Annotated in this window: 43 protein-coding genes and 3 tRNA genes (2 of these 46 cut by a window edge); 29 read left to right on the forward strand and 17 right to left on the reverse strand. The window is 55.7% G+C overall.

Annotated features, from left to right (window positions below; all coding sequences use genetic code 11):
- From E7002_RS06340 to E7002_RS06350, 3 genes are all read right to left on the reverse strand, one after another.
- A protein-coding gene (locus E7002_RS06340) for a DapH/DapD/GlmU-related protein (RefSeq protein WP_303728022.1) crosses the window boundary here: on the reverse strand, positions 1-339 show its 5' portion. Its footprint begins 270 nt before the window's first position; the window shows 339 of its 609 coding nt (coding positions 1-339); the start codon lies at positions 337-339; its stop codon lies off the left edge, out of view.
- 31 nt (positions 340-370) lie between these two features.
- Positions 371-1,705 carry a putative ABC transporter permease gene (locus E7002_RS06345; protein ID WP_303728023.1) on the reverse strand — a complete coding sequence of 445 codons (1,335 nt, stop codon included), beginning with the start codon at positions 1,703-1,705 and terminating at the stop codon, positions 371-373.
- Between the two features lie 104 nt (positions 1,706-1,809).
- A complete protein-coding gene (locus tag E7002_RS06350) occupies positions 1,810-3,393 on the reverse strand; it encodes a dicarboxylate/amino acid:cation symporter (RefSeq protein WP_303728024.1) in 1,584 nt (527 codons plus the stop codon).
- A gap of 653 nt (positions 3,394-4,046) precedes the next feature.
- Here E7002_RS06350 and E7002_RS06355 point away from each other — a divergent pair.
- Together E7002_RS06355 and E7002_RS06360 are read left to right on the forward strand one after the other, a co-directional pair.
- Entirely contained in the window at positions 4,047-7,133 is a 3,087-nt protein-coding gene (locus tag E7002_RS06355; protein WP_303728025.1) for a UvrD-helicase domain-containing protein, read from the forward strand.
- Positions 7,134-7,206: 73 nt separating this feature from the next.
- The gene (locus tag E7002_RS06360; protein ID WP_303728026.1) at positions 7,207-8,520 is read left to right on the forward strand and encodes a hypothetical protein; all 1,314 of its coding nucleotides are present in this window, start codon (positions 7,207-7,209) and stop codon (positions 8,518-8,520) included.
- Here E7002_RS06360 and E7002_RS06365 read toward each other — a convergent pair.
- Both E7002_RS06365 and E7002_RS06370 read right to left on the reverse strand, forming a co-directional pair.
- Complete coding sequence (locus E7002_RS06365) at positions 8,471-9,052, reverse strand: DUF3846 domain-containing protein (protein WP_303728027.1); 582 nt, start codon at positions 9,050-9,052, stop codon at positions 8,471-8,473. The two genes, E7002_RS06360 and E7002_RS06365, sit on opposite strands and share 50 nt — an antisense overlap.
- A 161-nt stretch (positions 9,053-9,213) precedes the next feature.
- Positions 9,214-9,351: a hypothetical protein gene (locus E7002_RS06370; RefSeq protein ID WP_303728028.1), complete on the reverse strand. Its 138-nt coding sequence runs from the start codon at positions 9,349-9,351 to the stop codon at positions 9,214-9,216.
- Between the two features lie 582 nt (positions 9,352-9,933).
- On the opposite strand from E7002_RS06370, the gene E7002_RS06375 reads away from it, so the two are divergent.
- Genes E7002_RS06375 through E7002_RS06390 form a run of 4 tightly spaced genes read left to right on the forward strand, consistent with a single transcriptional unit; the run spans position 9,934 to position 14,590 of the window.
- Positions 9,934-10,419, forward strand: a complete 486-nt coding sequence (locus tag E7002_RS06375) for a hypothetical protein (RefSeq protein ID WP_303728029.1) — start codon at positions 9,934-9,936, stop codon at positions 10,417-10,419.
- Complete coding sequence (locus E7002_RS06380) at positions 10,416-10,694, forward strand: hypothetical protein (RefSeq protein WP_303728030.1); 279 nt, start codon at positions 10,416-10,418, stop codon at positions 10,692-10,694. The genes E7002_RS06375 and E7002_RS06380 overlap by 4 nt, the downstream gene beginning before the upstream one ends.
- A 52-nt stretch (positions 10,695-10,746) precedes the next feature.
- Positions 10,747-12,789 (forward strand): ATP-dependent endonuclease, encoded by a 2,043-nt coding sequence (locus E7002_RS06385; protein WP_303728031.1) that lies wholly within the window; start codon positions 10,747-10,749, stop codon positions 12,787-12,789.
- Complete coding sequence (locus E7002_RS06390) at positions 12,779-14,590, forward strand: UvrD-helicase domain-containing protein (RefSeq protein WP_303728032.1); 1,812 nt, start codon at positions 12,779-12,781, stop codon at positions 14,588-14,590. The genes E7002_RS06385 and E7002_RS06390 overlap by 11 nt, the downstream gene beginning before the upstream one ends.
- A 471-nt stretch (positions 14,591-15,061) precedes the next feature.
- Here the strand turns inward: E7002_RS06390 and E7002_RS06395 are convergent, their stop codons facing one another.
- The 3 genes from E7002_RS06395 to E7002_RS06405 all read right to left on the reverse strand — a co-directional run bounded on the left by E7002_RS06395 (position 15,062) and on the right by E7002_RS06405 (position 17,157).
- Positions 15,062-16,522, reverse strand: coding sequence for an ATP-binding protein (locus E7002_RS06395; protein ID WP_303728033.1), 1,461 nt, complete (start codon positions 16,520-16,522; stop codon positions 15,062-15,064).
- 397 nt (positions 16,523-16,919) lie between these two features.
- A tRNA-Ala gene (locus tag E7002_RS06400) sits at positions 16,920-16,995 on the reverse strand.
- Between the two features lie 85 nt (positions 16,996-17,080).
- A tRNA-Ile gene (locus tag E7002_RS06405) sits at positions 17,081-17,157 on the reverse strand.
- 119 nt (positions 17,158-17,276) lie between these two features.
- Between E7002_RS06405 and E7002_RS06410 the strand changes: the two genes are divergently transcribed.
- Complete coding sequence (locus E7002_RS06410) at positions 17,277-17,780, forward strand: bifunctional nuclease family protein (protein WP_303728034.1); 504 nt, start codon at positions 17,277-17,279, stop codon at positions 17,778-17,780.
- Positions 17,781-17,862: 82 nt separating this feature from the next.
- On the opposite strand, the gene gyrA is transcribed toward E7002_RS06410, so the two are convergent.
- The 7 genes from gyrA to E7002_RS06445 form a co-directional block, all read right to left on the reverse strand.
- Complete coding sequence (gene gyrA, locus E7002_RS06415) at positions 17,863-20,400, reverse strand: DNA gyrase subunit A (protein WP_303728135.1); 2,538 nt, start codon at positions 20,398-20,400, stop codon at positions 17,863-17,865.
- 139 nt (positions 20,401-20,539) lie between these two features.
- The gene (gene gyrB / locus E7002_RS06420) at positions 20,540-22,480 is read right to left on the reverse strand and encodes a DNA topoisomerase (ATP-hydrolyzing) subunit B (RefSeq protein ID WP_303728035.1); all 1,941 of its coding nucleotides are present in this window, start codon (positions 22,478-22,480) and stop codon (positions 20,540-20,542) included.
- A gap of 156 nt (positions 22,481-22,636) precedes the next feature.
- Positions 22,637-23,173 (reverse strand): DciA family protein, encoded by a 537-nt coding sequence (locus E7002_RS06425; protein ID WP_303728036.1) that lies wholly within the window; start codon positions 23,171-23,173, stop codon positions 22,637-22,639.
- Entirely contained in the window at positions 23,163-24,329 is a 1,167-nt protein-coding gene (locus tag E7002_RS06430; protein ID WP_303728037.1) for a DNA replication/repair protein RecF, read from the reverse strand. Before E7002_RS06430 ends, E7002_RS06425 begins: the two co-directional genes overlap by 11 nt.
- A gap of 7 nt (positions 24,330-24,336) precedes the next feature.
- The gene (dnaN, locus tag E7002_RS06435) at positions 24,337-25,434 is read right to left on the reverse strand and encodes a DNA polymerase III subunit beta (RefSeq protein WP_303728038.1); all 1,098 of its coding nucleotides are present in this window, start codon (positions 25,432-25,434) and stop codon (positions 24,337-24,339) included.
- 229 nt (positions 25,435-25,663) lie between these two features.
- Complete coding sequence (dnaA, locus tag E7002_RS06440; RefSeq protein WP_303728039.1) at positions 25,664-27,139, reverse strand: chromosomal replication initiator protein DnaA; 1,476 nt, start codon at positions 27,137-27,139, stop codon at positions 25,664-25,666.
- Positions 27,140-27,327: 188 nt separating this feature from the next.
- A complete protein-coding gene (locus E7002_RS06445; RefSeq protein ID WP_303728040.1) occupies positions 27,328-28,143 on the reverse strand; it encodes an ATP-binding protein in 816 nt (271 codons plus the stop codon).
- Between the two features lie 741 nt (positions 28,144-28,884).
- Here E7002_RS06445 and rpmH point away from each other — a divergent pair.
- From rpmH to E7002_RS06485, 8 genes are all read left to right on the forward strand, one after another.
- Positions 28,885-29,019, forward strand: a complete 135-nt coding sequence (gene rpmH / locus E7002_RS06450; protein WP_066664640.1) for a 50S ribosomal protein L34 — start codon at positions 28,885-28,887, stop codon at positions 29,017-29,019.
- A gap of 8 nt (positions 29,020-29,027) precedes the next feature.
- On the forward strand, positions 29,028-29,360 hold the full coding sequence (gene rnpA, locus E7002_RS06455) for a ribonuclease P protein component (protein WP_240480593.1): 333 nt from the start codon (positions 29,028-29,030) through the stop codon (positions 29,358-29,360).
- Positions 29,361-29,393: 33 nt separating this feature from the next.
- On the forward strand, positions 29,394-29,606 hold the full coding sequence (gene yidD / locus E7002_RS06460) for a membrane protein insertion efficiency factor YidD (RefSeq protein WP_303728136.1): 213 nt from the start codon (positions 29,394-29,396) through the stop codon (positions 29,604-29,606).
- Between the two features lie 44 nt (positions 29,607-29,650).
- Positions 29,651-30,424, forward strand: a complete 774-nt coding sequence (locus E7002_RS06465; RefSeq protein WP_066664637.1) for a YidC/Oxa1 family membrane protein insertase — start codon at positions 29,651-29,653, stop codon at positions 30,422-30,424.
- A gap of 76 nt (positions 30,425-30,500) precedes the next feature.
- On the forward strand, positions 30,501-31,094 hold the full coding sequence (locus E7002_RS06470) for a R3H domain-containing nucleic acid-binding protein (RefSeq protein WP_303728042.1): 594 nt from the start codon (positions 30,501-30,503) through the stop codon (positions 31,092-31,094).
- Positions 31,095-31,268: 174 nt separating this feature from the next.
- Positions 31,269-31,937 (forward strand): 16S rRNA (guanine(527)-N(7))-methyltransferase RsmG, encoded by a 669-nt coding sequence (gene rsmG / locus E7002_RS06475; RefSeq protein ID WP_303728043.1) that lies wholly within the window; start codon positions 31,269-31,271, stop codon positions 31,935-31,937.
- 1,328 nt (positions 31,938-33,265) lie between these two features.
- Positions 33,266-34,246 (forward strand): ParA family protein, encoded by a 981-nt coding sequence (locus E7002_RS06480; protein WP_338030600.1) that lies wholly within the window; start codon positions 33,266-33,268, stop codon positions 34,244-34,246.
- Complete coding sequence (locus E7002_RS06485) at positions 34,239-35,456, forward strand: ParB/RepB/Spo0J family partition protein (protein ID WP_303728044.1); 1,218 nt, start codon at positions 34,239-34,241, stop codon at positions 35,454-35,456. The genes E7002_RS06480 and E7002_RS06485 overlap by 8 nt, the downstream gene beginning before the upstream one ends.
- 74 nt (positions 35,457-35,530) lie before the next feature.
- Here the strand turns inward: E7002_RS06485 and rlmN are convergent, their stop codons facing one another.
- On the reverse strand, positions 35,531-36,577 hold the full coding sequence (rlmN, locus tag E7002_RS06490) for a 23S rRNA (adenine(2503)-C(2))-methyltransferase RlmN (protein ID WP_303728045.1): 1,047 nt from the start codon (positions 36,575-36,577) through the stop codon (positions 35,531-35,533).
- Between the two features lie 117 nt (positions 36,578-36,694).
- Here rlmN and E7002_RS06495 point away from each other — a divergent pair, with 117 nt between their 5' ends.
- Positions 36,695-37,633 (forward strand): D-alanine--D-alanine ligase, encoded by a 939-nt coding sequence (locus E7002_RS06495; RefSeq protein WP_303728046.1) that lies wholly within the window; start codon positions 36,695-36,697, stop codon positions 37,631-37,633.
- Positions 37,634-37,728: 95 nt separating this feature from the next.
- Here the strand turns inward: E7002_RS06495 and E7002_RS06500 are convergent, their stop codons facing one another.
- The gene (locus E7002_RS06500; protein ID WP_303728047.1) at positions 37,729-38,379 is read right to left on the reverse strand and encodes a hypothetical protein; all 651 of its coding nucleotides are present in this window, start codon (positions 38,377-38,379) and stop codon (positions 37,729-37,731) included.
- An 82-nt stretch (positions 38,380-38,461) separates the two neighbouring features.
- On the opposite strand from E7002_RS06500, the gene E7002_RS06505 reads away from it, so the two are divergent.
- The 13 genes from E7002_RS06505 to E7002_RS06565 form a co-directional block, all read left to right on the forward strand.
- Positions 38,462-41,479: a helicase C-terminal domain-containing protein gene (locus tag E7002_RS06505; RefSeq protein WP_369692496.1), complete on the forward strand. Its 3,018-nt coding sequence runs from the start codon at positions 38,462-38,464 to the stop codon at positions 41,477-41,479.
- A 3-nt stretch (positions 41,480-41,482) separates the two neighbouring features.
- Positions 41,483-42,550, forward strand: coding sequence for a hypothetical protein (locus E7002_RS06510; RefSeq protein ID WP_303728050.1), 1,068 nt, complete (start codon positions 41,483-41,485; stop codon positions 42,548-42,550).
- Between the two features lie 69 nt (positions 42,551-42,619).
- Complete coding sequence (locus E7002_RS06515; protein WP_303728051.1) at positions 42,620-45,835, forward strand: hypothetical protein; 3,216 nt, start codon at positions 42,620-42,622, stop codon at positions 45,833-45,835.
- A 145-nt stretch (positions 45,836-45,980) separates the two neighbouring features.
- Positions 45,981-46,130 (forward strand): DUF5679 domain-containing protein, encoded by a 150-nt coding sequence (locus tag E7002_RS06520; RefSeq protein ID WP_169815824.1) that lies wholly within the window; start codon positions 45,981-45,983, stop codon positions 46,128-46,130.
- Between the two features lie 144 nt (positions 46,131-46,274).
- Positions 46,275-46,349 (forward strand) — tRNA-Gly (locus E7002_RS06525).
- 387 nt (positions 46,350-46,736) lie between these two features.
- Positions 46,737-47,234 carry a hypothetical protein gene (locus tag E7002_RS06530; RefSeq protein WP_303728052.1) on the forward strand — a complete coding sequence of 166 codons (498 nt, stop codon included), beginning with the start codon at positions 46,737-46,739 and terminating at the stop codon, positions 47,232-47,234.
- Positions 47,235-47,655: 421 nt separating this feature from the next.
- The gene (locus E7002_RS06535; RefSeq protein WP_303728053.1) at positions 47,656-48,306 is read left to right on the forward strand and encodes an HAD family hydrolase; all 651 of its coding nucleotides are present in this window, start codon (positions 47,656-47,658) and stop codon (positions 48,304-48,306) included.
- Between the two features lie 113 nt (positions 48,307-48,419).
- A complete protein-coding gene (locus E7002_RS06540; RefSeq protein ID WP_303728054.1) occupies positions 48,420-49,679 on the forward strand; it encodes an isochorismate synthase MenF in 1,260 nt (419 codons plus the stop codon).
- Positions 49,679-51,931 (forward strand): 2-succinyl-5-enolpyruvyl-6-hydroxy-3-cyclohexene-1-carboxylic-acid synthase, encoded by a 2,253-nt coding sequence (gene menD, locus E7002_RS06545; RefSeq protein WP_303728055.1) that lies wholly within the window; start codon positions 49,679-49,681, stop codon positions 51,929-51,931. Before E7002_RS06540 ends, menD begins: the two co-directional genes overlap by 1 nt.
- A 12-nt stretch (positions 51,932-51,943) precedes the next feature.
- Positions 51,944-52,693 carry an alpha/beta fold hydrolase gene (locus E7002_RS06550; RefSeq protein WP_303728057.1) on the forward strand — a complete coding sequence of 250 codons (750 nt, stop codon included), beginning with the start codon at positions 51,944-51,946 and terminating at the stop codon, positions 52,691-52,693.
- A gap of 11 nt (positions 52,694-52,704) precedes the next feature.
- Entirely contained in the window at positions 52,705-53,544 is an 840-nt protein-coding gene (gene menB, locus E7002_RS06555) for a 1,4-dihydroxy-2-naphthoyl-CoA synthase (protein WP_303728058.1), read from the forward strand.
- Between the two features lie 42 nt (positions 53,545-53,586).
- The gene (gene menC / locus E7002_RS06560) at positions 53,587-56,244 is read left to right on the forward strand and encodes an o-succinylbenzoate synthase (protein WP_303728059.1); all 2,658 of its coding nucleotides are present in this window, start codon (positions 53,587-53,589) and stop codon (positions 56,242-56,244) included.
- Between the two features lie 113 nt (positions 56,245-56,357).
- On the forward strand, positions 56,358-57,671 hold the 5' portion of the coding sequence (locus tag E7002_RS06565) for a basic amino acid/polyamine antiporter (RefSeq protein WP_303728060.1). It continues 177 nt past the right edge of the window; the window shows 1,314 of its 1,491 coding nt (coding positions 1-1,314); it begins with the start codon at positions 56,358-56,360; its stop codon lies beyond the right edge, outside the window.

Genomic DNA, 57,671 nt, shown 5'->3' on the forward strand with positions numbered 1-57,671 from the left:
GCCACCCTGATCCTGAAAGCGACAGCCTGCATTGATGAATACGCCTTCGCCTACGTGCGTATTAAGCCCACAGTCGGTTGTAAAAGGCGGGAACAACCCCACGCTCTCGGGCAGGTCACATATCCACAGTTCCTCGAGCCGTTCGCGCACGTGGGACAAACTGTCGAATTGCGCATTCATGCGCGATGTAATGCGCATTGCTCGTTCAGACGCAGCCGTCATGAGGCGATGCACTTCGCTTCCCGCCTCTACTTCCTCGCCCGAATTCATGCGCTCCAGAAAATAGGCAATCTGATCGGACGTCAATTCGCCGCCATCTTCATAGAAACTCTCAGCCATGTCACACTCTTTTCCTCGGACCGCTCGCTACCTACGAACGAACGGACTTTTCGGGATCGATAGTCATACTCTGGAAGCGGTTCGCCATGTACTCGTCGCCAAAATTCTCGGCGTAGAACTGCTCGATCCCCGCCTCCGGCACGTGGCCTGCCGCACGGGCGCCCCAATTGTCGAGCGCCTGCAGGGTCATGACGCAATTCACCAGCATGAACGCAGCGCACACGAGCGTCACGCTGTAACGCCATTTCCAGGGGATGAGATTGAACAACCGCAGGAACACCGGCAGCAGCAGCCTGATCCACACCGTGCCGAGCAAGCCGAACATCGACGCGAAGAGCAAGCACGTGCGCCCGCCGAATATGTCGCCAAGGAACTGGTCGGAATAATCCCAAGCCGAAGCGCCAAACCCCACTTCCATGAACCAGCTGACGAAGTACTCGAAACCGCCGCCGATAATAGTGCAGACGACAAAGATGAACACGATGTTGCGGTCCTTGAAGCGGTTGAGCGCGATGGTCATGAGCACGGCCCCGACGCCGTAAATGGGCGAGAAGGGGCCCCACAGCAAGCCGGCGCGATCCTGGTAGACGCCGGGCTCGACGACGACCATGTGGAAGATAATCTCGACGATGAGGCCGACGACGCAGCCGACGATGAACGTCCAGAACAGGTTGAAGAAATCGAGACGTATGTAGCCCTCGCCAGGGTCGGCCAAGCCGAGGGTGCCCTGTTTGGCATGGATTTCCGTGTCGAGCTCCCTCAGGCCCGACTGCAGTTTCGACTCGTTGACGAGCGAGGGGTTGAGATACGTCGAGAGCGCAATTTGGGCTGCCAATTGCACGAAGTTGAACAAAAGCACAAGATCGATGCCGTAGAGCATGAGCTCGCAAACCAGCGAGACCACGGTCAGGGCGATGTTCACGTTGATGAGCGCACTGGCAGCCCCTCGTTTTCCTCGCATCAAGCGCAGTCCCACGAAGAACGAAAGCACCGTGGAGGCAAACGAACACGCCGCCGCTATGGCAACGACCCCTGCGGTAGTGGCGGTCACCTTTTCCAGAGCCTCCACCAATATGTTGCTATCGAATAAAGAGAGCAGGGTCACAACACCCGAGAATATGCCGAGCGCGCCCGTCACCATGAGAAGGATGCTCAAAACACGCAAGGGCACGGGGAGCTTTGAAAAGGCCAGCCCTTTCATACTGTCGCGTACGATGCTCATGATCTCAGCGCGCTCCTTGGTGGTAAGCGGTTGCTCCTCGCTGCGCTCGCGCGCTGCCGCTAGAATTATCTCCACTTCCTGCTCGTCGAGAAACCCGTCGGCTACAGCATCGCGAGCCACATCAAATACGTCTTTTTTCGTCATGCTCATATCCAATCTGATTAGGCCAAACAACCAGGTAAACTGCCTTTGTCTCGCCGATTTGGACACCTGAAAACAGACAAGCAAATTACCAAATCACACTTGCGCTAACGGGCCAATCGGGCTTCCTCCTCCGACACCGTGACTATATCGCTGATCACGTTGATCATGTTTTGCAGACCACCCAAGAAAAACTCCAGGTAAATAGCCATACATACAACATCATAGGACTTGAGGTAGGTAACGATAATAAGCGATCCGATAAGAATGGACCCCGGTTGGTTGGGCGCTCCAAAAGAGAGGAACAAGACCAATGCCGAAATGACCACGATGCTTACCGGAGGAACTTCGGTTCCCGTCGCGAAAATGTAGAACACGGCAACGAACATGAGCAGGAAACAGTTTCCATCAAGGTTAATCTGGGCAAGAAATGGGAGCGTACGGGAAACCCTCTCACGATCCAGCCCGTAATTCCTGACGCAATACCTAATGTTGTACGGAACGGCATTAATGACCGAGCCAATAGCGAAGTTTTCGCGTACGAGCGGAAGAAGCTTCTTGGCAAAGGGAATCACTTTCACACCCCGCACCTTTAGCCTCGCTGCATACGAGGCAAAAAGAAATACGCTGCTTACGACCATAAGCATAATAAGCAACAACGTGCGAAGGAGGGCTTCATGACCACCCTCGAGCATGACATCCAAAGCCGCTAGGCAACATGCAACAGGAAGCAAAAACATGACCGCGCTAAGCATGCGCGAGAACAGACCATAGCAAACATCTATTGCCCGGCCCAGCACCTCATAGTCCTTACCTGCCGACACAAGAGCATAGGTAACAAGCAACGCGACAATAATAAGCGGAATGGGAGAAAGAGCTTCAAAGGGCTCAAATATGCTTGTAGGCACCATTGACGTGACTATATCCGAAAAGCTCCGCTCACCGTAGCTACCCGCAAACTCCGCATCATACCCTTGCCAACCAATAAGCACCGACATGAGGGAATAACTGAGGGCAAGCGCAAGCAGGACGGCAAATGCGGACGTAATGAGAGATATCATCCGCAGCCTGCGAGCATCCGAATTTCGTTTCGAGACGATGAATGCGTTAGAGGCATTTTTCAAAAGGGAAAAGAAGGTTACAGGCGCACCTACCATAAGCATGGCATTGCCGTATATCTGCTCGAAGGGAAAGATGTACTCATTAAGCAAGGCATGTTGCTCATCGACATCAAGAAACATGGCAAGAACGAGATAGACAACTATCCCAATCAAAATGCCTGATCCGCACAGGATGATATTCCCCTTTGGATCTTTCCGCACTGACACCAAAATGGTGTTATAGCCAGCGCTATATCCATATGACACCTTTTCGGCATACGCACGCAAAACAGTGGATCCCGACGATGTGGAGTCGTTTTCCTCGGGAAGGGAAAACCTCTCACCCTCGTAACCAATTTGGAGGCTCACGCCAGCGAGCCCCTTTTTCGTCGAAACGGTTACCGTGGTACTCTGCTCAACGCCACGCTCAAGCATGGTGTTAAACACTGCTTCGAAGACGAGCATCGTCTCGCGAACACCGCTTTGAGACACAGACGAGCTTTCAAGCAGGGTTTCCACATAGGAACGAGCGGCATTGAATCCCTCAATGTCGGCATGAATCTCGAGATCATTTTGCGTGCCCTTCCCCATATGTTCACTATATCGAATTACCCCACCTATATGATGTCTTTGCTACCAATCCGATAGCAAGATGGGGCGTCTCCCAAGCGGAGCGCCCCCCCTTCATGGTTACCGCGCGAACAAGGGGCTAGGTGAGGTGCACTGAGCGGAATAATGAAAAAGAGGCCCATGGCCTCTTTTGAGTGGTTGGTGGAGCATAGGGGGATACGCACGCTGCGCCTGCGGCGCAGCATCCCGGCTCCGCGCTTACGCGCTCCGCCCGAAAGCCTACGTTCGCCCCACAGGGGCGAACGCTTTACGGCTTTCGCCCTCTCGGGGTTCGATCCCCCTATGCACTGGGTAATTCTGCTCAGGGTGCCCCAGATAGCCCCGCCGCAAGGCCGTAGCGTACTAACGGGTTAGCGGCAAGAATGTGTGTCCGATTCCCCCCTTGACAGCGCAGGTCGGACGCGCAAAAGACGCCCGTTAAATTCTGCCGTTCAGCGAGAACGTGAACGGCTTGCCCGGATGGGGGAATTCGGGAAGAACGACGTCCACATCACCCCGAAAAACGCCAGTTTTGGAGCTGATCAGTTCTCGGCAACCATGATCAAGTCGGTAACAGATTTTGTTTGAATACTATAATCGTTTGCGTTGCATACAAAACAAGCTTGGACAACAGGATGACGATAGCAGTAATCATCTCGGCCTTAATCGCGATTGCAGTTTGCTTTCTCGCTGCAAGGTTCATTGGTCAGCGTAAGCAAATCGACGGTTTGATTGCCGATATCGAAGCCGCGCTAACGAGGCAGAGGGTTCTTCTCGATTATGAGAACGGCTTCTTGATGAAAAAGGACTGGGACGCAGAGACGGACAGGAATGCCCAGCTATATAAGAATCTGATAAGAATCCCCGCATCGCGTCGCAAGTCGCATCCGAAATCCGACATCATAGCTGCTTTCATCGAGAACCATGCCGATGAGGAAGTCCGCGTTAGAAGAAACGAGGCGTTTAAGGCGTCGGAGCTTACCGCTTGTGATTCGATGCTTTCAAACATTGATGGTAAGTCCCTTGACGACCAGCAAAGGAACGCCGTTGTGACCGACGAGTACAACAATCTGGTCATTGCCGGGGCGGGTTCCGGAAAGACATTGACCGTCGTAGGGAAGATTAAATACCTGACTGAACATAGGGGCGTCAGACCGGAAGAGATCCTCGTTACCTCGTTTACCCGAAAGTCTGTCAACGAGCTTCAGGAGAGGATAGAAAAGGCGGGCATCAAAGGCGTAACCTGCAAGACATTCCACAAGATGGGCCTCGATCGTCTCGGCAAAGTTGGCGTTGCAAACGAAAACGAGCTCAGAAACTGCGTTCTATCCTATCTGCGAGGGGGTATACAGGAGTATCCAGATCAGATGAGCGCGTATATCGAGTTCTACGGGTGCTATAAGCACGTGCCCAAGGACTATTCCGAATTCGAAAGCGAGGGAGCGAGGTTCGAGGCCCTAAAGGCAACCAGCCTCGAAACAATAAAGGGGCAACTGGATACGCTCAATGGGGAGCGCGTGAAGAGCATCGAAGAGCTCATGATAGCAAACTACCTTTTCTTGCACGGCGTGGATTACGAATACGAGCGCAACTACGATGGTGATTACGAAACCAATGGACGTGCCTACCAACCCGACTTCTACCTTCCCGAATACGACATCTGGCTCGAACACTTTGGAGTTGACGAGCACGGGCGATGCCCTTGGATCGAAACAGATTTCGAGGAGCGCAAATACATCGAGGGAATGGATTGGAAGAGGTCCGTGCACGAAGCAAACGGCACTCGGCTTATCGAAAGCTACTCTTTCTGGAACAAGGACCACGACCTGCTGAACAAGCTCGAGGCGCTTCTGGAAGCCAATGGCGTCGAACTTGTAAGTGACGAAGAGATGCTTTCCGGGGTTTATGCAAAGCTGAGCCAAGACGACAAGTATCTCCGCAGCATCGCCACCCTCACCACAACGTTCTTGTCCCTGGCGAAAGCGAACAATATCGCTATGGCGGAAGTCGCTGAAAAGGGCCGCGACGCATATAAAGGCGACGGGTTCATGTGGCACCGCTTCGAGCTTTTCATGGCCTTCGCCGAGCCAATCATGACCCTTTATAGCAAAAGGCTCGAGGATAAAGGCCAGGTCGATTTCGACGACATGATCAACAAGGCCGCTTCGTTGATTGCAGAAGAGGGCCCAACGGAGCGATTCCGCTATATCATCGTCGACGAATACCAGGACATATCGAAGAGCAGATTCGGTCTCATTAAAGCCATTCGCGATGCGTGTGAGGCTAAGCTCATGTGCGTAGGCGATGACTGGCAATCGATATACCGCTTTGCGGGCAGCGACGTTTCGCTGTTCACCGATTTCGGAGAGTATGTGGGATTCCACGAGACGCTCAAGATCGAGAGGACGTACCGAAACTCGCAAGAGCTCGTCGACATCGCCAGCGCGTTCGTCGAGCGCAATCCGGCGCAAGTGCACAAGACGATGAAATCGTTCAAGCACGAAGACATGCCAGTCGTCATCAGTTACATGCCCGATATGGCGAATGGTCTAGAGGCTTCACTTAGCAGCATCCTGCAGATGCAGGATGGGGGCATGCGGAAGATACTCATCCTGGGCCGGCATAATTTCGATATCGAAACGCTCTATCCCGATTTCAAGGGGCAGGACTCTTTTGAAAACGAGAACATATCTCTGCGGCGCGACAGAAACACCGGCGATGTGCATGTCATATACGGCGGCAACAGGAACATCACTTTCATGAGCGTTCATAGAGCTAAAGGCCTCGAGGCTGATGACGTCGTCGTGTTGAACCTGATAAACGACATGTACGGCTTCCCGAACCGAATCGAAGACGACCCTATTCTGCAGATTCTTCTCGGGGGCGACGAAGAGCTCGAGTTCGCCGAGGAAAGACGCCTGTTCTACGTTGCCATCACCCGAACCAAACGGAGGGTTTTCCTCGTGTCAGGCGCCCTCGACAAGGGGGCGGGGCCGTCGCCGTTCGTTGGAGAGATAAGAGCGTTGGAATCGGAGCATTTGGGAGCGTTTGAAATTGAAGGGAAAGACGTCTGGAACCCAACGCTATGTCCCCGATGCGGAACGGGGCGGCTCGTCGTTCGCCGCAATTCTCAAACTGGCAGGAGCTTCCTGGGCTGCACGAACTTCCCTTTCTGCGAAAGGAGCTATGATCAGACCGAGATCCTCGAAGACAGGCTCAAGTGCCCGGCCTGCGATGGATGGATGGTAAGGCGAAGGCGCGGTTCAGACGGAAAGCCGTTCTTCGGATGCTCCAACTGGCCAGACTGCACGGCGACGATTGACGCCACAGAGGAATACGAACCTGCCTATTCTGCTCCAAAGGCCGTGACGTACGCCAGTGTGCGTTTCAACTCAGACAATAGTTATCGCGATGCAGGCCATGGAAAGCCGGACTCTAAGAAATGCCCGAAATGCGGCGCCCCGCTAAAGCTTATGAAGAACAGCAAGGACGGCTCCCAGTTCTTCGGCTGTACGCGCTATCCGACTTGCAGATATACGCGAAACGTTGACGACGTCGCCTGGAGAGCGAGCGCTCCTGGGCATTCTGGAGGTAATGGTTCGACTGCGATGAGGTGCCCGAAATGTGGAGCGAAGCTCAAAGAGCTGACAAATAAGAAGGACGGGTCGATTTTCTACGGTTGTACGAGATATCCTGCGTGCAAGTACACAAGAAACAAGTAGGGTATTTGCAAAACATGATTAAATGTGAATAGAACAATCGAGCCGTTCTGCGCGATTAGATTGGAGAAGTGGCATGGATTTCGGGATCATCATTATCGGCGTCGCCGCAGTTATAGCGATTGTCTTCCTCATCTCAAAATCACGAAGCAAGAGCTCATCTCCGGGGGAGCAGAAGAAATCCTCGCGCTCGCTCGCGGACATACTCGCAAAGGACCCCCATCAAAGCGTGCGGAACGCCATAGCGGGAAACCCCAATACCCCCGTTTATCTGCTGGAGGAGCTAGCAAAGGACGAAGATTACGTGGTGAGAGGTTTCGTCGCCCGGAATCCTAGCACCCCAAGCGCCTTGTTGGAGAAGCTCTCGCATGATGGCGGTCTTGTGACTAACGGCGTCGCTATGAATACCCACACGCCGGGTCATTTGCTTGCCGAGCTCGCCCAAGGAACGCTTGAAGATAGGGTCCCTGGATGCTATATCGCGGAGAATCCGAGCACCCCCGCCGAAACACTCGAGCTCCTTTCGGACTGTCATATGGCCGAGGTCGCGAAAAACCCGAGCACCCCCCAACACGTTCTCGAACGGCTCGCCGAATACGAGGATACGAGTCAGCCCAAAACAGGTTTTACAACGAGATATTTCGTGAAGAGCCAGGTTGCCCAGAATCCGGGCACTCCTGACTATCTGCTGGAGAAGCTCGCCTTCGACGAAGAGGGGCAGGTTCGATATGGGGTCGAGATCAATCCGAGCACGCCACCTAATGTGTTGACCTCGATATACGAAAGGACGGTTTGCGAGCTCGAAGAAGCGGATGCGCTAGAAAGCCAGGGAGACGAGCGGAGTTGCGAGTCTATAAGACGTGAGGCTTATGAGACAAGGAGATATATAGGCGGCAACCCGTCCACCCCTGTTCAGATAATACGAACTCTCTCTGTCGACCAGAACCCAGGCGTTCGAGAATATGTTGCCGGAAACCCCAACCTGCCCACTGACTTATTCCTGGAACTCGCCCAGGATTGGGAGGAATCCGTCAGAAGAAAGGTTGCAGAGAATCCGAGCGCTCCTACCGAATGCCTCGATATGTTGGTAGACGACTCTGATGTTGAGGTGAGGATTAACCTCGCCGGTAATCCAAATGCTTCACCGAAGGCATTGCGGGTCCTGGCTAAGGATGACAGCATTGCGCAGGATCGGGTTGCAGCAAACAAAGCGACACCAGTCGACGTCCTCGAGGAGCTGTCGAGAGAGCCCGGCGGTTTTGTGCAGGCGGCCGTAGGAGCCAATCCGAGCACGCCGGCCCAAATCCTGATTCGAATGGCAAACGATGATTTCTTCGGAATCAGGGAGGGCGTAGCCAGCAATCCGGCAGTCCAGTCAATATATGTATAGGCTGGACTACCGATGAACCCCTCCGCGCCGGCATTGTGGAATACCTGCGGAGGGGTTCTGGTGGCGGAAGCCGTCTATCCGGCGGCCTGCCTGCGGAACGCGAGATGGAGGTATTCGACGGCGTGGACCCGATCGACTCCACGCCACCGAAGCGCTCCACGACCCGCTCGGACTCCGCATCGGTGATGTCGCGGTTCTCGCCAGTTTCCGGGTCGAAGCCCACCCAGACCATGTCGCCGAAGACGATCGAGTAGAGCTTGCCCTCCGCAACCGCGTGCGAGAAGTCCATCTGCGAGAGGTAGCCCGCCTCGGCCATCTGCCGCGTGGCGTATACGGCGCGGTTCGCCGTCTCGAGCGAGGCGCCCAAAATGCCTTCCACGTTCACGTAAACTGCCGGCTCGTCGCAGAAGATGTAGCCCGCCGCCTCGATCGGCCCGCCGACGCATACCTGCAATGCGCTCAGGAAGCCGCAACCCTGAGATGCAGCCCCTGGAGAAAAAGCATGTGGTCTCAACCGACAACTTAATCGCATTAATAGGCGAGTCTCGAGATAAATGGGGAATCGAAGGGATCTCCCTTATCTGAACTGCCTCCCTTTTCTTGGACATGAGAAAAGGGAGGCTTTTGCATGGCCCGTAGAACTTTGCACGCTGCCATCACGAGATCGAGAGCTGCCGAGCTCTACGACGAAGGCTACGGCGTCCGCTCCATCGCCGAATCGCGGAAGTTGCTCGGTATCCATATGGTCATGGGCACGACATCGCCGTCTACGAGAAACGTCTGCACCTCGGAATCCTTTGCATCGCTCACGATGAGCTCGGAATACTTCATCGCACGTCCTTCCATCACATGCGCAATGCAGTACAAATCTAGTACCAATTCTAATAGAACATCATGTCGTTAGTACGACCAGCCAACTGGCGTCTGCGCCGGTTAGTCGCAGACCGAAGATGGAAGATGATTCGGCTTCCTCCAATGGAAAGCGTCTCGAGCTTGCGCGATAGAGGCATTATCTGTTTGCTCCGCCGGCCATCGCTGCCACCATGCGCTCACGTCGTTGGAACTCGTCCGCAGCCCGGGGGCCCGCGCCCCCACATTCCGCCGGGGCTGTCACGCCGCCTGGGGCGCATGGCGCATGAAAGTCAACTGGGGCGGCCGCCCAAGCCCTCCCTCCCGTGTCTTCACCACGGCTACGCAAGCCCGCTATGCACTACTAAAGCACGGCTATACCAGGGGATGACTACTGCCCCTTACGTTCTCTTGCTCAATGAATGCAACCATCCGCTTACGGAACCGCTCTCGACTCTGGCGCTTCTGTCTGCAGCTATTTAATGGATATCCACTTATCTTGACTTCACTCGTATTGCTGTTAGAATATTATTTGGATATCCAATAATAGAAAGTTGCAGTTATATGGAGGGAGAATTCATGCGAGGCAGACCAAAGCTGAGCGATAGTCGGGACAACCAGTATCGCGTTCGGCTCAACGACGAAGAGAGCAGAAAACTCAACTACGTAAGCGAAACGACTGGCAAACCAAAATCAGAGGTTTTCAGGTATGCGCTGATCGATTATTACAACAAGGTGCGGTTAAATGAGGCAAACAATGCCAACAGCGAAGACGTTTGGGAAATAGGCGGCATCAGCCTGAAGCGGGTCGTAAATTGCCCGCATTGTAATACGCTTTTGCGGGTCGACCTCGAAAACAGGTGCAACATCACGACGAACGACGGGCAGATGGGTCCAGAAACTCTATACGAGTTCGAGCTCGAAGACACGTGCGATTATTGTGGCGGACACTTTCTCATGACCGGATACATATCCGAGTACCCCGCCGGTGCACTTAACCATGAAGATATAGTTGTTCTCCCGACCCAGGAAAGGGGCGAAGGCCTATGAGTTCTTTTTCGGAAGCAATCAAGCGAGAGACGAGGAGCCTAATCCCCGAGATACAGCAGCGATTTCGTAATGAGAGAGATGCAGAAATACAAGAAGCTATCGAAGCCGAGCGCGTCAACAACATTGCAATGACAGCTATCGCCATGCTGGATGCCGGTCTAAGAGACGAGCTCGTCACGCACACGCTCCAGAAATACTGGGATCTTTGGCTGAGCAAAGCGTCCGATATTATCGAATGGGCGCACTTTCAGCTTAACGAAAGCGTGGAACCGTAGTGCAAGGGACAACCTTATTCTATCGCAGACAGTGGAGAACGGAGGGGCGGCAATGCGACTTGCCAAAGTAATAATCGAGGGGTTCAGATCGTTCGGCGAGCGTCAAACCATCGAGTTCAATGGCCTTACCACCTTTATAGGCGAGAACAGCTCCGGAAAGACCGCGGCCCTCGCCGCGCTCGGAAAGATATTCGCCCCGCGACAAGCCGACCGCCAGATTATACGCAGCGATTTTCATCTCCCAAAAGACGCGAAACCAGAGGATGTCGATGAGCTTGAATTGGCCGTTGAGGCCGTCTTCGAATTCGACGAGCTCCTCTCGGCGGAACCGAACGATGTTGTCGCGGTTTTTTACGATTACCTGACGTTGAACGGGCCGGAAGGGACGCCTATTATGCGCATCCGGCTCTCGGCAAAGTGGAGCAGGAGTGCGAACGCCGAGGGATCCATCGACAGCGAGATAGCATTCATTAAGGCCGCGGAAGGCGAACTCGAGACGAAAGAGGACTGCGTCGCGGCTAAGCGACAGCTGCTAGACTCAATACGAATGATCTACGTCCCCGCATCACGGAATCCCAAGGCGGAGTTTAGGGCGAACTCGGGAACGATAATTGGCGGCCTAATAGGATCGGTGAACTGGCGCGATGCCAAGAAGAACGCTATCAGGGCTAAGATAAACGAAATCAGCGACACCGTGCTCGAAGAGCCCGGAGCGAATGCCATCGACAAATCTCTCCACGACGCTTGGGACGGCCTTGATGACGACAGCCGCTACGGGAACGCCAGGCTGACCTTCGGTGGAGGGAGCTTCGAGTCCGTAGTGAATCATCCCGCAGTCGCGTTCTCGCCGACACCGGAGGAGAGGGAATACGAGATCGAAGAGCTCGGAGACGGCTTAAGATCTCTGTTCTACTTCTCCATGGTAAAAGGCCTCGTAGAACTCGAGGGCAAGCTTCGGCAAAATGCAGACGGCATAAAGGAACACTTCAACGTCACCCTGCCCACGCTCACGCTTCTAGCCGTCGAAGAGCCGGAAAACCACATCGCCCCTCACCTGCTCGGCAAGTTGATGCTGGAGCTGAGGAAAATCGGAGAAGAGCCCCACTGCCAAGTGATCGCAACGTCGCACTCCCCCGCGATTGTGGGGCGAGTGGAGCCGACGGAGATCCGACATTTCAGGATGCGCCGTGAATCCAATTCCACGATTTGCCGCCGCTTGTCCTTGCCTGACAACACAGAAGCGGAAGCGTACAAATACGTCCGCGGGTCTCTCCTCGCCTATCCCGAGGTGCTGTTCGCGAAAGCCGTTGTACTCGGCGAAGGCAGCAGCGAGGAAATCGTCCTGCCCAGGGCGATTGAGGCACTATGCGGGCAAGCGGATGCCAACGGGATATCCGTCGCGCCGCTTGGCGGAAGGCACGTCAACCATTTCTGGAGGCTTTTCAACGAGCTCGATATCCCCTACGTGACGCTTTTGGACCTGGACCGCGAACGCTACGGAGGTGGATGGGGTAGAATCAAGTACGCCGCTTGCAAGCTGGAAGAATTCAAGAAGGACGAGACGTTTGACTGGCCGGGTGGCATCTCAACGGACTCGCCGGAATTCAAGTCCCTCAGCAAACGCGACGACGATGACCCCGAATTTGACGAATGGATTGGTTACCTCGAATCGAAGGGCGTGTTCTTCTCGGCACCACTCGATCTGGACTTCGCGATGCTCTGCGCGTTTCCCAGTGCATACAAGGCTGTCGATGGAACAATCAATCTGCAAGACACGGAAAACGAGTCCAATCGCTCCACCGTTGAATTACCTATAGAGGATAGGCAGCACGCCATCGAATACGTTTTGCACTCGGGCAAACACGGCTCTGGCGGCGACGGATCCACTTATACAGAAGACCAGAAGGATCTCATGCCGTGCTACAAGAGCCTTTTCCTCGGAAATAGGGGCAAACCAGGCACGCACATCCTTGCGCTTGCCAATGTAGACGACGAGTCTTTCAGGGAGCATATGCCTGAAACACTGGAGTGCCTTGTGAAAACGGTTTTCGGCCTCGCTTCGGGATCCCCTGCGGAGGCAGACGATGAAGCGTGAGGAATGGCTGCCGGCTGACGGAATCGTTCTCGAGGACAGAGCTGATGAAGCCCTGCGCTTCGAGGGCAACGTGCTCGTTGTGGCAGGGCCGGGCGCGGGCAAAACAGAGTTGCTCGCGCAAAAGGCGTGCTACCTGTTCCAAACCGGCATATGCGACGCGCCTCATCGGATACTCGCCGTAAGCTTCAAGGTCGACGCAGCGGCGAATTTGTCCGACCGCGTGGAGGAGAGGTGCGGAACCGAATACGGACGTAGGTTCACATCGGTGACCTTCGACGCTTTCGCCAAGTCCATCCTCGACCGGTTCAGAAACGCCCTCCCCGAGCAGTATCGACCAACCCATGACTACGTAATCAACGACGAAGAAGTCATGGGAAAGATCCGAGACGAAGTCTGCGGCGGGAACAGGAAGCAGTTCCGGGCAAAAGAGGCCGAAGAATGCAGGCTTATCGCATATGGTGGAAGCGGGAACGCGAGGATCTTCCTCACCATGATCAACAATCCGGACGGCGAAAGAAGCCATCTGAGCTTTTCCATGGTCTTCTCGCTGGCGCTATACATTCTGAGGCACAACCCTCTTGTAGTGGAAGCAATACGACGGACCTTCAAGTACGTATTCATAGACGAATTCCAGGACACGACGTCTTTCCAATACAAGATGATAGAAGCCCTATTCGGAGGAGGCAACGGCACCTTGACAGCCGTTGGGGACAACAAGCAGCGGATTATGCTTTGGGCTGGCGCCATGAGGGATGCATTCGACCGTTTCCATAGCGACTTCAATGCGGAGAAGATCCAACTGCTCAGGAACTACCGCTCAGCGCCTAAGCTCGTCGAACTCCAGGCAAGGATGTACAACTCTCTCGGCGAGCACGCCTCGCCCGCACTACCGTCAGATGCATGGCGTCCCGACGACGGCGAGATAAGGCTTGTCATAAGCGATGACGACCGCAAGGAAGCAGCATACCTAGCGCGGGATATTTCGAACGCCATCGCTGCAGGCGTCGAGCCCGAAGAGATCTGCATCCTAAGTAAGCAGAAGGTCGATGAATATGCCAGGACGATTATGAAGGAGCTTAGCGAAGCAGGAATCGAATCGAGATTGGAGGCGGATTATCAAACAATTCTCTCAGACCCCTTCATCAGCTTGATTATCGATTGCGCGTATGTCGCCCTCGGAAATTGCAGCGCAAGACTCAGGCGAGCGGCAAAGGACGAACTGCTCAATTTGCGTGACGGAAACGAAATTGAAGACCCTGGCAAATTCGCGACGACCGAGCTTGAACTCAATGGACTGCTGGATAGGTTTGGCTCTAGATTACGAAAAGCGAACAGCGAAGCTTCCCTGGAAGCTTCGTTCCAGCTGATAACCGAATGGATCAGCCAAGAAAGCATTATGGCAAGGTATCCGGCTTACAGGCAAAGCGATCAGCTCAGTAGGCAGATGCGCTTTTTGGTGAAGGCGCTTCACGGCGCGTTGGAAACATCGTCCGACATTCTCGCTGCAATCGATAGGCTATTGGGCAAAGGCGTCGTCCCCGTCATGACCATCCACAAGAGCAAAGGCCTGGAGTACCAACGCGTTTACTTCCTCGGTTTAGAGGATGACGCGTTTTGGTCTTTCAAAAATCAGCCAGAAGAAGACCGATGCGCCTTCTTCGTCGCTCTGTCTCGCGCAAAAAGCAGCGTAACGTTCACCTTCAGCAACTATAGGCTGGGCGCAGCGCAACGACATGACGCAATCAATGAGTTCTTCACATTGCTTCAGAGCCCCGGAGCGGCTCAAGTGATAAGAATCTGAGCTCGTTTTCAAGACGCTCACACGCGCAAAACCACGCAGCCGATCTTTGGCGATATCCAACAGGCGATCCCGGTAGGTGCGCACGCAATACGCACTGCAGGTGCGTCCGGCCCTCGAGCCACCGTAATAACCGCATGGACAAGCCGGCTCGCCGTAAACGAGTTGGAAGATTGTTAGTATTTCATAGATGTCTTCAAGGAAGGGGCGCCGCTGTCGACCAGCGCGCGCCTTGGCCTCCTCGGCCCGAAGCCCCGGAAACTCCCGCACCAGGCACGAAGCCGCCAACACGGTGTCGACCGTCCCGCTGTCCCTCAACTCGTCCAGGAACGTGAAGTATTCGCTATCAGGTTTCAGACTGCGCAATCCGTTACTCCGTATTTACTCCGTTTTACTCCGTTATTTGGCGATTCACCTGCGAGTTCAGGAAGACCGCGTCGAAGCGTTTGCCACCAGTAGCCGCCTACTCCGTATTTACTCCGTTTTACTCCGTACTTCCGAGAGCGTGTAGTACTGCGAGGGGTCGTTCTTGCTGCTGCCATGCCATTCGAGCACGCCCTTTTCGGCTAGTCCCTTCAGCGTCTTGGCGCACAGGCTCGAGCTTTTACGCAGTTGCTCGGCGAGCGTCTTGGTCGTGACGCTGCCGCGAGACATGGCGTATCGGACGGCCTCAATCTCGTACTCGTTCAACGAACCCATGATATCCAGCCCGATGTGATCCTCGAGGCTTTCTTGCTGGCGCAAGGCCCTTGTACCGATATTGTTCTCTAACGTGAGAAGCACGGCGGCGTTGTTCGGCTCGGAGAACACCGGCGGGTTCAGGTAGAGTCCTTCCATTTCCTCGTAGATGCGTTTCACGCCCTCATTCAGCTCGCGCACCCAGCCGAACTCGATGAGCGTGCGGGCAATGACGGGGTTCCTCGACCAGCGCGTGTGGCTCATGTTCTCGAGGGTCACCAGGTTGGGGAGCTTGCCGGGGCTGAAGATCTCCATGCGGTCGTCGAAGATGGATATGCGGATGTAGTCCCCGCTGTACCCGTAATTGCGGTGCGTGACCGCATTGACCACGCCCTCGAACCAGCTGAACTCCGGATACTCCGGGATCACCCTGAACAGACCGTCGTCTCCCAGGAACTGGAACTCGCGCAACTGCTCGGAGATCATCGCCTTGGCGCCATCTATCACCTTTGGGAGCGGGCCGTCAAACGTCCTATCCTTCACGATGTTCATTCGTTTGCCCGTTTCGCGCTTCACGCCGTCATAGCGCAGCACCCTCACGCGGGCCCAGGGCATGAACTTCGGCGGGTACTCGGCGAACAGCAGGATGCCCGCGTTTGTCAGGTGGCCGTTCCTCATGAACCCACGGCTGCGGAGGACCTGTTCGATTGGCGCGTCCGTGCCTATGGCTGCCTTGTAGCGGGACATCACTTCCAGGTCGATGTCCTCTATGGAGGAGCGGTCGTCTACCTCGTCTTCGTAGCGTCGCTGGTTCTTATCATATTCGAGCGCTATAACCTGCTCACGGTCAAGGATGACGCTCCTATCCTTCTGCCGTAGAAATACAGCCTTGTCCTTGCGCCTGGTTATGACGCGTTCGGCCGATGCCTCGATGTCGATGACGAGGATTAGGTCGTCTTCGCCCTTGGAGTTGGTTATGGGGATCTCGGCCGTCTCAACTTTGGGAACGGGATCGCAGCACGTGATGGCCGCTTGCTTGAAATCCTCGATGTCGTGCGCCTTGTCGCGCTTGAAGCCGGTGATCTCACCATCGTCCTCTATGCCGATGACGAGCTTGCCACCTGCGAAGTTGGCGAAGGCGATGATGTGTTTAGCAATCTCGTCGGCGTCCTTGCGCGCGCTCTTCCGATCGAAGTACTGATTCTCTTCTACGGTGGCGAACACCTGCGGGTCGTTGGTGTCGATAGGCTGCTGCATCTATCCTCCGTTTCTTTCTTGACTGAGTATTCTAGCAGCGTCACGCCTTAAACCCCGTACGGCAACGTCGGACAGCTGCAAAGCAGGTCGAAGAATCATGAGGAGTGGTTGGTGGAGCATAGGGGGATGCGCATGCTGCGCCTGCGGCGCAGCATCCCGGCTCCGCGCTTACGCGCTCCGCCCGAAAGCCTACGTTCGCCCCACTGGGGCGAACGCTTTACGGCTTTCGCCCTCTCGGGTTCGATCCCCCTTCAGACGAATTCTGCTCAGGGTGCCCCAGATAGCCCCGCCGCGAGGCCGTAGCGTACTAACGCTACGTAAGGCCGAGCACAAGGGGCTAGATGGGGTGCACTGTGCAGAATAATGAAAAAGAGGCCTATGGCCTCTTTTGAATGGTTGGTGGAGCATAGGGGGATCGAACCCCTGACCTCAGGCTTGCAAAGCCCGCGCTCTCCCAGCTGAGCTAATGCCCCAAATATGTAAGTCGTTTTCGCTGCTAGATATTAATAAACGCTCCACCGGCAAACTCGGCTCACGGTGGAGCGTTTATCGACAAAATGGTGGGCCCGAATGGATTTGAACCAGCGACCTCACGCTTATCAGGCGTGCGCTCTAACCAACTGAGCTACGGGCCCGCGAAAACGCGCTTGATTAGAATACCCTCCCCACCCCGTTTGTGCAAGACAAATCTGATAGTATGGAGAAAGTTCACAATTGATTATAACATGCCGGGATTTTGAGGGGGTAAACCGTAATGATTCAGATGTCTGTACAGACTTTAGTGGTTACGAATGCTCCAAATCCTTCAATTTTGGTCCTCTGTCCCACTGAAGATTTCGAGAAGCATCGCGACTGCCGCATCGTCCCTATCTGGCTCGGCGTGGTAGAGGCGTCGCAGCTAGGTATGTCCCTAGAGCATGCGCGCTTCGCGCGACCCATGACGCACGACCTCATGATCAACGCGCTCACAAGCCTTGACGCAACCATCCTGCGGGTCGAAATCGTCGCGCAGAAGGAACAGACCTTCTACGCTCACCTCATCTTGCATCAAGGCGATCGAATCATCGAACTCGATGCACGCCCCAGCGACGCCATATCCCTCGCCGTGCGCCAAAATGCCCCCATCTACATGGACGAGGACGTTCTGCAGAAAACCTCATTCCCCTTCCTCTTCCACAGCCACAAGGACGACCAGGAAGAGCTGAAGGAATTCCACTCGTTCGTAAAGAACCTGCGCCCCGAGGATTTCCTCAAATAGCGAACAAGCCAACAGGTCATAAAGAAGGAGCCGTCACGAAGCCGGCTCCTTAATGTTTCATGTGAAACACCGGGGTTAGAGACTATTCCTCAGTGCCTTCCTCGGCGGAGGACTCAGCGGGTTCCTGCTCGCCTGCAGCCTCCTGGCCTTCGGCAGCGTCATCCTCTTCCCCACCAGCAAGCTGCTGATGACGTTCCTCAGAATCATCCGCGACGCCCACAGCCGTTACCTTGTCCTTGTCGGCAACGTCCATGACGCGCACGCCCTGCGTGTTGCGACCAAGCTGCGAGATGCCCGCAACGGCGGTACGCACGAGGATGCCCTCTTCGGTGATGATGATGAGTTCCTCGTCCTCGTTCACAACCTTGGCAGCGGCAAGCTGGCCCTTCTTGTCGGTCATGGCAATGGTGAACACGCCCTGGCCGCCGCGATGGTGGTTCGGGTACTCGCTCATGGGAGTACGCTTGCCATAGCCGCGCTCGGTGATGACGAACAGGTCGCTCTCGCCGCGCACAATAGACATGCTCAGCAAGCGGGCATCGTCGGCAAGCGTCATGCCGCGCACGCCCATAGTGTCGCGACCCATGGCGCGAACCTCGCCCTCATCCCAGCAGATGGCCTTGCCCGCGCTGGAAACCATTACGACGCTCTGGCCGGGAGCCACGCGCTTCACGTCGATGAGCTCGTCATCTTCCTTCAGGTTAATGGCAATCAGGCCGTCGCGGCGCGTACGGTCGTACAGGCTCATCGAAGTCTTCTTCACCATGCCCTGGGCGGTGGCAAACATTAGGTATTCCTCTTCGGGGAAGTCCTTCGTGGCAATAACGCTTGCCACGGTCTCGCCTGCCTGCCTGTCAAGCTGCAGCAGGTTTACGATGGCGGTACCGCGCGCATGGCGGCCAGCCTCGGGAATCTCATACACCTTCAGGCGATACACCCTACCGCGCGAACTGAAGAACAGCATGTACGCATGGGTGCTGGCCACAAACAGATGCTCAACGAAGTCGTCGTCCTTCAAGTTCACGCCCGACATGCCCTTGCCGCCGCGCTTCTGCTGACGGTACGTGGCAAGCGGGATGCGCTTGATGTAGCCGCCCTTGGTAAGCGTAACGACCATATCCTCGTCGGCGATGAGGTCTTCCACATTGATGTCGGTGGAGGAAGAAGCCGTGATAACCGTCTTGCGCTCGGTGCTGTACTTCTTCTTGATCTCCAGAAGCTCGTCACGAATGATTTCCTTCACCAGGTTGTCATCCTCGAGCACGCGCTTGTAGTAGGCAATCTTCTCTTCCAGTTCGTTCAACTCGTCCTGGAGCTTCTCATATTCCAAGCCGGTCAGACGACGCAGGCGCATCTCCAGGATGGCGTTAGCCTGAATCTCGTCGAGGCCGAACTGCTCGATCAAGCGCTCGCGTGCTTCCTTATCAGTCTTGGAAGAGCGAATGGTCTTGATGACCTCGTCGATGTGGTCGAGGGCAATGAGCAGGCCGCGCACGATATGGGCGCGCTCTTCGGCCTTCTGCAGGTCGTAGCGCGTACGACGGGTGATGACGTCCATCTGGTGTTCGATGTAGTAGTGCAGAACTTCCTTCAGGGAAAGCGTGTGCGGCACATCGTCGACCAGGGCCAGCATGTTCACGCCGAACGTGGTCTGCAGCTGGGTGTGCTTGAACAGCTTGTTCAGCACCACCTGGGGAATAGCATCCTTTTTCAGCTCGATGATGATGTCGATGCCATGGCGGTCGGCGCCGTCGTGCACGTTCGAGATTTCGGGAAGCTTCTTGTCGCGAATGAGCTCGCCAATCTTCTGCAGAAGCTTGGCGCGGTTCACCATGTAGGGGATTTCCTTCACGATGATCATCTGGCGGCCATTCTTCTTTTCGTCGAACTCGCATTTCGCGCGCAGCGTAAGCGAGCCGCGGCCCGTTTCATACGCGTCGCGAATGCCCTTGCGACCCATGATCACGGCACCCGTGGGGAAATCGGGACCAGGCATGACCTTCATGAGGTCCTCGGTGGTGACATCGGGGTTTTCCATCATAAGGTTCGTGGCATCGATGACTTCGCCCAGATTATGCGGCGGAATGTTCGTAGCCATGCCAACGGCAATACCCTGGCTGCCGTTTACCAGCAAGTTGGGGAAGCGCGAAGGCAGAACCTTCGGCTCGCGCAGGCTCTCGTCGTAGTTGGGCTGCCAATCGACCGTTTCCTTGTCGAGGTCGCGCAGCAGCTCCATGGCCGGCTTGGCCAGACGGGCTTCCGTGTAACGCATGGCAGCAGCGCTGTCGCCATCGATGGAGCCGAAGTTGCCGTGGCCATCGACCAGCGGAACGCTCATCGAGAACGGCTGGGCCAAGCGCACCATGGTGTCGTATACGGCAGAGTCGCCGTGGGGATGGTACTTACCAATAACGTCACCAACGGTACGGGCCGACTTGGCATGCGGACGCGTAGGCAGGATGCCGCTTTCGTTCATGGCATACAGAATACGGCGATGAACGGGCTTCAGGCCGTCGCGCACGTCGGGCAGGGCGCGCGCCACGATAACGCTCATCGAATACTCGATAAACGACTGGCGCATCTGCTCGCTCAGGTCGGCGGGAACAACCTGGGCCGCCATGGCAATTTCCTCGGCAGAGCGGTCTTCTTCCGCTACCTCGGTTTCGGTTGCTTCGTTATTCTCTTCCTCATTCGAGGCGGTGTCTTTGGTTTCGTCTGCCACCGTGTAACTCCTTTTTCAGATTAGCTGCGTTCGGGGCTTAGATATCCAGGAAGCGCACGTCCTTGGCGTGACGCTGGATGTATTCCTTGCGGGGCTCTACCTGATCGCCCATGAGCTCGCTGACCGCACGTTCGGCAGCGGCGGCATCTTCGATGCTCACCTGCTTCAGCATGCGCAGGTTCGGCTCCATGGTGGTTTCCCATAGCTGATCGGGGTCCATTTCGCCCAGACCCTTGTAACGCTGAACGGTAGGCTTCTTGTCCGCCGGGTAATCCTTCATGGCCTCGGCGAGCGCATCGTCGTTGTAGCAGTAGCGAATCTTCTTCTTGCCATCCTTGATGCCGTACAGCGGCGGCATGGCGATGTAGATGTAGCCACGGTTGATGAGCTCGGGCATGTAGCGATAGAAGAACGTGAGCAGCAGAATCTGAATGTGCGCACCGTCGACGTCAGCATCGGTCATGATGATGATGCGATGGTAACGAGCCTTTTCAGCGTCGAACTCCTCGCCGATGTTCGTGCCGATGGCGGTGATGAGCGAGGAAATGGTGTCGCTGGAAAGCGCGCGGTGAAGGCCAGCGCGTTCCACGTTCAGGATCTTGCCGCGCAGGGGAAGGATTGCCTGATACTTACGGTCGCGGGCCTGCTTGGCCGAACCACCTGCAGAATCGCCCTCCACGATGAACATTTCGCACTCGGCAGCATCCTTGCTGCTACAGTCGGCCAACTTGCCAGGCAGGGAAAACGATTCCAGGACGCCCTTGCGGCGCGTCATCTCGCGAGCCTTGCGGGCGGCTTCGCGCGCCTTCAGGGCCTGCGAGGCCTTGTTGATGATCTGCTTGCCGGGCCCCGGGTTCTCCTCCAGGTATTCGCCTAGACCCTTGGTGACGGCATTGCTCACCAGAGCACGCATCTCGGAATTGCCGAGCTTCGTCTTCGTCTGACCCTCGAACTGGGGCTCGTGTAGCTTAACGGAAATGACCGCAGCCAGGCCTTCGCGGCAGTCATCGCCGGTAAGGTTGCTGTCCTTTTCCTTCAGCAGACCCTTTGCGCGGGCGTAATCGTTCAACGTACGCGTAACGGCCTGCTTGAAGCCATCGAGATGCGTACCGCCTTCGATGGTGTTGATGTTATTGGCAAACGAGAATACCGAGTTCGCAGAGTAGGAACCCGTCCACTGCATGGCGATTTCCACTTCGCCGGCAGGGCCCTGCGCATCGAAGTAGATGGGTTGCGGGTTCATGATCTCGCTCTTGCCCTCGTTCAGATAGCGCACGAAATCCTTGATGCCATCGGCGTACTGGAACGTTTCCTCCAGCATGTTGCCGTCGGCATCCTTTTCGCGTTCGTCGTGCAGCGTGATCTTCAGGCCCTTGTTCAGGAAGGCCATCTCACGGAAGCGATCGGAAAGCGTGGTGTAGCTGAATACGGTGGTCTCGGTGAAAATCTCGGCGTCGGGCCAGAACTGCACGGTAGTGCCGGTATGATCGGCCGTTCCAATCTCATGGAGCTTCTCGACGGTCTTGCCGCGGCTGAACGAAATCTCGTATTCTTTGCCATCGCGGCAAACCTGCACGATCATCTTCGTGGAAAGGGCGTTTACAACCGAAACGCCTACGCCATGAAGACCACCGGATACCTTGTAGCCGTCACCGCCGAACTTACCGCCTGCATGCAGAATGGTAAGTACAACCTCGACCGTGGGGATTTTTTCTTTCGGATGCTCGTCGACGGGAATGCCACGACCGTTGTCGCGAACCTTCACGCTGCCGTCTTCGCAGATCCAAACTTGAATATCGGTACAATACCCAGCAAGCGCCTCGTCGACGGCGTTGTCGACAACCTCGTATACCAGGTGATGAAGGCCGCGCACGCTCGTAGAGCCAATGTACATGCCAGGGCGCTTGCGAACAGGCTCGAGACCCTCCAGAACCTGAATATCTTTTCCATCGTAATGCGATGGTTTGTTATCTGCCACGCTCTTCTCCTTTGCACAACGATTTTGGATGGAGCAACCTTGCGGTAAACAGTAGAATTCTACCATACATATCTGAGAATAGAGCGATTTGCACTATTTAAGGGCATTCAGAGCGCGTCTCAGCCCTATCTTGACTCTTTTTTGGGAAAAATCCCGTCACTCCGACTTCTTCCACTCCAAATCGGAAATCATCGCCTTTTTGAATTTCTCCCTCAGTACGGGGTCGGGAATCGGGGCGCATGCCTCTTCCACGCGCTGGCGTTCCTCTTCCGTAAGGGGCACCACGGGGGCGGCGGCCTTCGCGGCACGCTGCACCTCGGCATCTTCGGCGTAGGGATGATTCTGCTTGTTGCGCCCACGCGAGATATGGATGTCAAAGAGGTCGATTTCTTCGCCAAACTTCTCGCGGCATTGCCATTTCAGCAATTCGCGACGATTGTTCAGCTCGGCGGCGTAGATGCTCTCGTCCACATACACGTGCATTTCGCGACGACCGTCTTTGGTGAACACGAACACGTTGTTGGTATGCTGCAGAATGATGGGCTCTACGAGGTCCTTCCACATGTCGCGTACCTGCGCGATGCGTTGGGCCTTGCGAATCTCGCCCTCGTCGAATTCGGGGATGTTCGAAAGGAACCCCGACATTCCACCACGATAGGGAGCGGAGCCCCTGCTGCCGGAATTAATCTTCACGGGCACCTCCCATAAACGCTTCGGAACCATCTAATGCAATGATATCGGCTCGTGCGAGCATATCGCTCGTGAAATAGTCGGTATGCGTGGTGGTGATGAACGCCTGCGTGTCTCCCGCGATGAAATTCATGAAATACGAGCGACGGGCGTCGTCGAGCTCGCTCATGACGTCATCGAGCAGCAGCAAGGGAGCATTGCCTGTAGCAGAGGCGATCACCGCCGCTTCCGCGAGCTTCCAGGCGAGCACGATCGAACGCTGCTGGCCCTGGCTGGCGAAATGCGCCGCGTCGTGCCCTTCCACCGTAAACGTGACCGCATCGGCATGAGGACCCACGAGGCAGCGCTTGCGCGCGCGTTCGGCAACGGCGCGAGACGCCATGTACGAGGTAAGCTGTGCAAGGGCGTCGTTGCGCGTAAGGACCCCAGGCTCCAGAGGGGCATCCTTCGCCCAGCAAGGGGCATACAAAACATCGGCTTCCTCTCCCCCACCCGTAATCTCGCGATAGTACGACTGAAAATGGGGACGCAAGCGGTCGAGTACCTGCAGGCGATGCATAAGCACCTGCACACCCACGCGCACGAGCACGTCATTCAAACTTTCGATATACGCATCGGGAAGTTCGTCCTTCAGCGCCTGGTTCTTCTGCTTCACAAGCTTGCGGTAATCCACGCACACGCTGTAGAAGTTCCTGGACAATTGAACGCCCACGCTATCGATGGCATCACGGCGCGCAGAAGCGGCGCCCTTGGCAAGATGCAGGTCGTCGGGCGTGAAGGACACGGCGGGTACCAGACCCCGCACATCGGCGGCCTTGCGCGGCTTGCCGTTCATGCGATACGAACGGCGACCAGCGGAAATGGTAAGGCCCATGTCCACCTTGCGCGTCTCGCTTTGAAATTGCGCTTCCAGCTGAGCGGTTTCGCATCCCCACTTGATCATCTGCGCTGCTTGCGTCGTGCGAAACGACGAGCATGCCGTGAGCAGGCTTATTCCCTCCACCGCACTCGTCTTTCCCACCGCATTGGGCCCAACCAAAATGGTAAGGGCCCCAATGTTGGAAAGATCGAAGGAACGGTAGTTCCTAAAATCGCGCAGCGAAAGACGAGACAGCCTCATGCCGGGCGTTTGCGATGCGGAATATTCGGCTTGCGCCATGCGTTACCTACAGGCGAACGGGCATGATGAGGTACAGGAAACGCTCGGTTTCCTCCGACTTGAAGATGCCCGGCCTCTGGGAACCCTGCAGTTCCAGGTATACCTTGTCGGTTTCCACGCTCGACAGGCCGTCGATGACATAGCCAAAGTTGAAGGCGATAACGGCGTCGCCGCCTTCCATGGAGGAAACAATGGTCTCGCTTGCCGCGCCAATGTCCTTGCTTGCCGTGGAAATTTGCGTGGTCTGGGAAGCGCCATTGAGGTCGAACTTTACCGGCGCCGTCTTGTTGCTGAGTACCGACGTGCGCTTAACCGCTTCCATGAGCTGCTTGGTGTCGTACACCGCACGCGTCTCGTGCGTGTCGGGGATAAGCTGGTTGTAACGAGGGAAGTTGCCCTCGATGCGACGATTCACGAACGTCGTGTTGCCATACGTGGCAATGATCTGGTTCTCAGCGAGCGCCAGGTCGATGGTTTCGTTGCCTTCGGGCAGCGATGCAAGCTCGGAAAGGAATGAACCCGCGATAACGGCATTGAAATCGACGATGCCCTCGAAATCGGTATCGGTTACGGCAAGACGATACGAGTCGGTTGCCACCATGCGCAGAATGTTATTGCCCGCTTCAATGAGCACGCCCGTAAGAATGGCGCGCGATTCGTCACGCGATACGATGCGTGCTACACGACGTACCATATGAGAGAACGTGGCAAAGGGAATGGTAATGCGGTCTTCGCCGCTTACCTCTGGGAAGCCAGGGAAGTCTTCTGCGTTGAGCGTCTTGATGGAGAAGGAAGACGTATCGCAGAGAACCTTTGCCTCTTCCGTGTCTTCTTTCGTCTCGATATGCACCGCCGAATCGGGAAGGCTCTTCACGACGTCGGTAATAAGCTTAGAGGGGATAACGGTAGAGCCCTCTTCTTCAATGAGTGCCGGCAAAGAGCAACGCACGGATAGTTCCATGTTGGTTGCTTCCAGCGTAAGTGTATCTCCGTACGCCTTCAGGAGAATGCCTGAGAGGATAGGAAGCGTTGAGCGCGTAGTAGCGCCTTTTGCAACGACTCCCAATGCAGTTTGGAGTTCGTTCTTGTTAATGCTTAGCTTCACGTTCTCTTCCCTTCCTCTTTTATATATTTAATTAATTCTAATAATAGTAATAAGCACGGTGGATTGGTGGATAACTCGGGAAATACCAGGTCAAGCGCAAGAAATTATTTCAAATCCATCGTTGATAACCTGCTATCGTTTTCCCCATATTTTATTGATTACGTTATCTTTCCTTTTCCATCCTTTGTTTTCCACTACGTTTCCCACGACTTTCGTCGCGTTTTCCCACCTACTGATCAAGGATCATTTGGCGGAGCAATTCAAGCTCTTCGTTAATTGGGCGGCTTTCCTTTACCTTCTCGTCGACGCAACGATACGAATACATGATCGTGGAGTGATCGCGGTTGAATTCCGTGCCAATGGTCTTGAACGGAATATCAATCATGGTTCTGCATAGGTAAATGGCTATCTGGCGTGCATGCGTGATGTTTGCGGAACGCTTCTTGCCCACCAAATCGGAATGGCTCACGTTATAGAAGCGTTCGACGCATGCTTGCACTTCTCCAATGGTGAGTTTTTTCATGGCACCACCGCTGAAATGGTCGGAAAGCAAGCGCGAGGCTTCCTCGATGGTGATTTCCTCGCATCCGCCGTTGCGCAGCTCGAAGATGACCTTCGTAACGGCGCTTTTCAGCTCGCGAACGTTGGAACTGGAGTTTTTGGCAATATATTCCTGCACGTCATTCGGGATGTCGAAGTCTGCGCCACCCGCTATTTTGCATTCTTCGATGAACTTGCGGATGATGCCCATCTTCGTTTCCAGCTCGGGAGGTTGAATGTCGCACGTGCCACCCATGTTGAAACGGCTCTTGTAGCGTTCGTCGATGTCGATGTTCTTCGGCGCGCGGTCGGCTGAAAGGACGACCTGCTTGCCGCTGTCGATCATTCGATTCATGATCTGGAACACCATGTTCAGTGTTTCCTTGCGGCCCTGCAGACCCTGAACGTCGTCGATGAGCAGTACGTCGGCGTTTTCGTAACGCTGCTTGAACTCGGTGAATGCTTTTGGATTGTTGCTGATGGCAGCGTCGGTGTAATCGTTTACCAGCTCCATCGTGTCTACGTAGACCGAACGCATATGAGGGTAGTTTACCTGTACGTAGTTTTGGATGGAGCGTAGCAGGTGGGTTTTGCCCAAGCCTGATTTACCGTAGATGAACAGGGGGTTCAGCTGGTTCGAACCAGGGGTTTCGGCAACAGCGATGGCCATGGAATATGCCATGCGATTCGAAGTACCACGCACGAAATTGTCGAACGAGTACGAAGAGACCGTGAACATGCCATCGCTTGCAGTGGGCTGCGCCGGTGCGGGTTCTGTCTGCGCGGGTGCGCTTGGCTGCGCAATGGGTGCCGGCGCCGCAACAGGGGTGGGTTGCATGGGTTGCGCTACGGGTGCCGGAGCGGGTGCAGCCGGTGCCGCAGCGGGCACGATGGGCGACTTCGACGTGGGGTCCACTTCGATTTGAATGGTGAACGGCACGCGATAGATTTCCTCGAGCGCCTGTTTGATAACTTGCATGTAGTGGGATTCGATCCACTTGCGGATGAAATCGGTATCCGCCGTGAGCATCAGGTACCCCTCGCTGAACGCCTGGGGCTGCAAACGTGTAAAGAACGCATCGATCTGCGATGAGTCCATGTTGTCGTATGTCTTTATATGCGCCGTGATCGATTGCCACACCGCATCGATGTTTTCGCCTTGCATATTGTATTAGTACCTCGGTGTTGAGTTTTCCACATTGGGTACTATATCAGAATGCGTATTGGCATGTTAGTTTTCCACAACCGTTTATGAAATACCTTACTGACCTGGTATTTTATAAACGTGGAAAACTGTTTTCAAGCATTGTTCTCGCCAGCTTGCTGCTGGCGATCTGCGCTTCTGCTGGTTGGCTATCCCTGAAGCTGCTGCCATACGGCGTCGCCGTAGTCAGTGAGAATGCGCTTCTTGTTCGGCGTCTTCTCGATAAGGTTGTACTCTTCCAGCTTCTTCATGACGTTGTAGGCGCTGGAATTGCCGAGACCCGTGAGGTTTACCAGTTCGGTTACGCCCAGGGCGCCTTCGTTTGCGAATAGCTCCAGGGCCATCTTCTCCCGGTCATTCAATGGCATCATGGGAACGCTCACCGGTTGAGGAATGGTGGGCGCTGCTGGCTGAGCGATGGTTTGCGGCGGAATGGAGGGCTCTTGCTTCAAGCTAAGCGTTACCACCGAGCCATTGTTCATGTTGTCTTCGATGGTCATTTCGCCATTGCTAAACGTAAGGTATTCCTTGACCAGGGGCAATCCACTGCCGACGCCACGGATGTAGTGCTTCATCGGCTCGATTGCCGACGTGAAGCCGGGGCGCGTGGCATTCGTCTTGTCCTTGATGCCAGGGCCTTGGTCGCAGAACCGAATCGTGTTTCCACCATCGAGGATGGAAACCACCACTTCCGTGAAACGTGCGTGGATGAAGTTCTCCGACACCTCTCGGATAGCGGAATAGGGAATCTTTCCACCCCTGCGAGTAGATTGTTCGGTAATGACGTCGGCTAGTTTTTCAATATATTCAGCCGTGGGAGCCGGTTCGATTTCGATTACGTGCGGAGCCATTTTCAGATCATCGTAGACGGCAACGCGTGCAACGGTATGCACGAACGTGTAATCGAACGGTTCATTACCCCGTTCGTTCTCCTCGTTTTCTATGTATTCACCCTGTTCAGGCACTGTTTCCCTTAATTACTGAAAAATCTATTCAAGCTGTTTTCCATGATTTTCAATGGTTTTCAGCTCTGAAATTGTACAACCGCGCCATTTTACCTGCAAATTCACAGCCATTTTCAGATGTATTCAATATTCAGGAAAACTGAATACGTTGTTGATAAGGGGTATTCAAAGTTTTCAACATTTTGTTCAACAAAAGTGGAAAACCCTGAAAACGGGTGAAAACCCAGGGTTGAAAACTGAATCCATTTTTGGAAAAACTGGCTCAAAATGTTGAAATCTACTCGCCAAGTATCAATTAAAAGCGGGGTTTGTCGAAAAAGGATGTCCTTACTGTAGCGAACTGGGGAAACAAATATTTTCACACGTGAACTACCCCATATTCGGTGTGTGAAGAACCATAAAAGACCAGGTCAGATGCCTGAAAACACGTTTTCCAAGGTCAGCTCGTAGGCTAATTTACACGTAAAAAAGTGCGGTTTTCCTACTTGACAAACCCCTCTCCTCAGCTCTTTCCACAATGGCGTACGAGTGATAACAGGAGTTTTCACTATTTTCCACATTTCACCACTTTCAGAATTGTGGAAAACTCACTTTTCAGTGTGAAAAACCCCGTTTTCAACTCCTGAATTCCCCCGAAAACTTTCTACCGAGGTAAATATGGATTAGGTGTGCTTGGTGTTGATTAATACGCGCGCGCATCGTACTCTTTGGAAGTTACTCTAGTAAGAAAGGGATACAGCTATGAAGCGCACCTATCAACCGAACAAGCGCAAGCGCGCTAAGTGCCATGGCTTCCGTGCTCGTATGTCCACTAAGGGCGGTCGTGCTGTTCTTCGCGCGCGCCGTGCTAAGGGACGCAAGCGTCTTTGCGTTTAAGGGAAGTTGTGTTGGAAACTATTAAGTCCAGCACAGAGATATCCTACTTATTCGCACACGGAAAGCGTTATAACGCACATTCCATCACACTTCTGGTTAGCCAGGGTAGGAATCAACACGACCCACAGGGTCGTGTTGCTTTTATTGCCGGTAAAAAGTCCGGCAATGCGGTTTGGCGGAATGCTGCGAAACGTAGAATGCGAGCTGTCTGCAGGGATCTCGGCGGGCCTTGGGAGGGCTTTGACGTTGTTTTTCTCGCAAAAGGGTTCGTATTGGAGCAGGAATATAGTAAAGTGCTTTCGTCATGTCGTGCGCAAATCAGTCGGTTTGCCGGTGAATAAGGAATAACGGACGTGGTCAGCGAGCGTAAGAGCATCCCCGTACGCATTGCGGTGGCGCTTGTGCGCTTCTATCAGATGGCCCTATCCCCTCTTTTTCCCGGATGCTGCAGATTTGAGCCTACGTGTTCTCAGTATGCGATTATTGCTTTCAAGCGATATGGCTTCTGCAAGGGATTCGTTCTAGCAGCCAAGCGCATATTGAAGTGTCATCCGGGTGGGCCCCACGGCTACGATCCGGTGCCATAAGTTGCTTAGGGATACAGATTATCTGATGAAAGGATAATCCTTAGATGTGGGACGCATTTAAAGACTTTATCTTCTGGTGTATCAGTTCTTTTTACTCGGTATTCCAGGATTGGGGCATGGCCATCATGGTCATCACCCTTATTTTCCGTTTGATCCTCATGCCTCTCATGCAGAAGCAGATCAAGTCCTCCTACCAGATGCAGAAGGTTCAGCCTCTCATCCAGGAGATTCAGACGAAGTACGCCGACGATCAGCCGCGTATGCAAGAGGAAATGCAGAAGCTGTACGCCGATGCTAAGTTCAATCCCCTTGCCGGCTGCCTGCCTATTCTGCTTCAGATGCCTATCTTTGTTGCTCTGTTCCAGGTGTTGCAGGAAATGGGATCGCGTACGCAGGGTACTTCGTATCAGTTCTACCACCTGGTGCCCGACCTTACACTCTCGCCTTCTACGGCACTTGAGCAGGGTTTTCTTACGTTTATCCCATACATCATCTTGCTGCTAATCTTCGCTGGCGCAACGTTTGCCCCTATGGTTCTTCAGCAGCTGCACACTCCCGATAGTTCGCAGAAGAAGCAAACGCTTATCATGTCTGCCTTCATGACGGTGTTCATGCTTTGGATTGGCTGGGGTTCACCCGCTGGCGTATTGCTCTTTTGGGGTGTCTCTTCGCTGTTCGGCGTAACCCAGCAGCAAGTCGTCATGGCTCGCCTTCGTAAGAACGACGAAGCGAAGGAAGCTGAAATCATCGAGACTCAGCCCGTTAAGGTTGATGTGACGCGCAAGCAAAAGAAGAAGCGCCCCACCAAGTCTCGCTAATATGTTTACTGCAGTCCCGTCTCTTCAGGCGGGACTGTTGGTATATAACCGCAAAACGCGTTTGAAGGAGTAGAACATGGCTGATGAAATCGAGCAGGAAGCTCAGGTCGAGGTCGAAGAGGTTCTTGAGGAATCCGAAGAACAGGTAGATGAAATCGCTGAAGAAGCTGCTGAAGATGTCGCTTCTGATGATGTCATTTCCGAAGAAGAGCTTGATCGGATTGCCGATACCGCAATTGCCGCTCTCGAGGATATCCTGAAGTACTTCAATCTTGGTGAAGTCACCATCGACGAGTACGAAGGTGATGAAGGTGAGCTCATTCTGGATATCACCGGTGATGATTTGGCAGTGCTTATTGGCCGTCATGGCAAGACGCTCGATGCGCTCCAATTCCTCATCTCTTCCATTACGTCGCGTCAGATTGGCTATCGCTATCCTGTCGTGGTCGACGTTGAGGGTTACAAGAATCGTCAGCGTGAGAAGCTTGAGTCGCTCGCTCATTCCGCTGCCAAGCGTGCTCTGTCGCAGGGTCGCAGCATCAAACTTCGTCCGATGACTCCCTACGAGCGTCGCATCATTCATATGGCGCTGCGTGACAACGATCAGGTTGATACGGGATCCCAGGGAGAAGGCGCTGCTCGCCACGTGGTGATTACTCCTATCGACTAAGATAATCGACCTTCTGAAATCGATTCTAAGGCCCCGTTATAAAACGGGGCCTTATCTTTATCGATGAAACAACTACTGGGTGATTTATCAGGCTCTCATGATGTTTCACGTGAAACATCGCATTTTCATGACGTTATGGCAGAATACAAGCAATGTATTTCGATAAGGGGAGCAATGGAATTCACTACTGAACAGAATTCGCTTTTTGAGAAGCATCTTGAACTCGTGATTGAGGCGAATAAGATAACCAACCTCACGCGAATCGTTTCTCCTGAGTCTGGTAGGTTGCTTCACATCGAAGACTCTCTTGCAGCTGTTCCTGAAGTTTTACTGGCTCCTGAAGGGAAAGCTGCTGATATTGGTACCGGTGGTGGGTTTCCTGGCATCCCCCTCTCTATTGCTACTGGTCGTCCCTTCGATCTAATTGATTCCGTAGGTAAGAAGACCGCTCAGCTTGATTTGATTATTGAACAGCTGGGTCTTTCCGATCGGATCTCTACGTGGCATGGGCGTATCGAAGATTTGGGGAAGGAGCGAAAAGGGCAATATTCCGTAGTTACCGCACGTGCTCTTGCGGCACTTCCAATACTTCTTGAACTTGCAAGCCCATTGCTTAAGATGGGTGGATGCCTTATTAGCTATAAATCGGGTACCTACCAGGAAGAACTTGATCGCGCGCTCACCATTCAGAATAAGGTGGGAATGAAATTTGTCTCGGTAAGAGAGTTTACGCTTTCCGATAATGAGACGTCTCGTAGTGTCCTTGTATTCGAAAAAGCTGCTAAGCCAAAGATTTCCTTGCCTCGTCGCGTAGGTTTGGCTCAGAAGAAGCCTCTCGCTTAGTCGTCAGCGGGTTAATCCAATCGTCGCAGGCGACCCAGTTGTCCTTCGGGGCACCCGCTCTGCTGCTCGCTCGATAATGACCCCTTAATGGGTCATTATCTTTGCTCGTGCGCTCGCTGGTTCATGCTTTTACAAGCGCTGCTTGAGGTTCCACCGACGATTGTCGGAAGCTATCGCTTCCTCCTTCGCCAGTGGAACCTCAAGTGAAGCGCGGGTTAATGGTTTTTACAGTGCCCCGAAGGACAACTGGGTCGCCTGCTGAGCTTTTGTTTATCTTAGACGCGCACTATTGAAGCTTAGCCTTCGGTTTCTTTGATATAAACCGTGAGATAGTGTGTTAGTACCTAATGTTTCACGTGAAACATTAGGTACTATTTCTTTAGGTTATGATGCGAAAATTTGGTCTACAGAATTGTTTTATTTGGATTGAATTGGATTGTGGGTTAGGGAAGAGAAAATAAAACGATTCTACGAGCGCTTGCATACTGGCTATATTGGGACCATTTCTATAATTAGTGACTTCTCCTTCCGGTTGGTTCAAGTGTTTAACAGTTAGTGTTTGTTAGTCGTGTTTCACGTGAAACAATGGTTTACTGAACTCTGCTTAGATTTCTATCCTTTCAGCTATGCTGGCACGCTCAAATGATTTTCAAGAGATAGATGATTCGATTCGAGTTTTGTTTAGCTCGTATCTGATAGTTAATTCTCCTTGGCAAGGCGTAAAAATCCTTATATACCGAGAACTTGGATTCAAGGAATACGGTATCTTATATTCAATAGCTGCATTGTTTCACGTGAAACAACCTGAGAAGACTCTTTGACCTCCCATAATCTAATCGAGACTCAGGTATGAGCTTGGAGGGTTTAAAGAAAGTGCCCGTTTGACTATTCAAGTTGAAGTACATGAGGATTAACTCAAACAGAGATACGAATACAAGCACTATACGATGCTCATAAGGATGCAATGGCTGTTAAGTAATCAGCTTTACTTGCATGACGTAGTTTCGAAACGTATTGCAAGACTGCCTCTTAGATGAATTACGTGAAATGTCAAGCTTGGTTCATAGAGATATGACTGAAACTGATTACTAACTGATTTCACTTGTACGAAATCTTTCAAGTGGGAACATCATATGAAAGAATCAAATTATCTTGCTTCTAATTGAGGTTGTTAGACGTGGTTCGAGGATTGTTTCACGTGAAACAATTGATTAACCAGCTCGTACGCCTACAAATCTATGCGTATCGAAAGAAAGAAAAGGAAAGTTTCACGTGAAACAATCAATCGTGAGTATAATCAGTTCCAACCGATAAGAAAGGGGGTCCTCGTGGGACTATTTGATAGTTTTAAGCGCGAAAAAAAGCCGCTAGATACTGTCGAAGAACCGAAGAATGACCATGAAGAAGATGTTCCTGCAGTAGAGGAACCAGAACCGGCGGAAATCGAAGAATCTGCCCCGGTTGAAGAAGAATTCACCGAGGAAGTCATCGAGATGAAGCCGATTAAGACCATGGATCAGAAAAAACGTGTAACCCATGTTATCGGTGAAACGAAGATTATGGCGATCATCAACCAGAAAGGCGGCGTTGGTAAGTCCACCACGGCAGTAAATCTATCTGCTGCGCTTGGTGAGCTCAATAAGGCCGTTTTGCTGGTGGATTTGGATCCCCAGGGCAATGCAACGAGTGGTCTTGGCGTCGATAAGAGCCAGATTGCTCATGATGTCTACGACGTGCTGCTGGATGACGTATCCGTTATGGATGCTATCGTCCCCGATGTGAGCGAAGGTCTTGACCTTCTTCCCGCAACCATCAATCTTGCTGGTGCGGAAGTAGAGCTCGTAAATGAGATGGCTCGCGAGAATCGTCTGAAGAATGCCATTGGTGCTCTTCGTGGTAAGTACGATTACATTTTCATCGATTGCCCGCCTTCCCTGGGCTTGCTTACGATTAACGCTCTTGTCGCGTCCGATAAGCTACTCATCCCCATTCAGTGCGAGTTCTACGCACTCGAGGGTGTGACAAAACTTCTTGATTCGATGAAACGTGTCAAAGGCATGCTTAATCCGAGCCTTGATATCTTCGGTGTCGTACTCACTATGTACGATGGTCGTACGACGCTTGCCCGTGAAGTCGCGAACGAAGTGCGTCGTTTCTTCGGCAAGGTTGTTTTCGACACAATGATTCCCCGTACCGTTAAACTCTCCGAGGCACCGAGCTATGGTCAGCCTATTACCGAATATGATCCCAAGGGTAAAGGTGCCGAGGCTTATATAAACATGGCAAAGGAAGTGATTTCCCGTGGCTAACCAGCGTCGTGGTCTCGGCCGTGGTCTAAATTCCCTGCTTGGCGAAAGCATGGGCGAGGTTGGATACACGCAGCCTCAGAAGAAAGAGGAAAAGCCCCAACCTGCTCCCGAGCCGAAACCGGAGCCCAAGGTTGAAAAGAAGCCCGAACCTGCCCCTGCGGAGCATAAGGTAAAGGCCACGCTGACTGCCGAAGTAACCGAACAGGCAGCCCATAGTGCCACCATCAAGGAGCGCCCTGCAAATCCGCAGGTTTCGAAGCCTCAACCCCCGCGTCGCAAGGTCGACGAGTATACGAACAAGGCCATTATGGAAGGCGATGTTGCCAAGCCGAAGCCGTATATCGAAGAGCCCGATCACGCTGAAATCAAGGGCGTCGTGGTTCGCGAGCCTCGTAAGCCCGTTGAAGAGAAGAAGCAAACTGGGGATATCGAAGTTCCCCTCGCTTCTGTTCAGCCTAATCCCGACCAGCCGCGTACGAATTTCAACAAGGTTGAGATTGAGGAGCTGGCGCAGTCTATCAAGCGTGAGGGCCTTCTGCAGCCCATCTTGGTGCGTAAATACAATGACGGCTACCAGATTATTGCCGGCGAGCGTCGTTGGCAGGCTTGCAAGTCCCTCGGCATGAAAGATATTCCCATCCGCATCAAGGATGTTGCCGACGATAAGGCTTTGGAACTTGCGTTGATTGAGAACATTCAGCGTTCCGACCTGAATCCCATCGAAGAGGCTTACGGCTATAAGCGTCTTATGGAACGTAAGAACATGACGCAGTCTGACGTGGCCCAGGCCGTTTCCAAGGGTCGTTCTACGATCGCCAATGCACTGCGCTTGCTGGAACTTCCCGAAGATGCCCAGCAGCTGCTGTTCGAAGAGAAGATTACCGCGGGCCATGCTCGCGCGATTCTCTCCGTTCCCACGAAAGAAGGTCGTCAGAAGCTCACCAACAAGCTGCGTGACGAAAAGCTTTCGGTGCGCGAGACGGAAGCCCTTGCGCGTCTGTATGCGGGTCAGGCTCAGAACAACCCGCAGGCCGCCAAGCGCGTTCCCACGCCTGCTTCGTTCAAGAAGGCTGCACGTGGTCTTCGCGAGCGCCTGCACACCAACGTTCGCATCAAGACGGTTCGTGGTAAGAACAAGATTGAAATTGAGTTCAAAGACGAAGATGAACTTCAGTCCTTGTTCAGTCAGATTATGCGTGATGATCTGTAAATCATCGAAACAAGCCTAAAAAATTGACCCCCTGAGAGCCTTTCTCAGGGGGTCTTTTAGTTGAAAATGGGTGCTTATCCCAGTCTGTTCTTAAGTTGGCCACAGGCGCCGTCTATGTCGCTTCCTCGCGAATCGCGTATGCTTACGCGAATGTGAGCGTCTTCGAGCTCGTGCATCCATTGCTTCAAGGTCGATTTTGACGTTGCCTTGAAGGGGCTACCCTCAACATCGTTCATGGGAAGCAAATTGACGTGAACATGTAATCCATTGCAGTAATCAATGAGCGCGCGGATATGAGCGCTGTCGTCGTTCTTGCCTTCAATGAGCAAGTACTCAAGGCTGATGCGCCTTCCCGCATGCTCGTAGTAGTTCGCGAGTGCTTCCTTCAGCTTGGGAAGGGGCGTGCTTGCGCAGCGGGGCATGAGCTCGTCCCTGGTGGACTGAATGGCGGAATGAAGCGAGAGGGCAAGTGTGTACTGCTCGGGCTCTGCGCCAAACGCTTCGATGCCCTTCACAATGCCGCATGTGGACACGGTAATGTGGCGCGCTCCAATGGCAAGACCATCGGGATGGTTCAGTATTTTCAGCGCTGCGATAACGTTGTCGTAGTTTAGAAATGGCTCGCCTTGTCCCATTGCTACGGCGTTCGTAATGCGCATGCCGAAATCGCGGCTTACAGCCAGCAACTGCTGTGCCATTTCGCCAGGTAGAAGATTACGCGTGAAGCCTTCGGTACCAGTGGCGCAAAATGCACAGGCCATCGAACAGCCAACCTGCGTCGAAAAGCAGACCGAAAGCCTACGGGGGTCACCCGAGGCATTGTCGTCGCGCGAGGGGATGCCAACAGTTTCAACCAGGTTCCCGTCGGCAAGCTTTAGCAAATACTTGCGGGAGCCATCTTTCGACACGCGTTTGTCGACGACTTCGGGAATTTGCAGGGGAGCCTCTTCAGCGAGTTGCTTGCGCATGGCGGCGGGCAGGTTGGTCATTTCGTCGTATGACGTGGCACCTTTGCCGTAAATCCACTGGAAGAGTTGTTTGGCGCGAAAGCGCGGTTGCCCCAGGCTCTTTACGAGCGTTTCGAATTCGTTGGGGGCGCATGTTTCTATTGCTGTGGTCATGCTGGGTATTATACGGAATGGCAAAGTCGCTTTGGTATACTCTTCGCGAATTACAGAGTGCGCGAGACCTACGCGCTTCGAGGTATCAATCAATCCAATTTGTCTAAAGAAGGGTATATGGAACTCATTCCTCAGAACATCAAGGTCGCTTTGCTTGCAGGCGGTACGAGCGGCGAAAGGGAAATCTCGCTGCAGTCCGGCAAAGGTGCGGGCGAGGCGCTTCGTGCTGCTGGTTTTTCGGTTACCGAGTTTGATCCAGCGAACTCCGAGGACCTTGTTGAGCTCATTAGAGGTTCGTTCGATGTTGCCTTCCTGTGCCTGCATGGCAAGCATGGCGAAGATGGCACGATGCAGGGCTTCCTGGAAACCATTAACCTGCCGTATACCGGTCCTGGCGTTTGGTCGAGTGCTACGGCTATCGACAAGGCCAAGGCGAAGGTTCATTACATCGAAGACGGCATTACGACGCCGCAGTCGGTTACGCTGCGTTCTGCCAATGAAATGAGCGCAGAGGAAATCATTCAGAAGCTCGGCAATCACGTGGTGGTAAAGCCCGCTACCGAGGGTAGCGCACTGGGCGTTTCCATTGTCGAGGGCGCAGAAGAGCTGCAGAAGGCAATCGATGCCGACTTCGAAATGGACAAGAAGGTAGTTGTTGAGACGTATGTGTCAGGCACCGAGCTTACCGTTGCCGTGCTTGGCAATGCCAACCCGAAGGCACTTCCCGTTATCGAAATCGTTCCCCAGCTGGGCGAGTTCTATGACTTCGAATCGAAGTATGCGGCTGGTGGTTCCGATCACATTTGCCCTGCGCGTCTTTCCGAGGAGCTTACTCAGAAGGTTCAGCAAACTGCCTTGGCGGCCCATAAGGCGCTGAATTGCCGCGGCGTTTCTCGTACCGATATCATCCTGGGTGAAGACGGCACGTGCTGGGTGCTGGAAACTAACACCATTCCTGGCATGACGGCAACGTCGCTGCTTCCCGATGCCGCACGCGTTGCAGGCATGGACTTCCCGCAGCTGTGTACCAAGCTCATCGAACTGGCGCTCGAATAGCGGCTGCCAGCAAGCATTAGCTAGCAAAAGAGCCTGCCTCCGCAATGGGAAGCAGGCTCATTTCTTTTTTTGATCTGCGAACGGTGGGTGGTGGGCTAGAAGCCGAACAGCCCCTTGATGAGGAAGAAGGCACCCACGACGAGCAGGATGATGAAGAGCCATCCGCCTACCAGGCAACCCTTGTTGCGTGCACGCGACATTTCGATGAGTGATTCGGATGCCGTCATGTGATCCTTGATAACGGCAGTGCCGGGTTCCAGCTCCAGCTTGGCAACGCGCCCCGAGGGAAGCCAGCTGCCGTTGTTCTCGATGACCTGCTCGATTCCCTTCGCGGCAAGGTCGACTTCAACGCGCTTGCCTTCGCCGATCATGTGGGCAACCGCCACGGTGAATGCCTCGAAGGAAGTGGCGTTGTCGTCGTTGGGGAAGCACACGAGAGCGACTTCGCCCCAGTAGTTTCCCGGTTCGGGCTTTTCGGAATAGTACGTGCAAACCAGAATGGCATGCATCGTCCATCCCTTGGCCTTGCATACCAGCAGGTCTTCGGCTTCCTTACCCTGAATCTTGCCGATGTTCGCGCCGAACGGGTTGCAGATGTCGACGGAGGTGTGACCGCTCTTGTCGGTATTGAAGACGATTTCGCATACGGCGCCGATGATGTTGTCTGCGCCCAACAGCGCAGCGCCCTCCTTCTTGCTATGCGCCTGGAAGCGGGCGTAGGAACCGTAATAGGGAAGTGCTGCCATGTTTTCTCCTCGTTATGGAAGGGAGCTAGCGGTAATGAATATGCGATTCATGATAGGCTGAATTGAACTCAAAGGTAGGATGATGGTTACGGACTCTCTAGAAACATACATTACCGAAGCAACTCCCCAGCGCATTGTCGAACGGTATCGCGGCCTGAAGCAAGCTGCCGCGCAGTCGTATTACGGCGAGCTCGACGATGACGTGGTGGTAATCGATACCGAAACGACCGGCGTGTCGTTTCGTCATGACGAGCTTACCCAGATCGCTGCAGCCCGCATGGTGAAGGGCGAAATCGTAGACTGGTTCGTTACGTTCGTTAACCCGGGGAAGGCAATTCCCGATGACATCGTGCACCTTACGAACATCACGCAGGACGATGTGAAAGATGCTCCTGGCCCCGAAGAGGCCGTAGCGCGCCTTGTGGAATTCGTGGGTGACAGCGACTTGGTGGCCCATAACGCCAATTTCGACCGGCATTTCTGCACGAAGCCCGCTTCCGGTCATGCATTGCGCGACAATCGCTGGATCGATTCGCTCGACCTGGCGCGTATCGTTTTGCCGCGTTTGAAATCTCATCGCCTAACCGATCTGGTCAAGGCGTTCGATGCACCCATATCCACGCATAGGGCCGATGCTGACGTCGAAGCCCTGTGCGCTATCTACCGCATTTTGCTGGCAGGCATTCAGGCTATGCCTATCGAACTCGTGAAGGAAATCGCGTGCTATGCCGAGGAAAGCGTCTGGCCCACGGTGCGCGTGTTCACGTATTTCGCCGATGCGGAACTGGCGGGCGAGAAGCTGAGCCTTCGCAAGATGCGTCAGGAGAACGTGGGCAAGAAGACATACGCGGTAAAGACCGACGCTGAATCCATTGCCCGTGATGCGCAGAAGTCGTTGCAATTTGCCACTGACGAGGAAATCGAAGAAGCCTTCTCGCCTTGTGGAGTGGTTGGCTCGATGTATCCCGATTTCGAAGCGCGTGCCGAACAGGTGCAGATGTCGAAATCGGTAAACGCGGCGTTCAGGGCATCCGAAAACCTGGCCGTCGAGGCCGGTACGGGCGTAGGCAAGTCCATGGCGTACCTTGTGCCGTCGGTGCTGGCCGCCAAGAAGAACAACATCACTGTGGGCGTGGCGACGAAGACCAATGCGCTGCTCGACCAGTTGGTGAACCACGAGTTGCCGCTGCTTTCCGAAGCGTGCGGCGGCGTAACGTATAGCGCGCTCAAGGGCTTTTCCCATTACCCCTGCATGCGCAAGATCGAGCAGATTGCCAGCGCGGGTCCGCGCATGCGCACCGTATCCGATGGCGAAATATGCCAGGCGGCTGCCCTTGCCGGGCTGTTGTCGTTTATCGAGCAATCGGAATACGACGATATCGATGGCCTGAAGATCGACTATCGCGCTTTGCCGCGCTGGGAAATCACCACCACGTCTCACGATTGCCTGCGTCGCAAGTGCCCGTTCTTCGGCACCAAGTGCTTCGTGCATGGCGCGCGCATGAAGGCCGAGGCATCCGATATCGTGGTCACGAATCAAACGCTGCTCTTCTGCGATGTTGCTGCGGAAGGCGGTCTTTTGCCGGCAATTCGCTATTGGGTCGTCGATGAGGCCCATGGCGCGGAAGCCGAAGCTCGTCGTGCGTTCAGCTGCAAGATCGATGTCGAGGAGATTCGCACGATTATTTCGCGCGTCAGCTCCGAAGACGTATCGCGTAACGTGTTCCTGCGGGCGGAGCGACGCCTTACGGGTGCGGTCGATGCTTCGGCCGAGCAGATGAACACGCTGCTTACCGATCAGGAACGTGAGGAAGCGCGGGGGAGTGGCCTGAGCGACGGCGACACGCTCGTGTTCGCGTTAAGTGGCAAGGCGAAGCGTGCGGGAATGCTGTACGCGCAAACCGCCGAGGAATTCTGCCTGCACGTGAAGGACCTGCTGTACTTTGAGCCCCAGAAGCAGTCGAAGGGCTACGACTTCGTCGACCTGTGGCTCAACGATGATATCCGCGCTAGCAGCGTTTTCCAGAATCTTGTCTCCCTAGGTCGCACCATGTGCGAATCGTCAGAAAAGCTCATCCGCGCCTGCCAGCAGATGGTGGGCATTATGGAGGACGTGCGTTCTGCAGCTGCCGTTCAGCGCGACATTGCCTCCCTGGCATTGAAGCTGAAGGAAATCGTGAATTCCTGCGAGCTCATTCTGTTCCAGGGGTCCGATGCCTACGCGTATGCCGCTCATCTGCTGAAGCATAAGGGGAAGAATTACCGGGCTCATGGTTCCGAGAGCCTGGAGGCGCTCATGATGAACGTGGGCGACTACATGAACGAAACGCTGTATGCACGCACGCACAGCGTGGTGTTCACGTCGGCGACCATGACCATCGCCGACTCGTTCGACAACTTCGGCGCTTCGTTGGGTTTCAACGCGTCGGAGTTTTCGAAGACGCGCACCGAGCAGCTACCTTCCAGCTACGATTTCGACGGCCATATGACCGTCTACGTGGCGAGCGATATTCCCGAGCCGAACGACCCGCACTATCTGGATGCGCTCACGCGATTCCTCATCGATATTCACCGCGCCCAGCAGGGTTCCACCCTTACGTTGTTCACGAATCGCCGGGAAATGGAAAAGAGCTACGACGTGGTGAATGACGCTCTGAAGGCCGACGACCTGCGCGTTGTATGTCAGAAGTGGGGCGTGTCGGTGAAGGGACTGCGCGATGACTTCATCGCCGACGAGCACCTGTCACTCTTTGCATTGAAGAGCTTCTGGGAGGGCTTTGATGCCCCCGGTGCCACGCTCAAGGCCGTGGTCATCCCCAAGCTTCCGTTTTCCAAGCCCACCGACCCGCTTTCGTGCGCTCGTGGGCAGGTTGATCCCAAGGCGTGGTCGCACTACGTTTTGCCGGCAGCCGTTATGGAAACGAAGCAGGCAGCGGGCAGGCTCATTCGCAGCGCCGACGACCGCGGCAATCTTATCCTGGCCGACAAGCGCCTAATCACGAAGGGGTATGGCAAGGTGTTCCTGAAGTCGATGCCCAGCCATACCGTAAAGCAGTTAACGATGCGCGAGATCTGTGAAGAGCTCGCTATGGGGAACTAGCCATTGAAGAAACTGGGGAAGAGTCGCCACGCGGGCGAATCGATTCACATTAAGCGCTTTACGCGTGGTACGTCGAACGAACTCTCGTTTAGCGTCCTGGATGCACGCGGCGATGCCGTTGCCGCGCAGGAAGAGGTAGCGCGCAGGAAGAAGAAGCGCGTGGCGCTTCGAGGCGTGCAGTGGTTCATGGCGTTTGCCGCCATTGCCGTGGTTGCCATCCTGTTCGTGAGCTATATGCGCACGCTGGCGCAGCAAGAGGAGAAGATGCGCTCGAGCGTGGGCGAGGCCATTGGTTACATTCAGCAGTCCGACGAGGACATCGTGGCTATGGACCAGCTGCTGGGGCAGGAAGTCAACGATGACGTCGTTTCCCAGATGAAGGACCTGCTCGAAAAGCTTCCTTCCTCGAATTCCCTGCTTGACCGCGCAACGAACAAGGCAACCGAAGTGCTGAACGGCGATGATAACTCCGGTGGCGTGGAAATGGCCACGCGCGCGCAGGAATCCGCCCAGGCGCGCAAGACGCTCGTGCGGGCGGGAAGCGACCTGCTTGATGCTGCCGTTTCCGCTGAAGAGGCCATCGATGACATGAACGAGGCTTGGGAAGCCCTGAAAATGGGACACGAGAAGTCGGTTGCCGCTGCTGAACTGGTGAAAGACACCACGGAAGAGAACGTGACCGCTTCGATGGCGCTGAGCAAGGAAGCCATCGACTATTACCAGCAGGCGCTGCTGTCCATTTCCGCCGCATCGAAGCTCGTGCCTTCGGCTGACCTGCAGGCTTATCTGAATTACGCGAATACTGCTCTTTCCGCAGAACAGGAAGCCGTGGAAAGCGATGAGGCTATCTTGCTTCAGGATAAATCGACGGCTGAGAACCATAACGACTCGGCGAACACGTACACCAATGCCGCATCGCGCATTGCGGAGACGTTCCCCAGCAGTCCCTCGCAGCCCATCATCGATGCGTATAACCAGGACACTCAGCAATTGTGGAGCGATTACGAACAGGCGCGTTCCACTGCCGCGCAAGCCGATGCGTACTTGCGCGATTATTTGAGGAATGCCTGATACATAGCGTATACTTACTATAAATATGCCCATTTGGGCATTGTGTTTACATGATCGGAAGGCGCATACATGTCTCAGATGTTGGACGATATAGCGTATCTATCTCAGGAAATAGGTCCTCGACCTGCGGGAACTGAAGAAGAACACCAAGCTGCGGAATACATTGCCGAGCGCTTCGAAAAGGGCGCTGGGCTTCGTGCTTCCATCGAGGAATTCTCGTGCTGCTCGCAGCCTGGGCTGTTGAACGCTATCTTCTTCGGCCTTGCTGCCGTCGTGAGCATCCTGGGTGTCTTCATCAACGCGGTACGCGTTCCCGCCCTCATTGTGTCGGTTCTATGCCTGGCGCTCTTTGCGCTGGAGGTGTTCAACATTCCGGTTCTTTCTCGCGTGATGAACCGCGGCGTAAGCCAAAACGTCATCGCACGCTATAAGCCCGAAACGCAGAATGCTCGCGGTCGTCGTCGCAAGGTCATTCTGGTTGCCAACTACGATAGCGACAAGATGCGTGCCGAGCTTTCCAGCGGTCTTATGGGCGTGTTCCCGCTGGCCCAGAAAGCATCGTGGGTGGGCCTTGCAGCTCTGCCCGTGCTGTGGGTCATTCGCATTCTTGCCCCTGCGGCTGGTGTATTCTTCGGCGTCCTCATTGCCATCGCGTCCATTTGCGCAGCTATTCAGCTTGCGCTGTTCGTTATTCACCGCACGGCTACCTACAACGAAGCGGCCAACAACAATGCCGCTGGCGTAGCCGCCCTTATCGAGATTGCGCGCATCGCCAACTTCGGTCGTGAGGTCGACCAGGGCGAAGAGAGCGCAGCTGGCGTTCAGATTGAAGGTGAGGAAGCCGCTCGCGAGGCGGGCGTCATCCCCGAAGGTGCCACCGTTTCGTACGAGCTGGGCGATAACGCCATTGCCGACCAGGCGACGGGTGCCATGCGTCCCGTTCAGGTTGCCACGCACGACATTGCCGACGAGCTTGCGCAGGTGGGCTACGTTGCGGAAGACCAGCTCACCGAAGATGACGTTGCCCTCATGCGCGAGGAAACCAAGGCCATCTTCACGGGCGAAGCGCCCCTGCCCGCAGCTCCCGCGCCTGTTCAGAGCGAGGAAGAAGCTCCGGCTGAAGATGCCGAGGGCCAGGAAGAGGCCGAGCAGCCCAAGGAAGACAACATTCCCGATTGGTTCAAGTCTGCCCAGGCAAAGGCGAAGAGCTCCGATCGCAAGGGTAAGCCGATTCGCCGTTCTCGCTATGCCGATGCGCTCGACGCCGCCGTGAAGGAGAGCAGCGTTCATTTTGAGGAGGCCAACAAGGTCATCCATCAGGAAGCCGAATCGCGCGATGCTCTTCGTGCCGCTTCCAGCATCGTGGAAGTTGCCGCGCCTGCCCAGGGCGAGGAAAGCGATGCCGAGGCCACGCGCGAACGCGCTGCTCGTGCTCGTGCCGACTTGCGTGCCCGTGCCGAAGCGCGTCTTGCTGCGCGTCAGCGTGCTCATGAGCAGGCTGAACAGGAAGAGCTTGCTTCGCAGGAAGCCCTGCGCGAAGAAGAGACCGCTGCCGTTGTGGAGCAGATCGATGGTGCTGCCCAGGCTGAAACCGTGCAGCCTGTGGTGCGCCGCGACGAGGCGGATTCCGGTTCCACTACTGCTATGGAGCCCATTGACGTGTCGAGCCTGCGTGCCCAGGTTGCCCAGAATGATGACTCCGATCCGCGCGTAGCGCGTCTTCAGGCGCGTCCCTCTCGCGATATCCAGCATGCCGAGCGCGTTTCGAACGATCGCGTCGTGTATGACGAGACGCAGAACGAGGAGCTCGTCGACTTCTCTCAGATTCCCGAGCCGAAGGGTGCCGAGCAGGCACCGGTTCGCCGTCGTCCCAGCGTGCATCAGGAGGCCGTCACGCCGCGCGTTACGCTGCCGGAGGTTCTTCCCACCGACGCTCCCGCGCTGCCCTCTCTGGACGAGCTGAAGCAGCATGCGCCCTTGGCCGATGCAACCGAGGCCCCTGTTCGCACCAGCGGTAACCCCGAGCTTTCTGCGCGTATCCCGCGTATCGACTTGGGTGGCGATGCCGATATGGCCGACAACAAGCGCGCCGCCCTTCGTAATACGCTGCCTTCCCTTAGTGGCACCATTTCCGCTGTGAAGCCCGAACCCGAAGAAGAGCGCCATTCTACGGTGAGCGTTGCGGGTTCCTTCGCCGCTTCGGGCGCTACCAGCGCATTCAACCCGGTAGGCGACGAACTGGTTGCCGATGTCGACCCGAATGAGCTCTACATCGACGACGTCGATGATTCTGCGTACGATTCTGACGCCACCGCTACGGGTGCGTGGGCTGGCCCTGGCTACATGGAGATGCCTTCCAAGAAGGGCTTCTTCGGTAGGCTCTTCGGCAAGAAGAAGCGCCACGAGGTTGCTCCGAGCGCTTCCGAATGGATTGGCGTCGACGAGAATTTCAATCCCACCGAGGTGGGCGCTGCCCGCGGTAGCTGGGAAAGCTTCCAGGAGGGGAGCGACTACGAGCGTGCTCAGCAGGCCGCACATGATGGCTACGACGATTACGCTTACGATGACTACTACGATGAGGAAGAATACGGCGACAACCCCGGCACCACGCAGCGCTGGAATGGTGGCGCTTTCTCCCGTGCGCGCGCGGCAGCCGAACACCTTGGCTCTCGTGGCGCAGGCGAGGAAGAGGATGCGGTAGAAGAGCGTCCGCGTTTCCGCGCCCAGCCGCTTTCCGCGGAGTTTTCCGAAGTTGCCGGCTTGGCCGCGGCCATGTCGGGTGATTCCGGCCGCATTCCCACGCAGTCGGAGGAAATGCAGGAGATCTACGAGTTGCAGGACGACGGCTTGAACGTTGAAGTGTGGTTCGTTGCGCTTGGCTCCGAGTATAGTGGCAACGGCGGCATGAAGGCCTTTATCCAGGCGCACGAGAAGGACCTGCGCGGTTCCGTCATCGTGAACGTCGAGGCTCTGGGCGCCGGCAAGCTGTCCATGGTTCTTTCCGAAGGCGAGGTCCGCACGAAGAAGGCCTCTTCCCGCATGAAGCACTGCGCTCGTTCCGCCAACCAGGCTTCCGGCATGAAGATTGCCGAAACGGCCATCGACTGGCGCGAAAGCGCGGCATCCGTTGCCATGGCCAACGGCCTGCAGGGTGTTACCATCGCCGGCATGGACGAGAAGAAGCCCGCATTCATGGGCCAGGGCGACGATGTGTGGGAGACCATCAGCGAGGATAAGCTCCAGCAAAACGCCGAATACGTGCTGAACTTTATAAAGAACATCTGAAAAAAGGCCCAAAGTAGTGCTGTATAGGCGCTATTTCAGGGGATGTTCCGAATAAAGGTTATAATGGCACGCGTTGTTTTAGCACCCCTGGGGTGCGAAGGTATGAGAAGGCGTTAAGCCTGTAGACACAGAATTGAGGTTACTCATGGCAATCGAAGCATATTGCATGAAGTGCAAGGCGAAGAAGATCATGAAGGATCCGGTTGAGAGCACCACGAAGAACGGCAAGCCGATCACCAAGGGCAAGTGCCCCGATTGCGGTACCACGATCTGCCGCATTGGCTCCACCAAGTAAATTCGCATTCTGCGATCTCAAGCGGCCTTCGGGCCGCTTTTGTTATGCCCTCGTTCGGCAGCGTGTTGGGAAAACGTGGTTGCATGCGGGATACGCGGAATGCCCCGCTCGTTACGCGCCAACTGTGCTAGAATTCCTTCACATGCGGGTGTCGCCAAGTGGTAAGGCACAAGCTTCCCAAGCTTGCATTCGCGGGTTCGAATCCCGTCACCCGCTCCATATCGAACGTAAGCGTCTGCCTTCGGGTGGACGCTTTTCTTTTGTCCCGGCGCCTGGTCGGGGTTGCCAATTCGTGCACCCACTACGCTGCTCACTTGTTGTTTGCTCCTGAACGGAGCAAACAACATCGTTCGTGCGCTGCGTTCGTTCATGCATTTAACGGTTGCTTGGCTGAGCCAAGCAACTAAATAACTGGTGTTCACAGTGCACTAATTGGCAACCCCGACCAGGCGCTTGTCGTAAAGGGTCGCGGCGAAGGCAGACGCTTGCGTTCGCTTGCCGTGGGTGACGGGGTTCGAGCCTGCGGCAAGCTGGGTAAGTAGGCTGTGCTGAAATCGGTTTATACTTCTAAATGATAGTAAAAGGGAGTTCATCAAAGGGGACGAAATGATTAAGAGGGTACTATCGGTTTTATTTACGCTCGCGTTGTCTGTAGCTGCGATTGGATGCGTTTCGGGATCATCTAATTCGGTTCAGTCAGATAGCCAGCAGAAGGAGGATGTTATCGCTACACCAGAAGACAACAAAGGAACTGACACCTCGTCTTCGGGTTCTTCCTTGTTTGCTGCGGATGAATGGCCCCAGAATGCAGTAACGGAAGGGTTCCCAGTTCCTCACTTCTCTGTAGCAATGGAGTCGTTGTCTACAAGTGATTATTCTGTACAAGCCAGTTGGAAAAATGTGTCTGAAAGCGAAGTTTCGGCATACGTGGATGAGATAAAGCAGGCGGGCTATACGTATGAGGCTAACGAGACAAAAGCTTCAGATATGTATAGCTATAACGCTTGGAACAGGGCGGACATATCGGATGGGTCTGCTGTGATCATTACGTATACCAATGAGGGGACTTTCGATTTAAACGTGACCAACTACGCAATCATGTAAACGGTTTATACACTCAAAGCGCAAGGGGTGCGGGAGCGTGGCGGCGCGCGAAGATATTGCATGAGGCATGGTGCTTGGATGAGTGCAGGCGAGTGTTTCACGGGAAACGGTGTTGCAGGTTGGCTTGATGGTGGCAAGTGGGGAAGGGTGCACCTGGGGCCGCCCGCCTTTCGGGGCACTCTGAAAGCAAAAAATGAAGCTGCTTGGCTTAGCCAAGCAGCCATTTAAATGCATGAAGCAGCGCAGCGCATGAACGATGGTTTGCGCCCCCGTTGAGGGGCGCAAACCGAGCGAACAGCGGAGCGGTGCCCGAAAGGCGGGCGGCCCCAGGTGCACGGGGCATGGAATTGAAATCCTTCAGGTCAGGCAGTGCTACGATGTTTCCCGTGAAACATTCGACTGCAGGGCAGATGGGAGCGCCATGGCGCGGGAAGCATTTATCTTTGATTGCGACGGCACGATTCTGGACACGTTGCCCGATTTGGTGCTCCTCACGAACGCCACGCTCAAGGAGTTCGGCCTTCCGCAGCATACGTCAAAGGACATCCTTAGCTTCGTAGGTCATGGTGCCCGCGCGCTTATCGACCAGGCGGTGCCGAATAGTACGCCCGAAGAGAAGCGCATTGCGGTGTTCAATCGCTGGAAGGAACTGTACCCAACGTTTGGCTTCGAGGAGACCATCCCCTTCAAGGGCATGCCTTCGACGATCGAAACTCTCAAACGCACGGGGGTCAAAGTCGCTGTGCTCAGTAACAAGTTCGATGCCGCAACGAAGGAAGTCACGGAACGCTACTACCCGGGCGTCTTCGACGCCATTCATGGCGAATGCCCCGACTATCCGCGTAAGCCCGATCCCACGGGCCTTCTGAAGACCATCGCCGAGCTGGGCACCATTCCCGAGAAGACGGTGTACGTGGGCGATTCGCCCGTCGATATCGAGGTTTCGAAGGCAGCAGGCGTGCTTGCTGCGGGAGTGTCGTGGGGCTACAACCCCGAGCCCGTGCTGGTTTCCGCGGGTGCCGATGTCATCGTTCACGCTCCCGAAAACCTGTTGGGATTGCTTTCCCGATAGTGTCCACCCATCGTCTTTTGCGTTTATCCTCACAGGCACCTATGGCACCCCCGATAGGGCGCTATCAATGCTAGAATGGGTGAACGGTGGTTCGAGCGATAGGGGCGTTCTTCATGGCAATAATCTACACGTACGCATTGCCTTTGGGTGCGGACATCGTAGATGCGTTTTGCCAGCTCCAAAAGGGTTTCACCGATCAATTCGTCTACTACGAGAAAAGCGGGCCCGCTCGCCTGTTCGGCTTGGGGCGTTGCATTGCGCTCTGCTCCGCAAACGACGTGGAGTACGTGGTAGAAGGCTCTGAAGACATTCCGCCGTACCTGTTCACGTACCAGCGCTTCGATGCGGAAAACCCCGCACCGGCTGACGAGATGTTTTCGTCGTTCCCGCGCCTGCGCTTCCTGGTTCCCGAAGTCGTTCTGGTGCAGAACGAGTCGGGTACGTATCTGCAGGTAAACAGCTTGGGTCCCGTGTACGAGGGGCGCGTGCAGCGATTCCTCCGCCAGGCGCAGTCTGCGCCCGCGCGTACGCGTCGCACCATTCCGTATACCCTGGGAAGCGATTCGCGCAGCGATTGGCATCGCGAAATGGAGCAAACGCTGGCCGCCATCGATTCCGGTCGCGTTTCGAAGGCCGTACTCTCGCGCCGTTTGCCCCTGCATGCCAGTGAGCCGTTTTCCAGCAAAGATCTGCTCGTGAACCTCATCGACGGCAGCGCGCGCGGAACGGTGTTCTTGTATCGCTATGGCGACGTGTTCTTCTGCGGCTGCACGCCCGAGCTGCTTGTTCGCAAGCAGGGAACCCGCATCCAGAGCGAATGCCTGGCGGGCACCATTGGGGTGGGCTCTTCGGAGGAGGAGCGCAAGGCCCTGGCAGACGAGCTTTTGTCCGACGACAAGAATCGTCGCGAGCATGCATTCGTGGTCGACTTCATCCGCTCGGTTGTCGAGCGAAACTGCCACGACGTGGAAATTCCTGCTGCGCCCATCATCAAGCCGCTGCAGCATGTGCAGCATTTGCATACGCCCGTTTCGGCGCAAATGATGGAGGGGCGCAGCGTTCAGAACCTGGCAGGGCAGCTTTCGCCCACGCCAGCCCTTTCAGGCACTCCCGTGGGGGAGGCCATGATGCTTCTGCGCCAAGTTGAGCCGTACAATCGCGGCTTCTTCGGTGGTTCGGTGGGCTACGTCGACGGCGATGGCAACGGCGCGTTTTCCGTGGCCATTCGCTGTGGCGTGTTCGATGGAGAAAACGGCTATGTCTACGCAGGCTGCGGAATCGTGGCTGGTAGCGATGCCGATTCGGAATACGATGAGATAGATATGAAGTTGAAGACCATTCTTTCGGCTTTCAATGGGGAAGATAGGGACTAATGGAAGACGCAACGCAACCAATTCCAGCAAGGAAGATCTCGATTGATCAGGGCATCATCGAGGCTGCTGCAAAGGCCATCGCGCGCGAGCGTGGGCGTAGCTACACTCCGCCGGTTTCCGATGGGGCTGGCTACACCATGCCTCCCTCTACCAAGCCTCAGCAGCAGGTTCCCTTGTCGCGCCGTGAACGCGAAGTCGAAGAGGCTCGCCGCGCCGCCATGGCTGCCATGCGTCGCGCCGAGGCTACCGCTGCTGCCGTAACGGCGGCGTCGGCTGTTGCCGCGCATGCCCAGTCGAAGAGTGCGGCTCGCCCTGCCGCCGCTCAGCCTGTCGCCGAGCAGGCAGTGCCCGTGGGGCAGAAGACGGCTCCCGTGGAGCAGCCCATTGAATCCGTTATGGTCTCCGAACCCGCAGTTGCCGAACCTGCCCATCAGGAAAAGGCCGAGGGCGCGCATGCCGCCGCCGTTGTGGTCGAACGCGAAGAGCCTGCTCCCGTCGTGGAGAGCGAACCGCGCGTCGTTCCCACCGACCCCGCCGAGATCACGTCGGAATACCTGGATGCGTTCTTCTCGGAACTCGAGCGCTGCGGCGTAACCGATTACGTAATTAGCCCGGGTTCTCGTTCCACGGGCCTTGCCATGAAGGCATTCGAGCGCTTTGGCAGCGTATACGTCGATGTCGACGAGCGCGGTGCTGCGTTCTTCGCGCTCGGCTTGGCCAAGGCGAAGCGCCAGCCCGTTGCCGTGATCTGCACGAGCGGCACGGCGGTGGGCAACTGGATGCCCGCCGTGCTGGAAGCCGAGTCCAGCCGAGTGCCCCTGTTGCTGCTTTCGGGTGATCGTCCTTCGCGCCTGCAGGGTTTGGGTGCTCCGCAGACGTGCGATCAGCTGAAGATGTTCGGTGACCACGTGAAGAAATTCGTGCAGATGCCCCAGCCTTCGGCAACCGATGAGGCCCTTGCCTTCGCGCGCCAAACGGCTCTGGAGGCCTGCGTTGCCGCGCATGGTTCCGTGCCTGGTGCGGCAAGCTGCGATGGCGGCCCCGTGCATATCAACTTCCCGTTCGATGAGCCGCTGAAGCCTGCGCGCAGCAAGGGAGCCGAAAAGGTTAATCCACTTCCGCCTACCGTGGTTCCTGGTCAGGGGCTGCGTCCGGGCGATGCCCGCGGCATCTTCAAGGTGTTTCACGGCAAGCGCACCATCGCCCTGTGCGGCGAAGGCACGTGCAACAATGCCGAAGACGTGCAGGTAATGCTCGAGTTCGCGCACAAGTGCCATATCCCGCTGCTGGCCGACCCGCTGTCGGGCCTGCGTTGCGTGGACGACCCGTACGTCATCGACAACTACGATACCGTCTTCGGTGGGGAAGCCCCGCGCGTCGACGTGGTCATTCGCTTTGGCCGTTGGCCGGTTTCCAAGCGCTGCTTCACGGCGCTGCAGGAAATGAACCCTACGCAGATTGCCGTCGACATGCGCGATACGCGCGATTACTCTGCAAGCACGTCGCTGTTCGTGCATGCCCTGCCTGTGGTGTTCGCCGCTGGCATGATTGGCGTGCGCGCCAAGAGCGCGGCGAGCGTGAAGTGCGTGGAAGAGTGGATGGCCGCCAACGACGAAGCGCGCGAGCGCATCACGTCGGTGCCCAGCCGCGTGGGAGCCGACGATTTCGAAGGCGCCTACGTTGCCAAGATGATGTCGCTCATTCCCGAAGGATCGCTGCTGTTCAGCGCGAACAGCATGAGCATTCGCGCCATTGACACGTTCTACTGCAAGTCCGACAAGAATATCCGCGTGCTGTGCAACCGCGGCCTGAATGGCATCGATGGCACGCTGTCTTCCGCCATTGGCGCGGCGCAGGCGTACGAGCAGACCACCGTCCTCACGGGCGATCTGGCCTTCCTGCACGATGCGAACGCTCTGTCGCTGCAGAATGAAATGCATATTCGCGAGATTCGCCACGACGGCCCCGTGCCCTCGATCATCGTGGTGCTCTTGAACAACAACGGCGGCGCTATCTTCGACATGCTTCCGCAGAAGTCATCCGAAGACTATTTCGGCCGTCTGTTCCTTACGCCGCAGAACGTCGATTGCAAGCACCTGGCGCAGGCGTTCGGTGCGGGGTATCGCCGCGTGAGCTCGGTTCACGACTTCCGTCGCATCTACGAGAGCTTCCTGGGCGAGCCAGGTATCAACATCATCGACGTGTCGGTGCCGCTGGCTGGCGTGGAATTCCGCTACAGCCGCTACTGGTAGGTTCGATCAGCCATGTCGTTGCCCATCATTCTCCTGCATGGCTTCCTGCAGGATGCGCGCACGTGGAACAGCGTTGTCGACGTCGTTCCCGGCGGGAATGTCTATGCCATCGACTATGTGCCTGGAGCGCAGGGGTATTCGTTGCCCCAGTTGGCGGAGTCGGTGCATCGCTCCGTTATGCAGATTTGCCAGGAAAACGCGTGCGATACGGTGGTGCTCGTGGGGTATTCCATGGGCGGCCGCGTTGCGGTGGAATATGCTCGTGCGTTTCCGCAGACCTTGGCTGCGCTTGTATTGGAAAGCGCCGGCTTGGGTTGCGTGGACGAAGCCGAACGAACGTGGTTTGCCGAGCGCAACAACGCATGGGCGCAGCGCATGGAACAGGCCGAGTCTATTCAGGAAGTTGTAGACTGGTGGGAAAAGCTGCCGCTGTTTGCTACGCAGTTGGAACAGCCCGAAGAGGTGCAGCGCACTCAGCGTGCCATGCGCCTTGTGTGCGACCCTCGCGCGTTGGCTGGCCAGCTTCGCGACGGTGGCGTGCAGACCATGGCGTTGCAGGCAGATACGGTGCGCATGCTCGCGTCGTTGCCTGTGCTCGTTCGCTTTCTGGTGGGCGAGCGTGACGAGCGCTATTCGCGCATTGCCGATGTGTGCCAGGCTGCTGGCATTACAGTGACCCGTTTCGACTGCGGGCATAACGTTCATATGGAACGACCAAGTGAATTCGCCTGCGTGCTCAATGAAGCACGGGGCATGGAATAGGAAGGCAGGATATGAGCGACTTCGAGTGGAAGCGTGGTAAGGAATACCGCGAAATCATCTACGAGACGTTCGATGGCATCGCGAAGATCACCATCAACCGACCCGAGCGCCGCAACGCGTTCACGCCGCTTACCGTCAACGAAATGTACGACGCATTTACCGAAGCGCGCGACGACGCGGAAATTGGCGTCATCATCCTTACGGGTGCCAATCATGGTGGTCGTCACGAGGACGAGGCATTTTGCAGCGGTGGCGACCAGAAGATTCGCGGCAATGGCGGCTACGTGGGTGAGGATAACATCCCGCGTCTGAACGTGCTCGACCTTCAGCGCCTGATGCGCATCGTGCCCAAGCCCATCATCGCCATGGTCAACGGCTACGCCATTGGCGGCGGTCACATTCTGCACCTGCTGTGCGACTTGTCGCTGGCGGCCGATACCGCCAAGTTCGGTCAGACGGGCCCGAAGGTCGGTAGCTTCGACGCCGGTTACGGTGCTTCCTATCTGGCTGCCATCGTTGGCCAGAAGAAGGCACGCGAGATCTGGTACCTCTGCCGTCAGTACACGGCAGCCGAGGCGCTGGAAATGGGCATGGTCAACAAGGTCGTGCCGTTCGACGAGCTGGAAGCGGAAACCGTTGCCTGGGCGCGCGAGATTCTGCAGTGGAGTCCCACGGCCCTGCGCTTCATGAAGGCAAGCTTCAACGCCGCAACCGACGGCTATGCTGGCCTGGCCCAGCTTGCGGGTGATGCTACGCTGCTCTACTACACCACCGACGAGGCCAAGGAAGGCCGCGACGCGTTCAAGGAAAAGCGCAAGCCCGATTTCACGCAGTTCCCCAAGTTTCCCTAGGATCTGCCGGGTGTTTCACGTGAAATCGAATGTAGCCTAGCCATGACCGCAACCATACTGCAGCATATCGAGGACCGTATTGCCAAGTCGCCTCAAGCGCCGTGCTTTATCGACGCTTCGGCTGAATACGCCCAGGTGAATTACGTGGAAGTGCGTAGGAGCGCCGCGCGCTTGGGCATGGCGCTCGAGGCGGCCGACATTCGTCGCGGCAACGTGGTTGCCAGCGACATGGGCAATTGCCCCGCGTTTCTCTACTTGTTGCTGGCTGCGGCCTATGCCGGGTTTACCGTCGTCACGCTGAACGCTCGCCTTACGGCACAGGAAAAGGCCGAGCGTCTACGCAGTGCGGAGGCGGCGCTGCACGTAAGCGGCATGCGCGTGCTTCGCGAAGCCGACGTTCTTGGTCTTATTCAGAACGCGCATGCGGAACCGTCCCAGCTGGCACATTGGGCTCAGCGCGGAAGTGGCGCGTTCGATGGCCACGCGCGTGCGGTGGTCATGTTCACGTCGGGTACGTCGGGCAGGCCGAAGGCCGCTGAGCTTTCGTGGGCAAACCTGCAGGGTGCCGCTGCCTCGTCGAACATGCGCCTGAACGTACCGGGCGAAGGCGCGTGGCAGCTTACGCTGCCCATGTACCACGTGGGTGGTTTGGAAATTTTCATTCGCTCGCTGCTCAACGACACACCGTTCATCATGTATCGGCGTTTCGATGCCACGCAGACGCTCTGCGATGCGGCTGTGTACGGATGCACCCACGTTTCCGTGGTCGACAAGATGCTGCAGGACATGCTCGCTTCGCCGCGTGCGGAGGAAGTTCTGCCGCTGTACGAATGCATTTTGCTGGGCGGCGCCGCACCCAATAGCGTTACGCTCGAGCAGGCTGCCGCCCATGGCGCTCGCGTCTACACCAGCTATGGCATGACGGAAACGTGCAGCCATGTGGCCTCGCGCCTGTACCAGCAGGGCGATGGCCTGGCGCTCGACATCATGGCGCCGTATCAGGTGGTCATTCTTTCCGCCGATGAAAATGGCTATGGCCAGCTGGGCGTTCGTGGCCCTGGCGTGTTCAAGGGCTACCTGAATGCGCACGCTGCGTTTACCTCCGACGGTTTCTTCATCACGGGCGATCGAGCGCGTTTGGTGGATGGTCGCGTGGAAGTGGCGGAGCGCACGGGCGATATGTTCGTGTCGGGTGGCGAGAACGTCTATCCCGAAGAGATTCGCAAGAAGATGCTGCAGGTGCCGGGCGTAACCGATGCCTTCGTGTTCGGCGTGGAAGATGCCGACTGGGGTCGCCGCCCCGTTGCTTTCGCCGAAGCGCGCGAAATGGCTTACGAGCCTGGGTTCAATGCCCAGGACATGGCTGATTCCGTGCGCATTAGCCTGCAATCGCGTCTGGCGCGCATCTACATGCCGAAGCACATCGTTGTGTTGCCGGAGTTTCCGCGCACGGGCATTGGCAAGGTCAACCGCATGGCGTTGCGCATGCGCTACAACGAGCGCCTGGAAGCCGTGAAGGTTGACGTCTGGCGCGTGAAGCAGCCCCTGGTGGGCGGTGGTCAGCGAACGGCTCGTACGAAGCTGCGCGAGCGCGAGTCGCTTATCGTGCGCATTACCGACTGGGCGGGCCGCACGGGCCTGGGCGAAGACGTCGCGTTTTCCACCGACTGGTATCTACCCGAAACCATCGACGATGACCTGCCCGTTTTGGAAAAGACCATCATTCCGGTGGTTCTGAAATATACGTTCCTGCATCCCGTGGAAGTGAGCCGCGTGCTTTCTCGCGTGCCCGCTGCCCAAAAGCATCCGCTTGCGGCGGCGGCCGTGGAGTCGGCCTTCTGGGATTTGTACGGCAAGGTCATGGGGCTTTCCGTGCGCCAGCTTATCGGCGCGCGCGATTCCGTGACCGAAGAGGGCGCCGCGCTTGGCGTGCCCGAAGGCTGCGCCCCTGGTGGCGCCGTTGTGGGCATTATGGGCGAGCGCGAAACGATCGACGCTGTGCGCGATGCCCTGGCTGCAGGGTATCGCCGCGTGAAGATCAAGGTGAAGCCCGGGCACATTCGCCCGATTGTCGCCGTGCGCGAGGAATTCCCCGACCTTACGCTGCTGGCCGATGCGAACCAGAGCTTCACTGAAGATGACATGAAGGAGCTCAAGCGCCTCGATGCGTTGAACCTTGCATGCATCGAGGAACCGCTCGACCCGAAGCATGTGCCTCATGTGGGGCCAAAGGGCCTGTTCGAGCGCTTGGCCCGCTTGCAGCGCACCTTGCGCACGCCCATTGCTCTCGACGAGAGTTGGACGAACGCCAGCCAGCTCGACAGCATTCTGAAGGAGCATCGCGACTTACGTTGCGTGGTAATGAAGATAGGCAAGTTCGGCGGAGTGCAACCTGCGCTGGACTTCTACAAGCGCGCCCGCAGCATGGGCGTCACCGTATGGATGGGAGGGATGTACGACACGGGCATCAGCAAGCGCCTGCATGCGGCATTCGCCATGCTTCCTGGAATGAACATTCCCGGCGACATTTCCGACACGTCGCGTTATTTCGAGCATGACATTACCGAACCGCCCTTCGTATTGGAAAAGGGGTCGCTCGTGGTGAACCCCGTGGGTGGGGAAGCAGGCCTTGGATGCGATTTGAACATGGAGGAATTGCATAGGGTTGAGCTGTGGAGGCGCACCTATCCAAATGCTTAACCGCAGGCAAAATATACAAAACAGTAACGTTAGGTGTGGTAATCTATTCACCGTTGTGTATATCGCTGGGTAAAAGATGCGCGGCTTTTGCTTAGCCCGGTAAAGGAGTTTGCATGGCTGGTAAACCAGCTGCAGTCGACCAGACTGTCGACAATCCCCAGGGCATGGGGTTCTTCCATCTTATCACTTCCGTAATTACCCTCATTGTTGGCTCGGGCGTTTTCAGCCTGTGCAGCGATATGGCGGCGAACGGCGCCGACGGTCAGGCCATCGTGCTCGCCTGGTGCATCTCTGGCGTGGGCGTGCTGTGCCTCGTGCTCACGTTCTTCTGCCTTTCCCGCGTGAAGCCCAAGCTGAAGGGCGGCATCTACAGCTACGCCAGCGAGGGCTTCGGCCACTTCATTGGCTTTTGCAGCGCCTGGGGCTACTGGATTTCCGCCATTCTGTGCATCGTGAGCTTCAGCGCCCTGTTGTTTAGCGCGCTCGCGTACTTCTTCCCGATCTTCGAATCGGGCAACAACCTGCCTTCCATCATCGGTGCATCGTGCATCGTCTGGTTCTACACCTGGCTGGTTTCCCGTGGCGTCACGGAAGCTGCGGCCATCAACGCCGTGGTGACCATCGCCAAGATGGTGCCCATCTTCACGGCCATCATCGCCATCGTGTTCCTGGGTCATTTCCACCCCGATATATTCATGGCGAACTTCAACGTGATGACCACCGATGCCGAATCTGGTGCCATTCTAAGCAGTGGCGACAAGATTCTCTCCGCCCTTACCACCACGGTGTGGGTGTTCATCGGCATTGAATCGGCCGTGGCCATTTCCGGTCGCGCCCGCCGCGATTCCGACGTGGGCAAGGCCACCATCGTTGCATTCATCTGCGTCCTGTGCATCTATCTCATGGTGTCGCTGCTATCGCTGGGCGTTATGCCGCTCGACGAGCTGGCCGCTCTCGAGAATCCGCCGCTGGCCAACCTCATGGAATACGCCGTGGGCGAGTGGGGCGCCATCCTTATCAACTTCGGCGTGGTTCTTTCGCTTGTTGGCGCCATGCTCGGCTACGTCGTGCTTACCGCCGAAAGCCCTTTCGAGGCTGCTCAGCAGAAGGCTGGCTTCCCTTCGTTCTTCGCGAAGACGAACGAGAAGGGCTCGCCCGTTGGCACGCTGGTGCTGAACGCCTGCATCATCGAGATCTTCCTGCTCATCATGATGTTCTCCGATAACACGTATCAGTTCTTCTACGTGCTTTCTGCTGGCATGATTCTGTTGCCGTACCTGTTCAGCGCAGCGTATATGGTGAAGGTTGCCTTTAAGGAACCCGAAGCCTTCCAGGGCAAGGTAAGCGCATCGCCCGTGTTCTACGGCATCATCGGTCTGCTTGGCGTTGCGTACGCTCTGCTGCTCTGCTGGGCAACGGGCGCCGTG

This window comes from Denitrobacterium detoxificans (assembly GCF_015062615.1).
Taxonomy (GTDB): Bacteria; Actinomycetota; Coriobacteriia; order Coriobacteriales; family Eggerthellaceae; genus Denitrobacterium; species Denitrobacterium detoxificans_A.

Excerpts from the sequence above, each read along its gene's own strand:
- E7002_RS06530 (WP_303728052.1), top strand. The coding sequence starts at position 46,737 with ATGATTAAGAGGGTACTATCGGTTTTATTTACGCTCGCGTTGTCTGTA.
- E7002_RS06375 (WP_303728029.1), top strand. The coding sequence starts at position 9,934 with ATGGAGGGAGAATTCATGCGAGGCAGACCAAAGCTGAGCGATAGTCGG.
- E7002_RS06495 (WP_303728046.1), top strand. The coding sequence starts at position 36,695 with ATGGAACTCATTCCTCAGAACATCAAGGTCGCTTTGCTTGCAGGCGGT.
- gyrA (WP_303728135.1), bottom strand. The coding sequence starts at position 20,400 with ATGGCGGCCCAGGTTGTTCCCGCCGACCTGAGCGAGCAGATGCGCCAG.
- E7002_RS06380 (WP_303728030.1), top strand. The coding sequence starts at position 10,416 with ATGAGTTCTTTTTCGGAAGCAATCAAGCGAGAGACGAGGAGCCTAATC.
- rpmH (WP_066664640.1), top strand. The coding sequence starts at position 28,885 with ATGAAGCGCACCTATCAACCGAACAAGCGCAAGCGCGCTAAGTGCCAT.
- rlmN (WP_303728045.1), bottom strand. The coding sequence starts at position 36,577 with ATGACCACAGCAATAGAAACATGCGCCCCCAACGAATTCGAAACGCTC.
- E7002_RS06365 (WP_303728027.1), bottom strand. The coding sequence starts at position 9,052 with ATGCGATTAAGTTGTCGGTTGAGACCACATGCTTTTTCTCCAGGGGCT.
- E7002_RS06410 (WP_303728034.1), top strand. The coding sequence starts at position 17,277 with ATGATTCAGATGTCTGTACAGACTTTAGTGGTTACGAATGCTCCAAAT.
- E7002_RS06345 (WP_303728023.1), bottom strand. The coding sequence starts at position 1,705 with ATGACGAAAAAAGACGTATTTGATGTGGCTCGCGATGCTGTAGCCGAC.
- dnaA (WP_303728039.1), bottom strand. The coding sequence starts at position 27,139 with ATGCAAGGCGAAAACATCGATGCGGTGTGGCAATCGATCACGGCGCAT.
- E7002_RS06465 (WP_066664637.1), top strand. The coding sequence starts at position 29,651 with ATGTGGGACGCATTTAAAGACTTTATCTTCTGGTGTATCAGTTCTTTT.
- E7002_RS06550 (WP_303728057.1), top strand. The coding sequence starts at position 51,944 with ATGTCGTTGCCCATCATTCTCCTGCATGGCTTCCTGCAGGATGCGCGC.
- E7002_RS06520 (WP_169815824.1), top strand. The coding sequence starts at position 45,981 with ATGGCAATCGAAGCATATTGCATGAAGTGCAAGGCGAAGAAGATCATG.
- E7002_RS06385 (WP_303728031.1), top strand. The coding sequence starts at position 10,747 with ATGCGACTTGCCAAAGTAATAATCGAGGGGTTCAGATCGTTCGGCGAG.
- E7002_RS06500 (WP_303728047.1), bottom strand. The coding sequence starts at position 38,379 with ATGGCAGCACTTCCCTATTACGGTTCCTACGCCCGCTTCCAGGCGCAT.
- E7002_RS06355 (WP_303728025.1), top strand. The coding sequence starts at position 4,047 with ATGACGATAGCAGTAATCATCTCGGCCTTAATCGCGATTGCAGTTTGC.
- menD (WP_303728055.1), top strand. The coding sequence starts at position 49,679 with ATGGAAGACGCAACGCAACCAATTCCAGCAAGGAAGATCTCGATTGAT.
- menC (WP_303728059.1), top strand. The coding sequence starts at position 53,587 with ATGACCGCAACCATACTGCAGCATATCGAGGACCGTATTGCCAAGTCG.
- E7002_RS06470 (WP_303728042.1), top strand. The coding sequence starts at position 30,501 with ATGGCTGATGAAATCGAGCAGGAAGCTCAGGTCGAGGTCGAAGAGGTT.
- E7002_RS06505 (WP_369692496.1), top strand. The coding sequence starts at position 38,462 with ATGGTTACGGACTCTCTAGAAACATACATTACCGAAGCAACTCCCCAG.
- E7002_RS06395 (WP_303728033.1), bottom strand. The coding sequence starts at position 16,522 with ATGCAGCAGCCTATCGACACCAACGACCCGCAGGTGTTCGCCACCGTA.
- E7002_RS06360 (WP_303728026.1), top strand. The coding sequence starts at position 7,207 with ATGGATTTCGGGATCATCATTATCGGCGTCGCCGCAGTTATAGCGATT.
- E7002_RS06535 (WP_303728053.1), top strand. The coding sequence starts at position 47,656 with ATGGCGCGGGAAGCATTTATCTTTGATTGCGACGGCACGATTCTGGAC.
- E7002_RS06540 (WP_303728054.1), top strand. The coding sequence starts at position 48,420 with ATGGCAATAATCTACACGTACGCATTGCCTTTGGGTGCGGACATCGTA.
- E7002_RS06390 (WP_303728032.1), top strand. The coding sequence starts at position 12,779 with ATGAAGCGTGAGGAATGGCTGCCGGCTGACGGAATCGTTCTCGAGGAC.
- E7002_RS06515 (WP_303728051.1), top strand. The coding sequence starts at position 42,620 with ATGTCTCAGATGTTGGACGATATAGCGTATCTATCTCAGGAAATAGGT.
- E7002_RS06430 (WP_303728037.1), bottom strand. The coding sequence starts at position 24,329 with ATGGCGCAAGCCGAATATTCCGCATCGCAAACGCCCGGCATGAGGCTG.
- E7002_RS06350 (WP_303728024.1), bottom strand. The coding sequence starts at position 3,393 with ATGGGGAAGGGCACGCAAAATGATCTCGAGATTCATGCCGACATTGAG.
- menB (WP_303728058.1), top strand. The coding sequence starts at position 52,705 with ATGAGCGACTTCGAGTGGAAGCGTGGTAAGGAATACCGCGAAATCATC.
- E7002_RS06370 (WP_303728028.1), bottom strand. The coding sequence starts at position 9,351 with ATGAAGTATTCCGAGCTCATCGTGAGCGATGCAAAGGATTCCGAGGTG.
- rsmG (WP_303728043.1), top strand. The coding sequence starts at position 31,269 with ATGGAATTCACTACTGAACAGAATTCGCTTTTTGAGAAGCATCTTGAA.